General features: G+C 68.2%; 54 protein-coding genes (1 of these 54 running past the window's edge). 19 read left to right on the top strand and 35 right to left on the bottom strand.

What is annotated here, in order from left to right; genetic code table 11:
- From ACP7AU_RS10740 to ACP7AU_RS10720, 5 genes are all read right to left on the bottom strand, one after another.
- On the bottom strand, positions 1 to 830 hold the beginning of the coding sequence (locus tag ACP7AU_RS10740; protein ID WP_426051403.1) for an ATP-binding protein. 1,105 nt of this gene lie to the left of the window's left edge; 830 of the gene's 1,935 nt are visible here — the first part of the coding sequence; the start codon lies at positions 828 to 830; the stop codon falls past the left edge of the window.
- Between the two features lie 61 nt (positions 831 to 891).
- Entirely contained in the window at positions 892 to 1,938 is a 1,047-nt protein-coding gene (locus ACP7AU_RS10735; protein WP_426051402.1) for a quinone-dependent dihydroorotate dehydrogenase, read from the bottom strand.
- Positions 1,939 to 2,373: a DUF952 domain-containing protein gene (locus tag ACP7AU_RS10730; RefSeq protein ID WP_426036165.1), complete on the bottom strand. Its 435-nt coding sequence runs from the start codon at positions 2,371 to 2,373 to the stop codon at positions 1,939 to 1,941.
- Entirely contained in the window at positions 2,373 to 2,885 is a 513-nt protein-coding gene (locus ACP7AU_RS10725) for a SixA phosphatase family protein (protein ID WP_426036167.1), read from the bottom strand. Before ACP7AU_RS10725 ends, ACP7AU_RS10730 begins: the two co-directional genes overlap by 1 nt.
- A 10-nt stretch (positions 2,886 to 2,895) precedes the next feature.
- Positions 2,896 to 3,675 carry a class I SAM-dependent methyltransferase gene (locus ACP7AU_RS10720; protein WP_426036169.1) on the bottom strand — a complete coding sequence of 260 codons (780 nt, stop codon included), beginning with the start codon at positions 3,673 to 3,675 and terminating at the stop codon, positions 2,896 to 2,898.
- Positions 3,676 to 3,721: 46 nt separating this feature from the next.
- Here ACP7AU_RS10720 and gloB point away from each other — a divergent pair, with 46 nt between their 5' ends.
- Positions 3,722 to 4,450, top strand: coding sequence for a hydroxyacylglutathione hydrolase (gene gloB / locus ACP7AU_RS10715; RefSeq protein WP_426036171.1), 729 nt, complete (start codon positions 3,722 to 3,724; stop codon positions 4,448 to 4,450).
- Here gloB and ACP7AU_RS10710 read toward each other — a convergent pair.
- The 15 genes from ACP7AU_RS10710 to ACP7AU_RS10640 form a co-directional block, all read right to left on the bottom strand.
- On the bottom strand, positions 4,447 to 5,229 hold the full coding sequence (locus tag ACP7AU_RS10710) for a DUF4908 domain-containing protein (RefSeq protein ID WP_426051401.1): 783 nt from the start codon (positions 5,227 to 5,229) through the stop codon (positions 4,447 to 4,449). The genes gloB and ACP7AU_RS10710 overlap by 4 nt on opposite strands.
- 50 nt (positions 5,230 to 5,279) lie before the next feature.
- Positions 5,280 to 6,005, bottom strand: coding sequence for an acetoacetyl-CoA reductase (gene phbB, locus ACP7AU_RS10705; protein WP_426051400.1), 726 nt, complete (start codon positions 6,003 to 6,005; stop codon positions 5,280 to 5,282).
- A gap of 107 nt (positions 6,006 to 6,112) precedes the next feature.
- Positions 6,113 to 6,727: a malonic semialdehyde reductase gene (locus ACP7AU_RS10700; RefSeq protein WP_426051399.1), complete on the bottom strand. Its 615-nt coding sequence runs from the start codon at positions 6,725 to 6,727 to the stop codon at positions 6,113 to 6,115.
- 111 nt (positions 6,728 to 6,838) lie between these two features.
- On the bottom strand, positions 6,839 to 7,588 hold the full coding sequence (locus ACP7AU_RS10695) for a DUF72 domain-containing protein (protein WP_426051398.1): 750 nt from the start codon (positions 7,586 to 7,588) through the stop codon (positions 6,839 to 6,841).
- Complete coding sequence (locus tag ACP7AU_RS10690) at positions 7,585 to 7,896, bottom strand: type II toxin-antitoxin system RelE/ParE family toxin (protein ID WP_426036181.1); 312 nt, start codon at positions 7,894 to 7,896, stop codon at positions 7,585 to 7,587. The genes ACP7AU_RS10695 and ACP7AU_RS10690 overlap by 4 nt, the downstream gene beginning before the upstream one ends.
- Before the next feature lie 3 nt (positions 7,897 to 7,899).
- Positions 7,900 to 8,160 (bottom strand): type II toxin-antitoxin system ParD family antitoxin, encoded by a 261-nt coding sequence (locus tag ACP7AU_RS10685; protein WP_426036183.1) that lies wholly within the window; start codon positions 8,158 to 8,160, stop codon positions 7,900 to 7,902.
- A 31-nt stretch (positions 8,161 to 8,191) separates the two neighbouring features.
- A complete protein-coding gene (gene truA / locus ACP7AU_RS10680) occupies positions 8,192 to 8,935 on the bottom strand; it encodes a tRNA pseudouridine(38-40) synthase TruA (protein WP_426051397.1) in 744 nt (247 codons plus the stop codon).
- Positions 8,935 to 9,861: a methionyl-tRNA formyltransferase gene (gene fmt / locus ACP7AU_RS10675; protein WP_426051396.1), complete on the bottom strand. Its 927-nt coding sequence runs from the start codon at positions 9,859 to 9,861 to the stop codon at positions 8,935 to 8,937. The genes truA and fmt overlap by 1 nt, the downstream gene beginning before the upstream one ends.
- A gap of 16 nt (positions 9,862 to 9,877) precedes the next feature.
- Positions 9,878 to 10,201 (bottom strand): type II toxin-antitoxin system PemK/MazF family toxin, encoded by a 324-nt coding sequence (locus tag ACP7AU_RS10670; protein ID WP_426036189.1) that lies wholly within the window; start codon positions 10,199 to 10,201, stop codon positions 9,878 to 9,880.
- Complete coding sequence (locus ACP7AU_RS10665) at positions 10,183 to 10,401, bottom strand: hypothetical protein (protein WP_426051395.1); 219 nt, start codon at positions 10,399 to 10,401, stop codon at positions 10,183 to 10,185. The genes ACP7AU_RS10670 and ACP7AU_RS10665 overlap by 19 nt, the downstream gene beginning before the upstream one ends.
- Positions 10,402 to 10,440: 39 nt before the next feature.
- A complete protein-coding gene (locus ACP7AU_RS10660; protein WP_425991762.1) occupies positions 10,441 to 10,659 on the bottom strand; it encodes a hypothetical protein in 219 nt (72 codons plus the stop codon).
- The gene (def, locus tag ACP7AU_RS10655) at positions 10,659 to 11,231 is read right to left on the bottom strand and encodes a peptide deformylase (protein ID WP_426051394.1); all 573 of its coding nucleotides are present in this window, start codon (positions 11,229 to 11,231) and stop codon (positions 10,659 to 10,661) included. Before def ends, ACP7AU_RS10660 begins: the two co-directional genes overlap by 1 nt.
- Before the next feature lie 31 nt (positions 11,232 to 11,262).
- On the bottom strand, positions 11,263 to 11,601 hold the full coding sequence (locus ACP7AU_RS10650; protein ID WP_426036898.1) for an acyl-CoA thioesterase: 339 nt from the start codon (positions 11,599 to 11,601) through the stop codon (positions 11,263 to 11,265).
- A 61-nt stretch (positions 11,602 to 11,662) separates the two neighbouring features.
- The gene (locus tag ACP7AU_RS10645; protein ID WP_426051393.1) at positions 11,663 to 13,747 is read right to left on the bottom strand and encodes a prolyl oligopeptidase family serine peptidase; all 2,085 of its coding nucleotides are present in this window, start codon (positions 13,745 to 13,747) and stop codon (positions 11,663 to 11,665) included.
- 70 nt (positions 13,748 to 13,817) lie between these two features.
- The gene (locus ACP7AU_RS10640) at positions 13,818 to 15,908 is read right to left on the bottom strand and encodes a prolyl oligopeptidase family serine peptidase (RefSeq protein ID WP_426051392.1); all 2,091 of its coding nucleotides are present in this window, start codon (positions 15,906 to 15,908) and stop codon (positions 13,818 to 13,820) included.
- Between the two features lie 196 nt (positions 15,909 to 16,104).
- On the opposite strand from ACP7AU_RS10640, the gene ACP7AU_RS10635 reads away from it, so the two are divergent.
- The 12 genes from ACP7AU_RS10635 to rplS all read left to right on the top strand — a co-directional run bounded on the left by ACP7AU_RS10635 (position 16,105) and on the right by rplS (position 30,710).
- Complete coding sequence (locus ACP7AU_RS10635; RefSeq protein WP_426036199.1) at positions 16,105 to 16,986, top strand: GNAT family N-acetyltransferase; 882 nt, start codon at positions 16,105 to 16,107, stop codon at positions 16,984 to 16,986.
- Positions 16,986 to 17,471: a tRNA (adenosine(37)-N6)-threonylcarbamoyltransferase complex ATPase subunit type 1 TsaE gene (tsaE, locus tag ACP7AU_RS10630; RefSeq protein WP_426051391.1), complete on the top strand. Its 486-nt coding sequence runs from the start codon at positions 16,986 to 16,988 to the stop codon at positions 17,469 to 17,471. Before ACP7AU_RS10635 ends, tsaE begins: the two co-directional genes overlap by 1 nt.
- Entirely contained in the window at positions 17,464 to 18,561 is a 1,098-nt protein-coding gene (gene amgK, locus ACP7AU_RS10625) for an N-acetylmuramate/N-acetylglucosamine kinase AmgK (RefSeq protein ID WP_426051390.1), read from the top strand. Before tsaE ends, amgK begins: the two co-directional genes overlap by 8 nt.
- Positions 18,558 to 19,274 carry an N-acetylmuramate alpha-1-phosphate uridylyltransferase MurU gene (gene murU / locus ACP7AU_RS10620; RefSeq protein WP_426051389.1) on the top strand — a complete coding sequence of 239 codons (717 nt, stop codon included), beginning with the start codon at positions 18,558 to 18,560 and terminating at the stop codon, positions 19,272 to 19,274. Before amgK ends, murU begins: the two co-directional genes overlap by 4 nt.
- On the top strand, positions 19,271 to 22,351 hold the full coding sequence (addB, locus tag ACP7AU_RS10615; RefSeq protein WP_426051388.1) for a double-strand break repair protein AddB: 3,081 nt from the start codon (positions 19,271 to 19,273) through the stop codon (positions 22,349 to 22,351). The genes murU and addB overlap by 4 nt, the downstream gene beginning before the upstream one ends.
- A complete protein-coding gene (gene addA / locus ACP7AU_RS10610) occupies positions 22,348 to 25,824 on the top strand; it encodes a double-strand break repair helicase AddA (protein WP_426051387.1) in 3,477 nt (1,158 codons plus the stop codon). The genes addB and addA overlap by 4 nt, the downstream gene beginning before the upstream one ends.
- Positions 25,821 to 26,246, top strand: a complete 426-nt coding sequence (locus ACP7AU_RS10605; RefSeq protein ID WP_426036211.1) for a hypothetical protein — start codon at positions 25,821 to 25,823, stop codon at positions 26,244 to 26,246. Before addA ends, ACP7AU_RS10605 begins: the two co-directional genes overlap by 4 nt.
- A 43-nt stretch (positions 26,247 to 26,289) precedes the next feature.
- Complete coding sequence (locus ACP7AU_RS10600; protein WP_426036213.1) at positions 26,290 to 26,967, top strand: SDR family oxidoreductase; 678 nt, start codon at positions 26,290 to 26,292, stop codon at positions 26,965 to 26,967.
- A 114-nt stretch (positions 26,968 to 27,081) separates the two neighbouring features.
- The gene (trxA, locus tag ACP7AU_RS10595; RefSeq protein ID WP_426036215.1) at positions 27,082 to 27,417 is read left to right on the top strand and encodes a thioredoxin; all 336 of its coding nucleotides are present in this window, start codon (positions 27,082 to 27,084) and stop codon (positions 27,415 to 27,417) included.
- 81 nt (positions 27,418 to 27,498) lie between these two features.
- Positions 27,499 to 29,349, top strand: coding sequence for a DUF885 domain-containing protein (locus ACP7AU_RS10590; protein ID WP_426036217.1), 1,851 nt, complete (start codon positions 27,499 to 27,501; stop codon positions 29,347 to 29,349).
- A gap of 178 nt (positions 29,350 to 29,527) precedes the next feature.
- Positions 29,528 to 30,277 carry a tRNA (guanosine(37)-N1)-methyltransferase TrmD gene (trmD, locus tag ACP7AU_RS10585; protein ID WP_426036219.1) on the top strand — a complete coding sequence of 250 codons (750 nt, stop codon included), beginning with the start codon at positions 29,528 to 29,530 and terminating at the stop codon, positions 30,275 to 30,277.
- A gap of 4 nt (positions 30,278 to 30,281) precedes the next feature.
- A complete protein-coding gene (rplS, locus tag ACP7AU_RS10580) occupies positions 30,282 to 30,710 on the top strand; it encodes a 50S ribosomal protein L19 (RefSeq protein ID WP_303696550.1) in 429 nt (142 codons plus the stop codon).
- 278 nt (positions 30,711 to 30,988) lie between these two features.
- Here the strand turns inward: rplS and ACP7AU_RS10575 are convergent, their stop codons facing one another.
- From ACP7AU_RS10575 to ACP7AU_RS10555, 5 genes are all read right to left on the bottom strand, one after another.
- Complete coding sequence (locus ACP7AU_RS10575; RefSeq protein WP_426051386.1) at positions 30,989 to 32,143, bottom strand: aldose epimerase family protein; 1,155 nt, start codon at positions 32,141 to 32,143, stop codon at positions 30,989 to 30,991.
- Positions 32,143 to 33,789: a pectate lyase gene (locus tag ACP7AU_RS10570; protein ID WP_426051385.1), complete on the bottom strand. Its 1,647-nt coding sequence runs from the start codon at positions 33,787 to 33,789 to the stop codon at positions 32,143 to 32,145. Before ACP7AU_RS10570 ends, ACP7AU_RS10575 begins: the two co-directional genes overlap by 1 nt.
- A 253-nt stretch (positions 33,790 to 34,042) precedes the next feature.
- On the bottom strand, positions 34,043 to 35,053 hold the full coding sequence (locus ACP7AU_RS10565) for a sugar kinase (protein WP_426036225.1): 1,011 nt from the start codon (positions 35,051 to 35,053) through the stop codon (positions 34,043 to 34,045).
- Positions 35,054 to 35,073: 20 nt separating this feature from the next.
- A complete protein-coding gene (kduD, locus tag ACP7AU_RS10560; RefSeq protein ID WP_426051384.1) occupies positions 35,074 to 35,832 on the bottom strand; it encodes a 2-dehydro-3-deoxy-D-gluconate 5-dehydrogenase KduD in 759 nt (252 codons plus the stop codon).
- A gap of 12 nt (positions 35,833 to 35,844) precedes the next feature.
- Positions 35,845 to 36,009 carry a hypothetical protein gene (locus ACP7AU_RS10555; RefSeq protein ID WP_426036229.1) on the bottom strand — a complete coding sequence of 55 codons (165 nt, stop codon included), beginning with the start codon at positions 36,007 to 36,009 and terminating at the stop codon, positions 35,845 to 35,847.
- A gap of 119 nt (positions 36,010 to 36,128) precedes the next feature.
- Between ACP7AU_RS10555 and ACP7AU_RS10550 the strand changes: the two genes are divergently transcribed.
- A complete protein-coding gene (locus ACP7AU_RS10550; protein ID WP_426036231.1) occupies positions 36,129 to 36,788 on the top strand; it encodes an RpiB/LacA/LacB family sugar-phosphate isomerase in 660 nt (219 codons plus the stop codon).
- Positions 36,789 to 36,944: 156 nt separating this feature from the next.
- Here the strand turns inward: ACP7AU_RS10550 and ACP7AU_RS10545 are convergent, their stop codons facing one another.
- Entirely contained in the window at positions 36,945 to 37,934 is a 990-nt protein-coding gene (locus ACP7AU_RS10545) for a LacI family DNA-binding transcriptional regulator (protein WP_426036233.1), read from the bottom strand.
- Here ACP7AU_RS10545 and ACP7AU_RS10540 point away from each other — a divergent pair.
- The 4 genes from ACP7AU_RS10540 to scpA all read left to right on the top strand — a co-directional run bounded on the left by ACP7AU_RS10540 (position 37,888) and on the right by scpA (position 44,263).
- Complete coding sequence (locus tag ACP7AU_RS10540; protein ID WP_426036235.1) at positions 37,888 to 39,027, top strand: 2-keto-4-pentenoate hydratase; 1,140 nt, start codon at positions 37,888 to 37,890, stop codon at positions 39,025 to 39,027. The two genes, ACP7AU_RS10545 and ACP7AU_RS10540, sit on opposite strands and share 47 nt — an antisense overlap.
- Before the next feature lie 78 nt (positions 39,028 to 39,105).
- On the top strand, positions 39,106 to 40,416 hold the full coding sequence (locus ACP7AU_RS10535) for an MFS transporter (protein WP_426036237.1): 1,311 nt from the start codon (positions 39,106 to 39,108) through the stop codon (positions 40,414 to 40,416).
- Between the two features lie 314 nt (positions 40,417 to 40,730).
- The gene (locus ACP7AU_RS10530) at positions 40,731 to 42,122 is read left to right on the top strand and encodes a methylmalonyl-CoA mutase family protein (protein ID WP_426051383.1); all 1,392 of its coding nucleotides are present in this window, start codon (positions 40,731 to 40,733) and stop codon (positions 42,120 to 42,122) included.
- The gene (gene scpA, locus ACP7AU_RS10525) at positions 42,119 to 44,263 is read left to right on the top strand and encodes a methylmalonyl-CoA mutase (RefSeq protein ID WP_426051382.1); all 2,145 of its coding nucleotides are present in this window, start codon (positions 42,119 to 42,121) and stop codon (positions 44,261 to 44,263) included. The genes ACP7AU_RS10530 and scpA overlap by 4 nt, the downstream gene beginning before the upstream one ends.
- Before the next feature lies 1 nt (position 44,264).
- Here scpA and ACP7AU_RS10520 read toward each other — a convergent pair whose 3' ends face one another.
- The 5 genes from ACP7AU_RS10520 to ACP7AU_RS10500 all read right to left on the bottom strand — a co-directional run bounded on the left by ACP7AU_RS10520 (position 44,265) and on the right by ACP7AU_RS10500 (position 49,935).
- On the bottom strand, positions 44,265 to 44,675 hold the full coding sequence (locus tag ACP7AU_RS10520) for a hypothetical protein (RefSeq protein WP_426051381.1): 411 nt from the start codon (positions 44,673 to 44,675) through the stop codon (positions 44,265 to 44,267).
- 21 nt (positions 44,676 to 44,696) lie between these two features.
- Complete coding sequence (mnmC, locus tag ACP7AU_RS10515) at positions 44,697 to 46,517, bottom strand: FAD-dependent 5-carboxymethylaminomethyl-2-thiouridine(34) oxidoreductase MnmC (RefSeq protein WP_426051380.1); 1,821 nt, start codon at positions 46,515 to 46,517, stop codon at positions 44,697 to 44,699.
- 115 nt (positions 46,518 to 46,632) lie between these two features.
- On the bottom strand, positions 46,633 to 46,905 hold the full coding sequence (locus ACP7AU_RS10510) for a hypothetical protein (RefSeq protein WP_426036247.1): 273 nt from the start codon (positions 46,903 to 46,905) through the stop codon (positions 46,633 to 46,635).
- A 260-nt stretch (positions 46,906 to 47,165) separates the two neighbouring features.
- On the bottom strand, positions 47,166 to 48,038 hold the full coding sequence (motA, locus tag ACP7AU_RS10505) for a flagellar motor stator protein MotA (protein ID WP_426051379.1): 873 nt from the start codon (positions 48,036 to 48,038) through the stop codon (positions 47,166 to 47,168).
- Positions 48,039 to 48,135: 97 nt separating this feature from the next.
- Positions 48,136 to 49,935: a long-chain-acyl-CoA synthetase gene (locus ACP7AU_RS10500; protein WP_426051378.1), complete on the bottom strand. Its 1,800-nt coding sequence runs from the start codon at positions 49,933 to 49,935 to the stop codon at positions 48,136 to 48,138.
- Between the two features lie 358 nt (positions 49,936 to 50,293).
- Between ACP7AU_RS10500 and ACP7AU_RS10495 the strand changes: the two genes are divergently transcribed.
- Positions 50,294 to 50,836 carry a hypothetical protein gene (locus tag ACP7AU_RS10495; RefSeq protein WP_426051377.1) on the top strand — a complete coding sequence of 181 codons (543 nt, stop codon included), beginning with the start codon at positions 50,294 to 50,296 and terminating at the stop codon, positions 50,834 to 50,836.
- Positions 50,837 to 50,902: 66 nt separating this feature from the next.
- On the opposite strand, the gene ACP7AU_RS10490 is transcribed toward ACP7AU_RS10495, so the two are convergent.
- From ACP7AU_RS10490 to ACP7AU_RS10475, 4 genes are all read right to left on the bottom strand, one after another.
- Positions 50,903 to 52,222 carry a PQQ-dependent sugar dehydrogenase gene (locus ACP7AU_RS10490; RefSeq protein ID WP_426051376.1) on the bottom strand — a complete coding sequence of 440 codons (1,320 nt, stop codon included), beginning with the start codon at positions 52,220 to 52,222 and terminating at the stop codon, positions 50,903 to 50,905.
- Between the two features lie 10 nt (positions 52,223 to 52,232).
- On the bottom strand, positions 52,233 to 52,772 hold the full coding sequence (locus ACP7AU_RS10485) for a lipocalin family protein (protein ID WP_426051375.1): 540 nt from the start codon (positions 52,770 to 52,772) through the stop codon (positions 52,233 to 52,235).
- 66 nt (positions 52,773 to 52,838) lie between these two features.
- Positions 52,839 to 53,756, bottom strand: a complete 918-nt coding sequence (locus tag ACP7AU_RS10480) for a DUF1206 domain-containing protein (protein ID WP_426051374.1) — start codon at positions 53,754 to 53,756, stop codon at positions 52,839 to 52,841.
- Positions 53,757 to 53,901: 145 nt separating this feature from the next.
- A complete protein-coding gene (locus ACP7AU_RS10475; protein WP_426051373.1) occupies positions 53,902 to 55,527 on the bottom strand; it encodes an NAD(P)/FAD-dependent oxidoreductase in 1,626 nt (541 codons plus the stop codon).
- Between the last annotated feature and the right edge of the window lie 200 nt (positions 55,528 to 55,727).

The raw sequence follows: 55,727 nt of genomic DNA, 5'->3' as shown, positions 1-55,727 counted from the left end.
CGGCCGGCGTCGAGCTTGGAGTGATCCAGAAGATCGTCGAGCAGCGCCTTCATCATGATCCCGGCGTCGGTGATCAGCGCGGCCTGGGCGCGGGCGGCGCCGTCGGTCGCGCCGCGCTCCAGCTCGGCCGCGCCGGTCAGAATGGCGCTGATGGGGGTGCGCAGGTCATGGCCCACAGTGGCCAGGAAGATGGAGCGACCCGCCATGATCTGCTCGGCGTCGGCCCGGCGTTGATCCGCTTCCAGGCGAGCGGCGATCTCCGCGTCGGCGGCCTGGTTCATGCGCTGCCAGGTCGACAGGCAGTAGACGCCGAAGACCACGAAGGCCACGGCGGCGGCGGTGACGAACGACGACGAAGCGCCGTACCAGGCCATCCAGACGGGCGTGGCCAGCATGTAGAGGAAGTGCGGGGTCACGGTGATCGCGAGCACCGTCTTGGAGCGCGGCGAATTGATCACCCCATAGATGGCGCCCGAGGCGGCCAGCACGGCGGCGCAGACCCCGCCCATCGGGCCGCCGGTCAGCCAGAGAGGGATCGACAGACTGCCGAAAGCCGCCGCGTTGAGGAACAGCATGGCGACGCCGGCGGTAGACCGGACCGGTCCCATCCGCTCGACCTTGCCGCTGTTGATGGGGGCGAAAACGATCAGGTCCAGCAGTTGGACCATGAAGTAGGTTCCGACCCAGATGCTCGAGAAGGTCCAGCCGAACAGGGGGCTGAAGACCATGGCGGTGGCAGCGCCCATGCCCAGGCGCTGCAGCAGAGCCTTGCGCCGGCGACGGACCGCAGGGGCCCACGTCGGCGACGTGATCTTACTGGCCTCCGACATTCTGCCCCCGACAAAACGCGCGGTCTTCGCCACGCATCGCAAGACTATGCTCGGCTTGCCCCTAACGCTCCGTCAACGGACCCGCCGAAACCGCCTCGGCGACGCTGGAAAAACCTTCGGCGCGCAGTCGGGCCGCGAGATCGCGTTTGATCCGGCCGACCAGACCGGGGCCGTCGTAGATCAGGGCGGAATAGATCTGGATGGCCGATGCGCCCGCACGGAGCCGTTCCCAGGCGTCCTGGCCCGAGGCTATGCCGCCGACGCCGATCAGGGGCAGGCGGCCCTCGGCGGCCTCGGCGGCGTCCCGAAGCGCGGCCAGGGCCCTGCCGCGCAGGGGTGCGCCGCTGAGGCCGCCGGCTTCGGCGCGGTCGGGCGAGGTCAGGCTGTCGGGACGGTCGAGCGTGGTGTTCGACACGATCAGTGCGTCGATCCGGTGGACCAGGGCCGCCTCGACGATCATGGCGATCTCCGCGAAGGTCAGATCCGGCGCGATCTTGAGGAAGACGGGCGCGGCGGTGGTCCGGGCCTCGGCGATGCGGCCCAGCAGGTCGTCCAGCGCCTCCCGACCCTGCAGCGCGCGCAGGCCGGGCGTGTTGGGTGAGGAGATGTTGATGGCGAAATAGTCGCTGAGGCCGGCGAGGCGTCTGAGGCCGGTGACATAGTCGGCCGCGCGATCGTCTGTGTCCTTGTTGGCGCCCAGATTGGCGCCGATCACAGCGCCCGAGGGGCGGGCGGACAAATGGTCCGCGAAGGCCTCAAGCCCGGTGTTGTTGAAGCCCATCCGGTTGATGATGGCCCGGTCCTGCGACAGGCGGAACAGGCGAGGTTTCGGATTGCCGGCCTGGGGCAGGGGGGTGACCGAGCCACATTCGACGAAGCCGAAGCCGAGGCGGGCGAGGCCGCCCAGGGCTTCGCCGTTCTTGTCGAATCCGGCGGCGAGGCCGATCGGGTTGGACAGGTTCAGGCCCGCGATCCGGGTCGCCAGGATCGGGTCGTCGGCACGCGGCGCGGGCAGGGGGATGGTCTTCAGAGCCTGGATGGCGAGGCCGTGCGCCGTCTCGGGGTCAAGCCGACGCAGGATCGCGGCGCCGAAGTCAGGGACGGGCATCTATTCCTCCCCCGTGGGGGGAGGTGGCGCGGCGCTTCTTTGCGCCGTGACGGAGGGGGCCCGATCCGGATTCGGTGTCTGGGGTTGGCCCCCTCCACCGCTTCGCGGTCCGCCTCCCCCGATGGGGGAGGAATAGGCCACAGCCTCGGTGACCGCCTTCACAGGCAGGAGGCCGTAGATATGCGGGAACAAGGCGCCGCCGCGCGAGGCCTCCCAGACGATCGTGTCGTCGAGGGCCGCCAGGTCGACGGTCAGCAGCACGAGGTTTTCGCGCCCGGCGTAGTGTTTGCGCGCGGTCTCATCCAGCTGATCGGCGGTCGACATGTGGATGTAGCCGTCCGCCAGATCGACGGCGGACCCGGCATAGACGCCCTCGGCCACAGCCTCGCGCCATTCGGCGGCGTCGATGATCTTGTAGGCGACGGTCTCGGTCATCAGTCCTCGGCCCCGCCGCCGAAGGCCTTGGGCGTGAGGAAGCCGTCGTAGGCGCAGCGACCGGCGACATCGACCTCGAAGATCGCCGCCGCGCCCGTTGGGAAACCACCCGCCATCCGGTCGAGCACCGACGGGGAGGCGGCGCTCTCGGTCAGATATTCCATGGCCAGCAACTGGACGCCGGGATTGTGGGCCATGACCAGCAAACATCCCGCCTTGTCCTCCGCATCCTCGACGAAGCGACGGATGATGTCGGTGGTGGCGTCATAGAGGCGGGGCTCGATGCGGACCTCGACGTCCCCGAGCGGGTCGTGCATCGCCTCCCAGGTCTGCCGCGTCCGGGTGGCCGAGGACACCAGGGCGAGGTCGGGCCGCAGGCCTTTGTCGGCCAGAATGCGGCCCATCAGGGCGGCGTCGTCCAGCCCGCGCGGCGTCAGGGCGCGATCACGGTCGAGGCCGCTTTCGGCGGCCCGCTCGGTCTTGGCGTGGCGCATCAGGATCAGGCGGTGCATGGGCCCGCGCTTAAAGAGGTTCGGCGTCTGTATCCAGTCTTCGAGACAGAGGATTGCTGGTGATCGGCCCACGCGTGACGGGCTGGGGCTGGAGCCCGGGCGCCTCGGCGCGCACGCGCAGGGTCGCGCCCGAGGGCCGGATGCGGGCGTAGGCCTGACGGGTCGCCTCCAGCAGAATCACCCCGGCGGCGCCCGGCGCGATACGGCGACCGATCTGTTCGAATCCGTCGGCGAGGCCCAGCAGCGGGGTCCATGGCGGAACATAGAGGGTCTGGGACCAGGCGGTCGGCTCCAGGCCGGCGGCGCGGACCAGTCGTTCCAGCTGGCCCCGGGTAAAGGGACGGCCATGACCGAAGGGGGTGCTTTCGGCCCGGGCCCACATCCCGCCCCGCGCGGCGGCGGCCAGAATAATCCGTCCGGCCGGGGCCAGGGCGCGTACGGCTTCGGTCAGCAGCTGGGCGGGATCGTCCGCCTCCTCCAGCGCATGGACCAGAAGCACGCGGTCGAACGATCCGGCCGGGAAGGGCAGCCGCTTGTCGTCGACCAGAAGGGTGCGGTTGCGCCCGGCGGCGGGCCAGACCTCGACGCCCTGGCCCGAGGGCATGGCGGCGATGACCCGGCGGGCGCCGACGAAGGCGTCCAGCCAGGGCGTGGCGTAGCCGATGCCGAGCACGTCGCAGCCCGTCGCCTCGCCCCAGGCATCCTCCAGCCGTTTCGCCAGCAGCCGACGCACCAGCGCACCGGTCGGCTCGCCGTAGAAGGATCGCAGGTCTTCGATGGCGCGGCGCATGGTCCTGACTATATGGCGATGAGGCTTACCGAACCAAGGACGACCCATGCCCCTGACTGTTCACCTGTTTCCGGCGCGGACCGACAACTACGCCTTTCTGGCGCGGGACGAGGCGACGGGGACGGTCGCGGCCATCGACACGCCAGACGCCCAGGTGATCCTGGACGGGATCGCCAGTCTCGGCTGGGGCAGGCTGGACCGGATCATCAATACCCACTGGCACCCTGACCACACCGAGGGCAACGCGCGGCTCCAGGCCGAGACCGGTTGCGACATCTGGGGGCCGGAGGAGGTGCGAAAGGTCGCGCCGCTGGACCGGGTGGTCGAGGAGGGCGACATGGTCATGATCGGCAAGACGCCTCTGCATGTGACCGCGACGCCGGGTCATACGCTGGGCCATGTGGTCTTCCGTTCGGCGGCGGACGCCATCGCCTTCACCGGCGACACCCTGTTCCCGCTGGGCTGCGGGCGGCTGTTCGAGGGCACGCCGGAGCAGATGTGGGACAGCCTGAGCCGCCTGCTGGCCTGGCCCGACGAGACGGTGCTGTACGGGGCGCACGAATATACGGCTGCCAACGCCCGTTTCACCCTCAGCATTGATGATCGGCTGGAGGTGAAGGCGCATGCGGAGGCGATCTTCGCGGGGCGCCAACGGGACGAGCCGACGGTGCCGACGAGCATGAAGATCGAGCGGGCCTTCAATCCGTTCCTGACCGCCGGCAACGCGGAAGAGTTCGCCCGGCGTCGCGCAGCGAAGGATTCGTTCGCCGGCTAGTCCCGCGTTGCGACGGCCTGGATGATGCTGGAGGACGACGGGCGTCCGGCCTGTCCCTGACGCGGATCGACGACGACCCGCAGATCGCCGCGCGAGAAGGTCACGGAGCTGCGGGCACCCTCGACCAGGGTGATGCTGCGCAGGCCGTTGACACGGTCGCGGAAGGTCGGGGTGCGGGCCATGCGGATGACCGCCTCGGTGGTCACGATCAGGGCGTCGACCATCAGGGCCTCGGACTGTTCGCCCGTCAGGTTGACGACGATCAGCCGGCCCAGGGCCTGGCTGACCAGACTTCCGCGCTGGTTCATCAGGGTGAACAGCCGGATCGGGCCCAGCGTCGGCAGTTCAAGCGGCGGGGCCACCCCGATGCGCGAGGCCGGAGAGCCGTTCGGCGTGCGGGTCGTGTAAAGGGTCAGGCCGCCGTCCGGCGTGACACGCAGGATCTGGGCCCCGCCGTCGTTGCGATAGATGACGTCGCCGCGCGGCGCGGGTGTCGAGCGCAACACCCAGGTCTCTTCCCGGCGCTCGAACCGGAACAGCGGACGCGTGCCCCGGCCGTCGAAGATGAACCGCTCACCGACGTCGGACGCATAGAGGCCGTTGGCAGGGAGGCCGCGCTGGCTGTCGTTCTGGAAGGTCTCATTCTGCTCGGCCTGGGCGTTGCCGCGCACCTGGGCCTCGGCGGCCGAAGCGACCATGATCGCCAGAACGACGACGGCGAACGCCATCGTCGCCGGGACCGGCGATCGCGCCGTCTCGTGCTTGACCCTTGAACTCATGGCCGAAAGCGTTGCGCGGGAGCCGCGGCGGATTTTGGGCGACGAAAAGGTCAGCCGACCAAGTATTGACCGCCGTTCAGCGACAGCGTGCAGCCTGTGACATATCCGGCACGCTCGCCCGACAGCCAGGATACCATGTCGGCGATCTCCTCGCCCTTGCCCAGACGGCCCACGGGGATCTGGGCGATGATGGCTGCCAGGACCTTCTCGTCCATGGCTCCTACCATTTCCGTGTCGATATAGCCGGGCGCGATACAGTTCACAGTGACGCCCTTGCGCGCGTTTTCCAGCGCCAGGGCCTTGGTGAAGCCGATCATCCCGGCCTTGGCGGCGGAATAGTTGGTCTGGCCGATCTGGCCCTTCTGGCCGTTGATCGAGGAGATGTTGACGATGCGGCCGAAGCCGCGGTCGCGCATGCCGTTGATCACCTGGCGCGTCATGTTGAAGACGCTGTCCATGTTGACGCGGATGACGTCGGACCACTGGTCGGCGCTCATCTTGTGGAAGAAGCCGTCGCGGGTGATGCCGGCATTGTTGATCAGGACATCAATGGGACCCAGGTTCGCCTCGACGTCGGCGACGGCGCGGGCGCAGTCCTCGTAGGAGCCGACATTGCCCTTCACGACCATGACGCCCAGCTCGCGGGCCGTGGCCTCGGCCGCCTCCGCATTACCGGAATAGCCGGCGGCGACGGACATGCCGTCTTCCTTCAGGCGCTGAACGATCGCCTTGCCGATACCGCGGGTTCCACCCGTGACGAGAGCCACTCGAGCCATGTGCGTTCCTGTTTCCCTGACGGTCCGGTCTGGCGCCGAACCTTTGTCAGGGAAATCACTAGCCTGTGGCGGGTTGCGCGGAAAGCCGTGGTTGCACGCCTGATCCGTCAGACGATCTTCGCAGCCTCGTCGAAGGTCAGCCGGGGGCTGCGCGGGAAGAGATTGTCGTCGTTGCCGTAGCCGAGATTGATGATGAAATTCGGCTCGATATCGCCGTCGGGGAAGAATTCGGCCCTCACGCCGGCCGGGTCGAAGCCGGACATGGGACCGACATCGAGACCCAGGGCGCGGGCGGCGAGCAGGAAATAGCCGCCCTGCAGCGAGGAGTTGCGGAAGGCGCTTTCGCGACGTCCGGTCTCTTCGCCGAACCAGGCGCGGGCGCCCGGCGCATGCGGAAACAGGTGCGGCAGGTGATCGTGGAAATTCATGTCGTAGCCGAGGATGACCGTGACCGGCGCCTGGCCCGTCTTGGCCTGGTTGCCCTCGCTCATCAGCGGCACGAGGCGCGCCCGGGCCTCGGGCGACGTGACGAAGACAAACCGGGCCGGGGTGTTGTTCACCGCCGTCGGGCCGAATTTGGTCAGGTCATACAGGCGGTGCAACAGCTCGGTCGGCACGGGACGGTCGGTCCAGCCGTTGCGCGTGCGGGCCTCGGTGAAGACCTGGGCCAGCGCGGCGTCCGTCAGGGGAATGTCACGGGCGGAAAGAGAGTCGAAAGCCATTGGGAAATCCCTGCAAATCTACAACTGCATCAGCAGCGGTTTCATATAAAGGGATGGCATCGCGCTGGTTCAAGCAAATTCGCATCAACTGCGGTTACAATTAATCTGCAGCTAGGCAAGCCGGGCGATCAGGGCCTGCGCCGCAGCCGGGTTCCGCACCTTCGCCCCCGAGATGAAATAGGCGAACACCGCGCCGCGTTCGGCCCAGGCCCTCGTCTGCTGCGCTACCGCGTCCAGCTCGCCCGAGGTCATGCCCGTCGGTTCGGCCTCGCGGCTGGACATCAGACGGGCGTAGGTAAAGTCGGCGGTCGGCTCATCGATCTGCGGCCAGGTCGGTTCCTCGTCGTCGACGGCATAGACGATGGCGGCGCCATATCTGGCGGCCAGGTCGTAGAACTGCGCGGTGGCGAAGGTCGGGTTGCGGACTTCGAGCGCATGCCTCAGGCGGACCCCGTCCTGCTCCATGGGCAGCAGCTTCAGGAAGCCCTCGAAATCCTCGGGATCGAACTTCTTGGTCCCCATGAACTGCCAGTTGATCGGGCCCAGCCTGTCGCCCAGCAGGGTCAGGCCCTGGTCGAGGAACCTTGCGAAGCTCTCGCCGCCCTCGGACAGGACCTTCCGGTTGGTGCAGTAGCGGCTGGCCTTCACGGAAAAGACAAAGCCCTCCGGCGTCGCGTCGCGCCATTTCATCCAGCTGTCAGGCTTGAACGTCGAATAGTAGGTGCCGTTGATCTCGATGGAGGTCAGGGCCCGCGATGCATATTCCAGCTCGCGCTTCTGTGTCAGGTCCGATGGATAGAAGACGCCACGCCAGGGCTCGAAGGTCCAGCCGCCGATGCCGACATGGATGGGGTGGGTCATGGGGTGTGCTCCTCGCCGTCGATGGCGTTATCCTGCCAATTCTCGTGCCCGTGGCGAAAACGCAGGATCAGAACGCCCGCCTCATCGACCGTGTAGATGATCACGTGGGATTGGAAAGGACGGGCGCGGATCGGCGGCTGGATCGTCTCCCTCAATCGCGACGCCAGAGGATAGTCGGCGATCTGTTGGACAGCTCGCCGAAGGCCGGCGACATAGGCTTCAGCCTGCCGTCGTCCGAACATTTCCGAGCTGCTGAGATAGATCGATTTCAGATCGGCTTCAGCCGCCCCGGCGTAGCGGACCCGCAATGGTCAGGCCGCCCGCGAACCTGCGCGGCTCCCGGCTTCCGCGCGCGCCTCCGTGATGATCTCGTCGAAGTTCTTTTCACTAACGCCGGACGCATAGGCTTCATCGACCAGTCGCTGCATGCTGGCGATCTTCTCCGCCTTCACCTGCTCCTTGCGGATCAGGTCGCGGACGTAGTCGCTGGAGTTGGCATACCTGCCATCTGAGGACTGGGCCTCGACCCAAGCCTTCATCTGGTCGGGGAGGGATATGTTCATCGTGGCCATGACGTCAGCGTCTGCCCGATGGCAAACCTTGTCAAGAACCGTAGCTGACGCCGGTCAGATAGAGCCCATCCGACGGCGCGACCGGTCCACAGGCGGTGCGATCGCTGGCCTCAAGCGCCGCTTTCACGTCGTCGGGCGTCCAGCGTCCGAGGCCGGCTTCAACCAGGGTGCCAGCCATGGAGCGGACCTGACGGTGCAGGAAGGAGCGGGCCTCGAAAACCAGATGCACCTCCGCGCCCACGCGTCGGACCGTCGCCACATCGAGCGTCTTCTCCGGCGACCTCGACTGGCAGGCCAGGTCGCGGAAGGTGGTGAAGTCGTGGTGGCCGATCAGATGGTTGGCGCCGGCCTGCATGGCCCCGGCATCGAGCGGTTTGCGGACGTGCCAGACCCGGCCGCGCTCCAGCGCCGGGCGGCCGGGGCGGTTGAGGATGCGGTACAGGTATTTGCGGCCCGTGGCCGAGAAGCGGGCATGCCAGTCGTCGGGTACGGCTAGGCAATCGAGGACGGCGACGCCCTCCCTGATCAGATGGGCGTTCAGGGCGTTCATCACCGTGGCGGCGGGCCAGTGCTCGTCGAGGTCGACATGGGCGACCTGGCCGGTGGCGTGGACCCCGCTGTCGGTGCGGCCGGCGGCGGCGATGCGCACCGTCTCGCCGCAGAAGGCGTGGATGGCCGTCTCGATCGCGCCCTGAACCGTGGGCAGGCCGTCCTGGGCCTGGAAGCCGTTGTAGGGGCCGCCGTCGTATTCGATGTCCAGCCGATAGCGCGGCATCAGCCCAGGATCGTCCCGAGCGGCAGGGCGAAGCCGTTGAGGAAGTCGGCGGGCGACGACTGCGCCTTGCCCTCGCGCTGGACGCGGAGCAGCCGGACGGCTCCGTCTCCGCAGGCAATTACCAGGCCGCCCTCGAGCAGTTCGCCGGGTTCGCCGGCGCCCTCGCTGGACAGACAGGACAGCAACGCCTTCACGCGCACGGGGCCGTCAGGGCCAGAGGCTTCGAACCAGGCGCCGGGGAAGGGGGACAGGCCGCGGATGTGGCAGTCGATCTCTGCGGCCGGACGGGTCCAGTCGATACGGGCCTCTGCGGGGGTGATTTTCTTCGCGTAGGTCGGTTCGCCGGTCTGCGGGGTCTCGGTGACGCCGCCGCGTTCGATGGCGGCGAGGGCCCGGGTCCACAGGGTGGCGCCGACCATCGACATGCGTTCAGCCAGGCTGGCGGCCGTGTCGTCCGGCTGGATCGGCAGGATCTCGCTGAGCAGGATTGCGCCCTCGTCGAGCCCCTCGGACATCCGCATGATCTGGACGCCGGTCTCGCGGTCTCCGGCCATGATGGCGCGCTGGATCGGGGCGGCGCCACGCCAGCGAGGCAGCAGGGACCCATGCAGGTTGAAACAGCCGAGACGGGGAGCCTCCAGCACGGCGGGCTTCAGGATCTGGCCGTAGGCGACGACGCAGGCCGCATCGAGGTCGAGGCTGACGAAGGTCTCGATGGCTTCGGGGGCCTTCATCGACTCCGGCGTGAAGACCGGCAGCCCCATGGCCTCGGCGAAGGCGTGGACCGGCGACGGCGTCAGTTTCTGACCGCGCCCCTTGGGTCGGGGCGGCTGGGAATAGACGGCCACGATCTCGTGGCCCGAGGCGATGAGCTCGGCCAGGGACGGCACAGCGAAGTCGGGGGTACCCATGAAGGCGAGCCGCATGACAGGGGCTTTAGCGTCAGGCCAGGCCGAGGAACAGGGCGAGCGCGGTATCGACTTGATCGAGCGTGCGCTTATCCAAATGCCCGATGCGGCGGCCGATCTTGTCGGCATAGACGGTCTGCGCCTTGTCGACCATGACTTGGCATCGCTGCTTCAACCCATTCGAATCGGATGGAAGCACAGTCACCCGGAACGTCGCGTCTCGACTCAGGTCGCTCGTGAGCGGCAACAGAGTGATGCTTTGAAGTTGATCAAAGGCATTGGCCTGCACGATCAGAGCCGGTCGCGGCTTGCCGAAATCGCGCGGGAAAACCGCGACGACTAAAGTTCCCCGTCCCATTCCCAACCCGACGTGTCAGCGATCGACTGCCAATCCTCCATCAGATGACGTTCTTCCGGGCTTTCTCGGCAAGCCTTCACCAATGCAGCGATTTCCGACTGGCCCTCAGGCGAACGAACGTGCGCGGCCATCCGGTTGACCTCTTCGATCAGATCGGGTCGCAGAAGCAGAGGGACATATTCAGGTTCAGGTTGAGCCATGTCTGGATCATACCACGAAAGCGATTTCTGTCGAAACGCTTACTGCCAGCGGGTGGAGACGCCGCCGCCCTCGTCCCATTCGCCGCCGGCGTCGAGCGCGTCGTCGAACACCAGCAGACGGTCCAGCAGGACGCCGGCGATGATGCCGAGCGCGGCGACGCCGATCAGGGTGGCGACGGAGCCGATGCCGATCTTTTCGGATCGGGTCAGGCGACGGCGGCCGGTGGGATCGATGACGTAGGACTTGCGGCGGGACATCAGGCGTCCTCTCTCAGGCGCACGGTCTTCTTGACCTTGGACATGGCGCGGTCGCGGCGCAGACGCGACAGGTGGTCGATGAACAGGACGCCGTTCAGGTGGTCGAGTTCGTGCTGGTAGCAGACGGCGTACAGGCCCTCGATCTCTTCCTCGATGCGGTTTCCGTCGCGATCCAGATGGGTGACCCGGACGCGGGCGGGGCGTTCGACCTCGTCGAAATACTCGGGGATCGAGAGGCAGCCCTCTTCGTAGCAATAGGTCTCGTCCGAGGCCCAGAGGATCTCCGGATTGACGAAGGCGCGCGGATTGGGAACGCGGCTTTCTTCGCCTTCGGCCGGCTCCTCGGCACCTTCAGGCAGGGGGCCGTCGCCCAGATCCATGACCACGACACGCTTCAGCTCGCCGATCTGCACGGCGGCCAGGCCGATGCCCGGGGCGTCGTACATGGTCTCCAGCATGTCGTCCATAAGGGCGCGCAGGGCGTCGTCGACGATCTCCACGGGCTTTGACACCTGCTTGAGGATCGCCAGGTCGGGCGCGTTGTCGATGGTCAGGATACGTCGAATGGCCATGGGCGTCAGGTAGGCGCGAGGGCCGGGAGGGTCAAGTTTGGCCCGGGAGGGGTCTCGGCTTCCGGTCCTCGTCGATGGCGACATAGGTGAAGACGCCCTCCGTCACGCGGGAGACTGCGTGGGTCGAGCGCGGCCGTTTCCATGCCTCGACGCGGACGCGGATCGAGGTGCGGCCCGTCTTCAGGACCGTGGCGTAGAGCGACACCTCATCGCCGACCGAGACCGGCTGGTGAAACACCATGGCGTCGACCGCGATGGTGGCGCAGCGCCCCTGGGCCAGGTCGAAGGCGGGCGTCGAGCCGGCCAGGTCCATCTGCGCCAGTAGCCAGCCGCCGAAGATGTCGCCTTCGGGGTTGGTGTCGGCGGGCATGGCGATCACCCGCCCGACGAGCTGGCCGTCGGGCGTTTCGGTGGAGGGTGCGGTCACCTGCTCAGTCCTGGGGCTGGAGGTGCTGGTCCAGCCAGCGGAACACCTCGTTGTGCCATTGCAGGCTGTTCTGCGGCTTCAGCACCCAGTGGTTCTCGTCCGGGAAGACGATCAGGCGGCTCTCGATGCCACGACGCTGCAGGGCGGTGAAGGTCGACAGGCCCTGCGCGGTCGGGATGCGGTAGTCGCGGTCGCCCTGGACCACCAGCATCGGGGTCTTCCATTCCGACACGTGATTCACCGGGTTGAAGCGCTCATAACCCTCGGGGTTGTCGTAGACGGTGCCGCCGTATTCCCACTCGGTGAACCACAACTCCTCGGACGCGTAGCCCATGCCGCGCACGTCGAAGACACCGTCGTGATTGACCAGGCATTTGAATTCGTCCGACCAGCGCCCGGCAATCCAGTTGATCATATAGCCGCCATAGGAGGCGCCGAGCGCGCAGGCGTTGTCGCCGTCCAGGAACGAGTAGCGCTCCTGCGCCGCCGCCCAGCCCTTCTGCAGGTCTTCCAGCGGACGGTCGCCCCAATGCTCGGAGATCGAGTCGGTGAAGCCCTGGCCGTAGCCGGTGGAGCCGTGGAAATCGATCATCACTACCGCATAGCCGGCGCCGGCGTAGCTTTCCGGGTTCCAGCGGTATGACCAGGAGTTGCCGAATGAGCCTTGCGGCCCGCCATGAATCAGGAAGGCGACGGGGTATTTGCGACCCTCGACATAGCCGGCGGGCTTGATGACGTAACCGTGGACCGTCTCGTCGTTCCAGCCCTCGAACGAGAACTGCTCGGCCTCTCCGAACAGGCGGTTGTCGAGTTCCGGGTTCACGTCGGTGATCTGGCGCGGCATCTCGCGGCCGCGGAAGGTCTTCACGTAGAGCTCCGACGGCGAGGTCAGGCTGTCCTGGGCGAAGACGAAGCCGGACGGGGTCAACTCGACCGCCGAGACGTGGCCGGGGCCCGTGATCGGGACGACGGCGCCATTGGCGACATCGATGGAGAACAGCCGGGTCTGGCCGACATCACCGGCGACGACATAAAGGGTGCGGCCGTCGGCGGACCATTGCAGGCTGTCTGCCGAACGGTCCCAGTTGGCGGCGACCTGGCGTTTGGCTCCCGTGGCCACGTCCATCAGGGTGACCTGCCAGCGGTCGGCCTCGAAGCCGGGGCGGGCCATGGCGCGATAGGCCAGGGTGCGGCCGTCCGGCGAGAAGACCGGGCCGGTGTCCCAGGCGTCGTTGCCGTCGGTCAGGTTGGTGAAGCCTTCGCCCGTCAGGCCGTTGGTCCTGAACAGGTCGAAATTGGTGCTCCACGGCTCGGTCTGGCCGGCGACGCGGGCCGAGAAGACGACGGCGTCGCCCTGGGGCGTGAAGGTGAACTCCCCTTCGTCACCGAAGGGCTTGGAAGGGGTGTCGCCGTCGAAGCCGTGGGTGACCCAGACCGGATCGCCTGAGCCGTCGGCGTTGACCACGAACAGGTGGTTCTGGGTGCCGTCGGCCCAGGTGTCCCAGTGGCGCACGAACATCCGGTCATAGACCTGACCCGTCGACTTGCGGGCGGCGGCTTCCGTGCCGCGCGCGACCGAGCAGGCGAGGTCGTCGCAGGTCGGATAGACGGCCAGGGACACCACGACCTTCGAGGCGTCGGGGCTGAGGCGATAGGCGTTGACGTCCAGCGGCAGGTCGGTGACCTGGGTCGCCGTAGCGCCGGTCGAGTCTGTCTTCCAGACCTGGCTGGACCCCGAACGGCCCGAGAGGAAGTACAGGCCGCCGTCCGAACCCCAGCGGGCGGTGTTGGCGCCGTCGTCGGAGATGGCCAGGCGACGCGGCTCGCTCTCGCCGTCGAGGTTCTGGATCATCAGGCTGGAGACGCCGCGGTTGGCCTCCATGTCCGTGGCGCGCACATTGTAGACGACGTGCCGGCCGTCAGGCGACACACGCGGGTCCGACAGCCGGTTGGCGTTCAGCATGTCGGTATAGGTGAAGGCGCGCTCGGCCGCCTGAGCCGTCGGCGCGGCGGGCGCCTCGGCGAGGGCGGGCAGGGCGGTCAGCATCGCCAGTGCGGCGCAGGCGGAAAGCAGGGAACGGTGACGCATCGGACGGCTCCTGGGACTTCGTTGGCGCTGGCGTAGCACCGGGGGAAGTCGGGAGGAAGCGGTCCTCAGATTACGGCGTCGGCGCCGTCCAGCGCGCGGTCCAGTCGAGAATTTCCCTCTGCCAATCGACGTAGTTGCGCGGCTTCAGCACCCAGTGGTTCTCGTCGGGAATCTGGACGAACCGGCTTGGGATGCCCTGACGCTGCAGGGCCGAGAAGGTCGCCAGGCCCTGGTCGATCGGCACCCGGAAATCGCGCGAGCCGTGCAGAACCAGCATGGGCTTGGTCCAGTCGCCCGCGAAATCACCCGGCGAGAACTCGCGGTACAGGTCCATCCGCTCCCACGACGGTCCGCCGAACTCCCAGATGAAGTTGCCCAGATCCATGGCGTTCATCAGCTGGGGCACATCGAAGACGCCCGCATGGTTGACCAGGCAGCGCCACGGCCCGTTCCACTTCCCGGCGATCAGATTGACCATATAGCCGCCGTAGGAGGCGCCGAGCGCGCAGGCCCGGTCGCCGTCGATGAAGCTGTTGGCGGACAGCGCGGCGGCCCAACCTTTCTGCAGATCCTCCAGCGGCCGATCGCCCCAGTGGTCGTTGATGGCGTCGGTGAACGCCTGGCCGTAGCCGGGCGAACCGTGGAAATTGACCATGACCACGGCATATCCGGCCGAGGTGTAGATCTGCGGGTTCCAGCGATACGACCAGCTCTCGGTCCAGGGTGACTTGGGCCCGCCGTGGATGAGATAGACGGCCGGATAGGTCCGGCCCTCGACATAGCCGACGGGTTTGAACACCCAGCCGCTCACGTCCTCGCCGTTCCAGCCGGCGAAGGTGAAGGCCTCGCCCTCCGGCAGGTCCAGGGCGGCCATCGCCTCGACGTTATGGGTGGTCAGGGTGCGGGCGTCGTCGCCGACGCCGGTCATGATCTGGGTCGGGGCGTCGAAGCCGTCGCGGGCGTAGACGAGGACGCCGGCGCGGCTCTCCACGCCGGAGATCGCGCCCCGTCCGGTCAGAGGCGTGATCTCGCCCGAGCGGGCGTCGATGCGGAACAGCCGGTTCTGACCGTCATCGGACGCGGTGGTCAGCAGGCTGCGGCCGTCCGAACTCCAGGACAGGGAGCCGGGACCCCTGTCCCAGTCCTCGACCAGAACCCTCGGGTTCGAGCCGTCGGCCTCCGCCAGCATCACTCGGGCCTGGTCTCCGCCGACATTCTCGCGCCGACCGGCCAGCCACGCCAGACGGCGGCCGTCGGGAGAGAAGGCGGGGGCGAAATCCGGCGCCTCGTTGACGCCGCTCAGGATTTCGGTGGTGCCGCCCGCGACGGAGACACTGTACAGGTTGGTGTCGTTGGTGAAGGCTTCGACCGATGGGGTCGATTGGGTCGAATAGACGACGTTGCGGCCGTCCGGCGAAATGGCGAACTCGCCTTCGTCGCCCTGAGGCTGTGACGGGGTGTCGGCGTCGATCCCGGCCATCAGGTCGCGCGGCGTCCCTTCGGCGAGGCCCGAGCCGTTCAGGGGCTGGACGAACAGATGTTGGCGTCGTCCATCGTTCCAGTGATCGAACTGACGCAGCGGCATCCGGTCATAGCCGGTGACGGTCGAGGGCGAGCGATTGTCCGCGTCGATCCGGTCCTTCGTGCACTGGAGGGTGTCGCAATCGATGAAGATCGGCAGTGACAGGATCAGATTCCGTCCATCCGGCGAGACCTTGAAGGCGATGATATCGACCGGATAGGTCGTGACCTGCACCGCCGCATTGCCCTCGACGTCCGCGCGCCAGACCTGGTTCGATCCGCCGCGCGCCGACAGGAAATAGATCGCCTGACCATCGACTGCCCACCGCCCGGTCGAGGCGCCGCCGGTCGAGACGGCCAGCTTGCGCGGCTCCCCGCCGCTGACGTCCGCGACCCACAGGGCGCTGACGCCCCTGTTGCCGTCCCAGTCGGTCGAACGGACGGAATAGAGCACGCGTCGCCCGTCCGGAGACAGGCGCGGGTCCGAGACCCGGTCCATCATGGCCAGGGCCCGCATCGACAGACCGCCGGGCAAGGCAGCCACGGCGGCGCCGGGAGGCGACGCCTGCTGGGCCGAGGCTGTCATCGGCGCGGTCGACAATGCGACCGCTAGCACGGCGGTGGAAATGCTGAACTTCATGGGAGCCCCTCGGTATTTCCCCACCGTGCACCCCGGCCAAGGCCGGGGTCCAGATGGAAAAGGCAGGACTCTGGTCAAGTCGCCCTCGCAAGCCCAATCCCTCGTGTCCTCGATCTGGACCCAGGCCTTGGCCGGGGTGCACGGGAAGGGCGGACACGCTTGCCTGTGTTCCTGCCAGAGGCGACAAGGGGCGCGGATGATCGCTTCGCCGCCCGCCATGACCGAGCCTGCCGCCGTCCCCGCGCAACGGTCGGATCACGTCGTCGACGTCCTGATCGCCGAGCGGGCGCCGCAGCTGACGGGGTCGATCTTCTGGCCAGTGGTTCGCCCGGTGTTTTACTCGATCCTCGGCTACGGCCAGGCGCGGGACATGGCCGACGCCATCACGCCCCTGTCGGGACAGGCGGCGCTGGACCATGTGTCGAACCTGCTGGACCTGAAGGTGTCGTGCTTGAACCTCGATCGGCTGCCGGCCACCGGCCGCTGCATCGTTGTCTGCAACCATCCGACCGGGATCGCCGACGGAATCGCCGTCTACGATGCCATCAAACGCCGCCGATCCGACGCGATCTACTTCGCGAACGCAGACGCCGTCCGCGTCTCGCCCCGGCTGGACGAGGTCCTTATCCCGGTCGAATGGGTGGTCGACAAACGCACGCGGGCGAAGACCCGCGTCACCCTGGACGCCGCCAAGGCCGCCTTCGAGGCGGAACGCTGCGTGGTCATGTTCCCTGCAGGACGGATTTCCCGCGTGGGAAAAGAAGGACAGCTGACCGACCCGGAGTGGGCATCGACCGCGACGTCACTGGCGCGGAAATACAACGCACCGATCATTCCGATCCATGTCAGCGGCCCCTATTCGACCCTGTTCCACCTGTTCAATCGGGTGTCGCCGGAGCTGCGGGACATCACCCTGTTCCACGAGCTGCTGAACAAGCGGAAGAAGCCCTTCCGCCTCAGCGTCGGCAAGCCGATCCCGCCGACCCGTCTCGATATCGACGCGCCCCGTGCGACCTATGCGCTGAAGGCCTTCGTTGAGCGGGTTCTGCCCGGCCAGCCCGACGCGGACTTCGCCTGATGGTCGGGATCGATCTGGCCGATGCGGAGGCGACCACGGCGCTCGGGCGCGCTGTGGCACCGCGTCTCGAGCCCGGCGAGGCCGTCCTGCTCTACGGCCCGCTCGGCATGGGCAAATCGACCCTGGCCCGGGGCCTGATCCGGGCGCTGGCCGGCGAGGACGAGGACGTGCCTTCGCCGACCTTCACCCTGGTCCAGTTCTACGAGACCGACCCGCCCGTCGCCCATTTCGACCTCTACCGCCTGACCCGCCCCGAAGAGGCGTTCGAGATCGGCCTCGACGAGGCGCTCGACATCGGCGCTGCCCTGATCGAATGGCCCGAACGACTGGGCGACAATCCTGCTCGCGCCCTGGGGCCCGACCGCCTGGCCATCACCCTGGAAGAACGCGGCGAGGGACGGCATGCGACCGTTTCAGGCGCAGGGGCGTGGGCAGAGAAGATCAATGACGTCGTCGAAAGCCTGTCAAAGAACCTGAATGTCTGACCTGACCGATAGAGAAACCCAGCGGGTCGCCTTCCTGACCGGGGTCGGCCTCGCCGACGCGCGCCGGGCGCCCCTGCCCGGCGACGCCTCGACGCGCCGTTATGAGCGGCTGACCCCCGCTAACGGACCTGGCCTGATACTGATGGATCAGGTCGCGGCGGCAGAGAGCCCGCCGGCCGATCCCTCCTGGTCGCCCGAGCGTCGCAAGGCCGAGGGCTGGAACGCCATCGCCCGCCTGTCCGCCGGCCGGATCGAGGCCTTCGCCGCGGTCGCCTCCCACCTGCGTTCGGTCGGGCTGTCGGCCCCGGCCATCGTCGCGCTCGACGCCGCTGCGGGTCTCGCCGTACTCGAGGATTTCGGCGACGACCTGTTCGCCCGCGTGATCGAGGCCGGTCAGGACGAGACGCCCCTCTACCTCGCCGCCGTCGACGCCCTGGCCGAACTGCATGCTGCGCCGACGCCGCCGATCCTGACCGGCGCGGCGGGTGCATGGCCGCTGCAGGTCTACGACCAGACCGCGCTGCAGGGCGGGGCCGATCTGTTCGTCGAATGGGCGCCCAAGCTGAAGACAGAACTACGCTTCGACGACGCCGCCATCGCGGACTGGCACGCCGCCTGGGCGCCCATCGTCGCCGAGGGGGAGGCCGGGGCCTCGGTGCTGGCCCACCGCGACTATCACGCCGAGAACCTGATCTGGTTGCCCGAGCGCGAAGGCCCGGCCCGCGTCGGCATGATCGACTTCCAGGACGCGGTGCGGGCCCACCCGTCGTGGGACCTGCATTCCCTGTTGCAGGACGCCCGCCGCGATGTGTCGCCGTCCCTCGAGGCCGAGGCTCTGGAGCGGTATTTCGAGATGGCCGAGGTCGCCGACCGCCCCGGCTTCCTGCGCGCCTACGCCGGGCTTGCGGCCCTGAACGAGGCCCGCATCCTCGGCATCTTCGCACGGCTGATCGTGCGCGACGGCAAGCCGCGCTACGCGGCCTTCATGCCGCGCATGTGGGCCCACCTGAACGCCAACCTGACCCAGCCTGGCCTCGAAGGCGTCGCCAGGTGGTTCGACAGATACGTCCCTGCGGAGCTGCGCGCATGACGACTCCGAAGACAGCCATGGTCCTCGCCGCCGGCCTCGGCACGCGCATGCGGCCCCTGACCGATGACCGGCCCAAGGCCCTCGTCGAGGTCGGCGGCCGGGCCCTGATAGACCACGTCCTGGACCGGCTGGCCGACGCGGGCGTCGAAACGGCGGTGGTCAATGTCCACTGGTTTGCCGACCGGCTGGAGGCGCATCTGGCCGCGCGCGGACGCGGCCCCGGGATCGTCATTTCCGACGAGCGCACCGAGCTGCTCGAGACCGGCGGCGGTCTGAAGAAGGCCCATCCCCTGCTCGGTGACGATCCCGTCTTCGTGGCCAACATAGACAGCGTCTGGACCGATCGCGGCGCCGCCCCCTGGGTCGACGCACTGGTCCGTCTGTGGGACCCGGTAAAGATGGACGCCTGTCTCCTGCTTGCCATCCGCGAGGGCGCGATCGGCTTCGAGGGCGACGGCGATTTCTTCCTCGCTGACGACGGCCGCCTGACCTTCCGGGGCGAGGCGGCAACCGCGCCTTTCGCCTATATGGGCGTCCACATCACCCGACCGGACTATGCCGACGGCGGACCGGACGGACCGTTCTCGCTGAGCCCCCTGTGGCGCGCCTCGGCGGCAGCCGGCCGGCTCTACGGCTGCGTCCTCGACGGCGACTGGATGCACGTCGGCGACCCTCAGGCGCGCGACGAGGCCGAGGCCAGGCTCGCGGAGTGACGGCAGCCTTTGATCCCTTCCCGGGAGACGGCGGCAAGGCGGACCCGCGCTGGTTCGCCATCCCCGCCCACCGACCCTTTCTCGAAGACCTGGCGGCCGGCGTGCTCGACTGGCTGGGCGACCAGGCGCCGGAGACCCTGTCCGACGCCACCATCCTCCTGCCCAATCGCCGGGCGGCGCGGGCCTTCACCAGCGCCCTTTCGACCCTGAGCGGCGACCGCCCCGTCCTCCTGCCTCAGGTCCGCCCGCTCGGCGACCTGGAGGAGGACGAGCCGCCGTTCACCCCCGGCGAACTGGGTCTCGACCTGCCGCCCGCCATCGCCCCCCTGACGCGCCGGTTCGAGATGGCGCGGCTGATGGTCGAGCATCACGATGCTGCGCTGTCGCCGATGCGCGCGCTGGAACTGGCTGACAGCCTCGGTGCCTTCCTCGATTCCTGCCACATCGAGGAGGTCGAGGCGCCCGAGCGCATCGCCACCCTCGTCGAGGAGGACTTCGCCGAGCACTGGCGTCAGTCCGCGCAGTTCCTCGGTCTCGCCGTCGAGGCCTGGCCGCAGCGCCTGGCCGAACTCGGCCGCGTCGACGCCTCGTGGCGGCGGACGAAACTGCTGCGCCTCCTGGCCGAGCGCTGGGACAGCCATCCGCCGCAAGGACCGGTGATCGCCGCCGGTTCGACCGGCACGGTCAAGGCCGCCGCCGACGTCCTGATCGCCGTCGCCAGGGCACCGCAGGGCTGCGTCGTCCTCCCCGGCCTCGACCGTGACCTCAGCGAAGCCGCCTGGGACGCCATTGAGGAACAGCATCCGCAGAGCGCGCTGAAACGGTTCCTCGAACGCGCCGGCGCCGACCGCGCCGGCGCCGACCGCGCCGACGTCCGTCCCTGGTTCCTCCGCCCGGTCGTGCCCGCCGTCGAGGCGCGAGGCCTCGCCCGCCAGCGACTGATCAACGAGGCCCTGCGTCCCGCCGAGGCCACCGCCGACTGGCGCGCCGAGATCGCCCGGCTGCGCGCCGACGCTGCCGATGCCGGGCAGGCCGCCGACCCCATCGCCCTCGGCCTCGAAGGCCTGTCCGTCGTCGCGACCCGCACCGAGGAGGACGCCGCCGCGACCATCGCCCTGATCATGCGCGAGACGCTCGAGACCCCCGATCCCGACGGGAAGGCCCGGACCTGCGCCCTCGTCACTCCGGATCTCGCCCTGGGCCGTCGCGTCGCCGCCCGGCTGGAGCGCTGGGGCGTCGTCGCCGACAGTTCCTCCGGCGCGACGCTGGACCAGATGCCCGTCGGCGTTCTCGTCGATCTGGCCGCCCGCTTCATGGCCGATCCGCTGAAGCCCCAGACCGTGCTGGCCCTGATCAAGCACGCCCTGACGATCCTGCCCGAGGCAACGCCCCACGCCGCCGCCGAGCTGGAGAAGGTCGCCTTCCGCGGCCCCCGCACCCGCGACTGGACCCGGATCGAGACCCGCCTGACCCAGGCCGCCGAACCCCGCCGCGACGGTCAGCCGCCCTCCGAAACGACTCTCGTCCGCGTCGCGGAGGCGACCGCGCTCGCCGGCCGGCTTCAGGCCCTCGCCGCTGCCGCCGCCCTCGGTCGTGCGGCTTCGCTCGACCAGGCCGCCCGCAACCTCACCGCCCTCGTCGAGGCCCTCGCCGGCGTCGACGTCTGGGCCGGGCCGGACGGAGAGGCGGCGGCCTCCCTGCTGTCGCAACTGATCGAGGGCGGCGCGTCGCTCGGCGCCGTCAGCGCCAACGACTTCGCCGAACTGGTCGCCTCCTTGCTGCACGACGTCACGGTCCGCACCGGCGGCGCGACCCATCCTTCCCTTCGCATCCTCGGCGCCATCGAGGCGCGTCTGGTCAGGGCCGACCGGATGATCCTGGCCGGGCTGGAGGAGGGTGTCTGGCCCCAGGGCGCGCCGATCGATCCCTTCCTGTCGCGGCCGATGAGGAAGACCCTCGGCCTGCCCCCGCCCGAGCGTCGCGTCGGCCAGACGGCCCAGGATTTCGTCCAGGCCGCCTGCGCCCCGGAGGCCATCCTCGTCCATTCCGAACGCCGCGGCGGCCAGCCCGCCGTCCGCTCCCGCTGGCTGTGGCGGCTGGACATGCTCACACGCGGCGCCGGGGTGGAGATCGACCGCCCCTCCGAAGCCCTCTCCGCCGCCCGCGCCCTCGACGCGCCGGTGGCCGGTCAGGGCGGGCTGGCGAAACGCCCCGCGCCCAAACCCCCCGTCGACCGCCGCCCGCGTCAGCTCCCCGTCACCGGCGTTGAACGCTGGGTGCGGGATCCCTACGCCGTCTATGCCCGCTACGTCCTGAACCTGCGTCAGCTCGACCGGCCGGGTCAGTCCGCCGAGGCCCTGGCGCGCGGCCAGGCCGTCCACAAGGCGGTCGAGCGGCTGACGCTCAGCTGGCCCGCCTTACTGCCAGACGACTGCGAGGCCGAGATCGCAACCCTGCTGCACGAGGAGCTGACCCACCACGGCTTCGAGGACGCCGCCATGGCGCGCGAGGGTCCTCTGGCCCGCAACTGCGCCCGCTGGCTGGCCGGGTTCGAGATGCGCCGCCGCGCGCGCGGCATCGAGATCCGCGTCGAGGAGGAGGTGCAGATGACCTTCGACGCCCCCGCCGGTCCGTTTACCCTGACGGCCAAGGCGGACCGGATCGAACTGTCCTCGACCGGCGCGGCCATCCTCGACTTCAAGACCGGGGCCGCACCCTCGGCCAAACAGGTCAAGTCCGGCTTCGCCCCCCAGCTGACCCTGACCGGCGCCATCCTGGCCGAGGCCGGCCTCAAGACCTCCGGCCCCGTCGGGCCCGAGGAGCTGACCTATGTCCGCGTCGTCGGCAGGAAGGTCCCCGGAGAAGCGGCGGTGCGCGCCCAGGGCGCCGAGGCCTCCGACCTGTCGATGGCGGCTCTGGCCGGACTGAAGGCCCGCGTCGCCCGCTTTGACGACCAGACCACCCCCTATCTCAGCTGGGTCGCGCCCCAGTTCATGGGCAATTTCGGCGGCAACTACGATCACCTCGCCCGCGTCTGGGAATGGGCGGTCGCCGGCGCTGACGGAGACGCTGAATGAGCGGCCCTGACAGCTCCATCCGCATCCTGCCCGACCCCGCCCAGATCGCGGCGGCGAACCCGCGCCAGTCGGTCTTCGTCACCGCCAACGCCGGCTCGGGCAAGACCTCGACCCTTGTCGACCGCGTGGCCCGGCTGCTGCTGGAGGAGGTTCAGCCCGGCGAGATCCTGTGCGTCACCTACACCAAGGCCGCCGCCGCCGAGATGCAGGCGCGGCTGTTCCAGCGCCTCGGCGACTGGGCGGTCATGGGTGATGAAGAGCTGGAAGACTCGCTCGCCGACCTTGGCGGTCAGATCAGGGCCACGCTGTCACCCGACGAACTTTCCAAGGCGCGCAACCTCTTCGCCAAGGCGCTCGACACCCCCGGCGGGCTGAAGATCCAGACCCTGCACGCCTTCTGCGAAAAGCTGCTGCGCCGTTTCCCGCTCGAAGCCGGGGTCACCCCCGGCTTCACCGTGCTGGAGGATCAGGCCGCCATCGCCCTGTCCCACGGCGCCCGAGAGGACCTGGCCCGCGCCGCGCTTTCCGACGCCGACGGCCGCATCGGCCGCGCCTATGCCCATTTCGCCGTCGAGCTCGACTGGGCCAGTTTCGAGAGCCTGCTGGCCCGCATTGAACAGGACCGCGCCCGGCTGATCGACTATGTCGCCCGCATCGCCGCCGACCCCACGATCAGCCCCTACGCCCTCGTCGGCGCTGATCCCGACAGCGACGTGGCGTCGATCCAGTCCGACTTCATGCGCTTCCTCGACCGGGGTGACTGGCTGGAGATCGCCGAACTGATGTCTACCGGCTCGGTCACGGACCAGGGCTGCGCCGACCGCATGTACGCCGCCGACTGGACCTTCCCCGAGGTGGCCTCGGTCTTCCTGACCTCGGGCGCGCCGCGAAAGTCGATGGCGACCAAATCGGCGCCCGCCCGCGCCCGCGACTGGTTGACGGCCCTGCAGGACAAGGTGGTCGCCACGCTCGGCCAGGTCCGCAAGGCCCGCGTCGCCGAGGACACCGTCCACGTCCTGACCCTGGCCCAGGCCCACGGCGCCCTCTATGACCAGGCCAAGGCCCGTCGCGGCGCCCTCGATTTCGGCGACCTCGTCGCCCGCACGGTCGAGCTGCTGACCGTCCGCGCCAATGCCGCCTGGGTCCTCTACAAGCTCGACGGCGGGGTCGAACACGTCCTGATCGACGAGGCCCAGGACACCGCCCCGGAACAGTGGGACATCATCCGCGCCCTGACCGAGGGCTTCTTCTCCGGCGCCGGATCGCGTCGTTTCGGGGCCGGCAAGGTCGAGCGCACCGTCTTCGCCGTCGGCGACGAGAAACAGTCGATCTACTCCTTCCAGGGCGCCCGGCCGGAGCGGCTGAATCGCGAGGCCCAGTCGTATGAGACGCTCGTTCGCGGCGCCGGCTTCGCCTACACGGGCGTCGAACTCGCGACCTCCTTCCGCTCGACGCCGGAGGTGCTGGGCTTCGTCGACGCCGTGTTCGAAGGCCCCGAACGCACCCGCGCCCTCGTCGGCGAACAGGTCGGCGCCATCCCCGCCCACAAGGCCATGCGCGCCGACGACCAGGGCTGTATCGACCTCTGGCCCATATATGAGGACGAGAAGCCGCCCGAGCGCGACGCCTGGGACGACCCCGTCGATCAGGAGCCGGTCCAGGGTGCCCGCAAACGGATGGCCGCCGACCTCGCCCGCGAAATCAGACGCCAGGTCGAGACCGGCGTGGCCGTTCAGGACCGCAAGACCCGCGCCCTGCGTCCCTCCGGCTACGGAGACTTCCTGATTCTCGTCCGCCGCCGCGACGCGACCTTCGAGGAGATCATCCGCGCCCTGAAGGCGGCGGGCGTGCCCGTGGCCGGCGCCGACCGGCTGAAGCTGTCATCGCACATCGCCTTCGACGACCTGATCGCCGTGGCCCGGTTCGCCCTCTTTCCCGACGACGACCTCAGCCTCGCCGGCATCCTGCGCAGCCCCTTCTGCGACCTGGACGAGGACAGTCTGTTCGACCTCGCGGGCGCCGAGCACCGCAGGGGGCGGCTGTGGCCTGTCCTGCAACGGCGCGCTCCGGAACGGCCGGAATGGGTCCGCGCCCGAGACCTGCTGGCCTTCGTCCTCTCCCAGCGCGGCCGCGATCCTTTCGCCTTCTTCGCCGCCCTGCTCAACCGGGTCGACGAGACCGGCCGCTCGGGTCGCGCCCGCATCCTGTCCCGCCTCGGTCGCGAGGCGGAGGAGGCCATCGACGAGACGCTGAACCAGGTGCTGGCGGCCGAACAGCGCGGCGGCCTCGATCTGGAGACCGCCCTGTCGATGCTGGAGGCCGCCGACGTCGAGGTGAAGCGCGAGCTGGAGGGCGCGCGCGGGGAGGTCCGCGTCATGACCGTCCACGGCGCCAAGGGGCTGGAGGCGCCGGTGGTGATCCTGCCCGACACCACGGCGCGGGCGAAGGCCCAGGGACCGACCCTGATGCCGGTCGAACTGGCCGATGGCCCCGAGGCCTGGCTGATGTGCCCGGGCTCGGAGAAGGAGGATTGCGAGGCCTCGGCCGACGCCCGCGCCGTCCGCCAGCAGCGCGTCGACGACGAGACCTTGCGGCTTCTCTACGTCGCCCTGACGCGCGCCCGCGACCGGATCGTCATCCTGGGGCGCGGCTCGGGTCGGTCGAAACAGGGCTATGAGGACGGCAGTTGGTGGGCCGTCCTGACCGAGACCTTCGAACGCCTCGGCGGACAGGTCCGCGACATCGGCCATAGTCGCCGCCGCTATGGCGTCGATCCGGTCGCGATGGCGACCTCGCGGGTCGTGCCCTTCCCGGGCGCCGTTGTTCCCGCCTGGGCGCGGACGATGCCGCCGGTCGATCCGTCGGCGCGCTACGTCTCCCCGTCGCAGATGGAGGGCGCCAAACGCATCGCCGCCCCGTCGCCTCTGGCCGTCACATCGACCGGGGAGGGGGCCGCATTGGGCCGCTTCCGGCGCGGCGACCTGATCCACCTGCTGCTCGAACGCCTGCCCGAGATCGGCGCCGCCGACCGCACCGGGGCCGCCGCCCGACTGCTGGCGAAGGAGCGCGACCTGTCCGACGCCCAGCGCGCCGAGATGATCGATGCCGCCTTCCGCGTGCTCGACGACGCCCGCTTCAACGCCGTCTTCGGTCCCGGCTCCCGCGCCGAGATCGCCCTGACCGGCGGCGCCGAGACGCTGCACCCCGGCGTCGTCATCAACGGCCGCATCGACCGGCTGGTGGTGACGCCCGACCGGGTCCTCGTCGTCGACTACAAGACCAACCGCCCCGCCCCCGACCGCATCGAGGCCGCCGACCCCGCCTACGTCGCCCAGATGGCGACCTATGTCGCGGTGCTGGCCCGGCTTTATCCGGATCGCCCGGTGGAGGCGGCGCTTGTGTGGACCGATGGGCCGAAGCTGATGCCGGTGCCGCAGGGGCTGATGGATGAGGCGCTGGCGGGCTTGCTGTGACCGACGCGCGTCTTCAACTCGCAAAGTGGTTCGAGGACTTCTGGCACGGACCACTGCCCGCCAACGGCAATGCGGACCTATTCGAAGTTTGCGGCATCGCTGGCGATGACGCCTCGGATTTCATGGACGCGTTCGGCGCGCGTTTTGGCGTCGATGACGACGGCTACCGCTGGTATTTCCATCACGGCGAAGAGGGCTCGAACTTCGGCGGGCTGTTCTTCAAGCCGCCCTACAGGCGCGTGGTACGAGTCCCAATCACGCCTGACATGCTCGCCGAGGCCATCGAGAGCAAGCGATGGCCGCTTCGCTATCCTCCTCACGAACTGCCGACCGTGCGTTGGGATATCCGCATCAATCAGATCCTGATGATCATTCCGGTCATCATGTTCGGGCTGTGGGTCTGGAAGCGTTTCCTTGCCTGAGGGTCGCCGGAACCGGATCGACCGCTCATCCCTTGAGGTCCGCATGAAGACAGCCATCGTCACCGGAGCCGCGGGCCTGATCGGGCGGGGAATCTGCCAGGCCCTGATCGCCGACGGCTGGACCGTGGCCGCCTTCGATCTGAAGCCGGGTCCGGAGAACACCCGGTCCGTGATCTGCGACGTCGGCGACGAGGCTTCGGTACAGGCCGCTTTCGCCGAGCTGGGGTGGGACGCCCTGAACCTTCTGATCAACAATGCGGGCATCGCCGGGCCGGATCGCGGCCCGATGGCCGAGCTGTCGCTGGCCGACTGGCGCAAGGTCACCGACAGCCACCTGACCGGCGCCTTCCTCATGAGCCGCGCGGCCATTCCCCTGCTGGGCGACGACGGCGCCATCATCCACATGGTCTCGACGCGCGCCTTCATGTCCGAGCCGAACACCGAGGCCTATGCCGCCTCCAAGGGCGCCATGGTTGCCCTGACCCATGCCATGGCGATCACCCTCGGGCCGAAAGTGCGGGTCAACGCCATCGCGCCGGGCTGGATTTCCGACGAACAGGACCTCCGGCCCATCGACCACGCGCAGCACCCGGTCGGCCGCGTTGGCCGCCCCGACGACATCGCGGGCGCCGTCCTTTATCTGGCGGGGGCCGGCTTCGTTACCGGCCAGGTCCTGACGGTAGACGGTGGCATGACCCGCAAGATGATTTACGCCGAGTAGATCAGACCGCGTGGGCCTCCGTTGATTTTCCCCAGAATCGCCCCACATCTCGACCAACATCATGGGCTCAAGTAGGCCGAACGGCCGGTAGCCCCCAAGGAAGAGAGATTTGATATGGCCACGGTCAAGGTCACCGACGAGAGCTTCGACACCGACGTCCTGAAATCGTCCACCCCCGTGCTGGTGGACTTCTGGGCGGAGTGGTGCGGCCCCTGCAAGCAGATCGGCCCGGCCCTGGAACAGATCTCCGACGAGCTCGGCGGCCAGGTCACCATCGCCAAGATCAACATCGACGACAGCCCGCTGACACCGTCCAAACTGGGCGTGAAGGGCATCCCGACCCTGATGCTGTTCAAGGACGGCCAGATGACCTCGCTCAAGGTCGGCGCCATGCCCAAGGGCAAGATCCTGGAATGGCTCGCCGAGACGGGCATCGCGGCGAAGGCCTGATCGAGGCGCGACGCTGGTCGCCCTTGCATACCGGCAACGCATCGGGGACGGTCGCTGAACGAACAGTTCACGGAGTTCCCTATGCGTCGTCTTCTCGTTTCTTGCGCCAGTTTCAGCCTGATTGTCGCGGCGGGGTTGGGAACGGCGGCCCTCGCTCCGGTGCCGGCCGGCGTGACGACCCAGGCGGCTGCGACGGCTGAAGCAGACGCTTCGCTGGCCGCCTTCTTCGAGGCCGCCTACGGCGAACGCATCGCTCTGAGCCCCCAGCAGATGACCTCTCTGGGCATGAAAACAGCCTACGACCGGCTGGACGAGTACACCCCCGACGCCGAGGTCCGCTCCGTCGCCCTGGCCGAAGCCCAGTTGGCGCGGATGAAGGCCGAACACGACTTCGACGCCCTGAGCCCGCAGAGCCAGCTGTCGTGGCGGATGTTCGAGAACGGAGTGGAGCGCCAGGTCTCGGGCGCGCGGTTCAGCGACCACGACTACATCTTCGCCGCCAACGGCAATCCGGCGACCGGCATCCCGGTCTTCATGATCAACAACCACCGGATCGACACCGCCGAGGACGCCCGCGCCTACGTCGCCCGGCTGGTGGAGGTCGAGCGGGTCATGGGCGAGATCTCCGCCGACGTGACGCGCCGTGCCCAGGCCGGCTTCGTCTCGCCGACCTTCGTCTTCCCGATCACCATCGCCGATACCCGCAACGTGATCTCCGGCGCGCCGTTCGACGACGCGGCCGACAACCCGGTCTGGGCCGATTTCCAGAAGAAGGTGGATGCGCTCGACGCCTCGCCCGAGGAAAAGGCGACCCTGCTGGCCGCGGCTCGCGAGGCCCTGACCGGTCCGTTCCGTCGCGGCTATGAGCAGATCCTGACGACCCTGGCGGAAGTTCAGCCTCTGGCGACGTCCAACGAAGGCGTCTGGCGCCTGCCCGACGGCGACGCCTACTATGCCGAGCGGGTCCGGAACTCGACCACCACAGACCTGACGCCCGACCAGATCCACGACATCGGCCTGTCCGAGGTCGCGCGCATCCAGACCGAGATGGAGGCGATCAAGACGGCGGTCGGCTTCGACGGCACGCTTCAGGCGTTCTTCGCCTACATCAAGACGGATCCGCGCTTCCAGTATCCGAACACCGAGGCGGGCCGCGAAGCCTATCTGGTCGATGCGCGGGCGGCGGTGGCGGATGCGATGGAGGCGGCGCCGCGCTTCTTCCACACCCTGCCCCGGGCTCCGCTGGAGGTCCGCGCGGTCGAGGCCTGGCGTCAGGAGACGGCCTCGGTCGCCTTCTACAACCGCCCGGCGCCGGACGGGTCGCGCCCGGGCATATACTACGTCAACCTGGCTGACATGACCCAGGTGCTGAAGCCCCAGGTCGAGGGCATCAGCTACCACGAGGGCGCGCCGGGCCACCATTTCCAGATCGCCTTCGCCCAGGAGATCGAGGGCCTGCCGCGCTTCCGTCGCTTCGGCGGTTACGGCGCCTATTCGGAAGGCTGGGGCCTCTACACCGAGCGGCTCGGCAAGGAGATGGGCTTCTATCAGGACCCCTATTCGGACTTCGGCCGGCTCTCGCTCGAGATCTGGCGCGCCGCGCGTCTGGTGACGGACACCGGCCTGCATTCCAAGCGCTGGACCCGCGAGCAGGCGATCGAATATTTCCAGCAGAACACGCTCGTGTCGGAGCGCGACATCGTCAAGGAGGTCGAGCGCTACATCACCAATCCGGGCCAGGCGACCAGCTACAAGATTGGTCAACTGAAGATCCTGGAGCTGCGGGCGAGGGCTGAGACCGCGCTGGGCGACCGCTTCGACGTGCGCGACTTCCACGCGGTGGTCCTGGGCGGCGGCGGCGTTCCGCTGGACATCCTGGAGGAGCGGGTGGACGCCTGGATCGCGGCCGGAGGCGGGCGACCGACGCAGTGATCGTCTCCTCCCCGTCCCGGAGGGATGGGGAGGTGTCGGCGAGCGCTTGGCAAGCTGACGGAGGGGGTCTTCGTGCGGCCAGAACCCCTCCGTCTCTCCGGCTTCGCCTCCGAGCCGCCTCCCCGCCGCTGCGCGACAGGGAGGAGACGAGCGGGCCAGAGCGCGCTAGATCGCGAGAATGCCCTTTACCGCCACCGTCCTGACCATGTTCCCCGAGGCCTTTCCGGGCGCACTCGGCGTGTCGTTGATCGGCACCGCCTGGCGCGAGAAGGGGCTGTGGTCGCTGGAAACGGTGGACATTCGCGACTTTTCCGAAGATAAGCGCGGCTTCCTGGACGACACCCCCGCGGGTGGCGGCCCCGGACAGGTGCTTAAAGCGGACGTGGTGGCCCGGGCTCTAGACAGCCTGACAGGGTCGCCCCGGCCGCTTTTGTACATGAGCGCACGCGGTCGACCCCTGACGCAGGCGCGAGTGAAAGAGTGGGCCAAGGCGGACGGCATTGTCGTTCTCTGCGGCCGGTTCGAGGGGGTGGACCAGCGGGTGCTCGACGCCCGGGGGTTCGAGGAGGTCTCCGTCGGAGACGCGGTTCTCGCCGGTGGCGAGGCGGCGGCGATGGTGGTGATCGAGGCGTGCGTACGACTGATCCCCGGCGTTCTGGGCCAGGCCGAAAGCCTGAGTTCCGAAAGCTTCGAGGACGGTCTTCTGGAGCATCCGCAGTACACGCGACCGCGGACGTTCGAGGGGATCGACATCCCGGAGATCCTGTTGTCCGGCGACCATCGCAAGATGGCGGCCTGGCGTCAGGAGCAAAGGGAAAAGACGACGCAGGACCGCAGACCGGATCTCTGGGACGCTCATCTTGCGAATAGACCTGCGGAACCCTCCGCCAAATCAAAGCTAAAGGGCGCCAAAGCCCGAGGAGAATAGAACCATGGCCAACATCCTTCAGACGCTCGAAGCGGAAGAAAAAGCCCGTTTGATCGCCGTGCGCGCGATCCCGGTCTTCCAGCCCGGCGACACACTTCGCGTCAACGTCAAGATCAAGGAAGGCGAGCGCGAGCGCGTTCAGGCCTTCGAAGGCGTCTGCATCGCCCGCGCCGGCGGCGGCGTGAACGAGAACTTCACCGTCCGCAAAATCTCCTTCGGCGAGGGCGTCGAGCGCGTCTTCCCGATCCTGTCGCCGAACATCGAGTCGATCGAGGTCAAGCGTCGCGGCGTCGTCCGGCGCGCCAAGCTGTACTACCTGCGCGACCGTCGCGGTAAGTCGGCCCGTATCGCCGAACGCCAGACCGTCCGCCCCGCCAAGGGCGCCGTGGTCCCGGTCACCGGCACCGCCGACAAGCCTGCCGACGAGGCGTAGGCCTTTCTTTTTGTGCTACCGCCCTTCGGGCTACTTGAGCGCGAATGACCTGAGTAAGGGCCTCGGCGGAAACGCCGGGGCCTTTTTCTCTGTCCTTCTCCCCTTGCGGGAGAAGGTGGCAGCCGAAGGCTGACGGATGAGGGGTCACGCTGACGTCAGAGGTTGGTGCTGGCTCGGTTCGCTCACGCCGACCGCCGGTAAAACCCCTCACCCGACCGCGCCAGAACGACGGCTGCGCCGTCGTGCGCGCTCTCCCTCTCGAACAAGGGGAGAGGGTGCTAACTCACGCTGAACCGGTACTCGGTCCGCGACCGGAAGGTCTCGCCCGGCCTCAGGACGGTCGAGGGGAAGCCCGGCCGGTTGGGGCTGTTCTGATAGTGCTGGGTCTCCAGCGCCACGCCGCAGTGCGGGCGATAGGCGGCCCCGCCGCGCCCGACCAGTTCGACCGTGTTCGCCGTATAGACATGCAGCGCCGGCTCGGTCGTCCAGACCTCGAGCGCCCGACCGCTAAAAGCCTCCGATAGCCGCCCGGCGCGGCGCAGGCCCTGGCCCCGAACCGCGAAACTGTGGTCGTAGCCGCCGCCGATGCGCAGCTGATCGTTCACCTCGAACAGGTCCCGGCCGATCGGTTTGGGCGTGCGGAAGTCGAACGGCGTGCCCGCCACCGGCGCCAGGTCTCCGGTGACGATCTTGTCCGGCGCATAGGCGGCGAAGGCGTCGGCCTCGATCTGCAGCTCGTGGTCAAGGATCAACCGCTCCGGGTCGCCCGACAGGTTGAAGTAGGAGTGGTTGGTCGGGTTCAGCACCGTCGCCCGATCCGTCAGGGCCAGATAGTCGATCGTCAACCGGTCGTCGTGCGTCAGCCGATATGTGACCGAGATCGTCAGCCGCCCGGGGAAGCCCTGGTCGCCGTCGGCGCTGACCAGGGTCAGGACTACGCCCGGTCCGTCGTCGGTCACGTCGGGACGGCCCGTCCAGTTGCGTTTGGCGAAACCGACGGGGCCGCCGTGACTGGAGTGCGGGCCCGAGCCGACGTCGAGCTGGACCTCGCGGCCGTCCAGTTCGAGCCGCCCGTTGGCGATCCGTCCGGCGTAGCGACCGACGGTGGCGCCGAAGTTGCGCGACCGCTCGACATAGTCGGCCAGGCTATCGAGGCCGAGGACGACCTCCGCCATCCGCCCCTCGCGATCCGGCAGTGTCAGCGACTGCAGGATGCCGCCCCAGGTCATGACGCTCGCCTGGGACCCCCGGTCATTGGTGAGGGTGAACATCGTCACCGTCTGGCCGTCCGCCAGCGTCCGCCAGTCCTTCTGATCGACCGGCGGTGTCCGCATGAACGGCATCGACGGCATCCCTGTCCGGGGCATCGACATGCATCCGGCCAGCGGCGTCGCCGCCAGTCCTGTCAGTAGCGTGCGGCGGTCCAGCCGCATCAGGCGGCCGGCGGGCTGAGGGCCTCGATGAGGTCGCCGAGGTTGCGCACGAAGGCCTCGGTCGAGATGCATTCCACCGGGAAGTCGGTGTTGTAGGGCGAGGTGTCCCACAGATCGCCGACGCGGGTGGTCTGGTACTCGCCCCCGGTGACTGCCTCGGGCGACGGGCCGATGTAGGGGTTCGACGTCGTGGTCATCGGCGTCGGCCAGTAGCCGCGCGTGTTGAGGCTCGCCGCCAGCTCGGCCGCCCGTCCGGCCGCCACCGGACGCGGACGTCGCCCGTCGGTCGACATGTCCCAGATGCTGACGTCGCGCAGGGTGAAATACTTCGGCAGTTCCAGCGCGCCCGGACGCGCCTTCAGCGGCGAGGCGGCGATCAGGGCCGCCGGATCCAGCGCGGCCGCGGCTTCCAGCTCTCCGCGCAGGGCGGCAGTGTCCAGGTTCCGGAACGAGCCGTAGTGGATGACCAGATTGTTCGGGTTCTCGTCGGCGTAATAGCGGCCGTTCCTGATGTTCGACCCCCGGCGGTGGATATAGACCGGCGTATTCGAGCCCTCGAGGATGAAGGTCGGATGGGTCCGGCCGGGCGCGATCAGGGTCTGGGGCGTCCTGACCTGGTCCAGCCAGTCCAGCGCCTCGGGCAGCCGGGTCAGATATTTGCGGTCGCCGGTCAGCTTGTAGAAGCCGATCATCGACCGGATGTTGGTCGCCGTCGTGTGGGTGGCGAAGGCGCGCGGCTCGATGGTGCGGGCCGGCGCCGGCATCAGAGTGTCGGGATAGTGCTGCAGCCCCCAGGCGGGCTGGGGCAGGGGCTGCTGGGTGGCGACGAAGATGTCCATGCCGCGCTGGATCGCATCGACCAGCCGCCGGTCGTTCGAGCCGAGGGCCTGGTGGCAGTAGAGCAGGAACTCGATGTTCTCGCCCGCCACGTCGTCGTTGAAGGTGATGTAGGGGGTGTAGTCCGGGTTGCCGTGCAGGCCGCCGGCGCCCTCCACGAACGGGAAGCGCTGGGGCCATCCGCCGTTCGGATACTGGGCGTCGAGGACGAACTGGATCGCCTTGTCGAGCGGCGCCCGGTATTTGCGCTCGCGCTTCTCCAGATAGACCCGCAGCAGCAGCTGCGAGGCCTCGGCCGTGCCGGCGTCGTCGAAGGTGGCGTTGCCGTAGTAGTGCTGGAATTCCTCGAGCCGCCAGGCGTTGCCGCCGATCCGGGCGTACCAGTCCTTCAGGCTGTCCTCGCCCGCCGTATCGATGACGTAGTTCCAGCCGCCGCGCGGATGCTGCCCGGCGATGAGGGCGTCGGCGGCGGCCCTGGCGGCGTCGTAGAACTGCTCGTCGCCGGTGGCGTGATAGGCGTCGAGATAGGCGTGACCCACGCTCGCCGTGCCCGGAGGCTGGACCCAGATCATGGTCGGTGAGGCTTCCAGCTCCCCCCAGCGGCGCGAGAAGTCGGGCAGGACGTTCCACACGTATCCGCCGCCGACGGCGACCTCGTCGGTCATGAAGGCCGTGGCGCGCTTCATCGTGGCCAGGATGGCCGGGCGGTCGGGGGCCGTTTGCGCGAACGCGGCGACGGGCGTTGCGGCCAGGGCGGTCAGCGCGGCGCCTCCAGCGAGCAGGGCGCGACGCGACGGGGTTGGCGACATGGGGAACTCCGGGTCGTTTCCTGGGGACAGACGATCACGAGTCTGACGCTCGTTTCAAATCACGATACATCAATGACACCGGTTTCCTAGAGCCTTCTGAGCCCACTTCTCCTTCATCCTCGGGGCGCGCGGCGAACCCGGGGACCCAGCTGCACCGCTGTCGACCCGGGTGCGCGTTCAGGTCCGCGCGGCTGGGTCCTCGGATCTCCGCTGCGCTGCGTCCAAGGATGACGGAGAGGAGAGGAGAGCGCGCCTACCGCCGGATATCGAAGCCTTCGGCGGCCATGGCGGCCCGCACCTGGGCCTCGTCGAACAGGTTGAAGTCCCCGGGCACCGAATGTTTCAAACCTGCCGCCGCCAGCCCGAAGGCCAGGGCCTCGTCGTTCGACCAGCCTCTGTAGATGCCAAACAGCACGCCGGACGCAAAGGCGTCGCCGCCGCCGACCCGGTCCACGACCCCGGTCAGTGCGATGGGGGCCGCGTGATGCTCGCCGTCGCGGGTGATCATCACCGCCGACAGGGTCTGGTCCTGGACGCTGTCGTTGATGCGCAGGGTGCAGCAGATCCGCTCCAGCGAGGGCCAGGTCTCGAACGCGGCCGTGGCGGCAGCGCGACGGCGCTCGGCCGGATCAGCGTCATCGAACGACCGGCCCAGTACGAGGGCGAAGTCGCGGTCGTCGGCGAAGGCGAGGTTGGACCCCGCCAGCATCTGGCCCAGGATGCGCGGCGGATCGCCGGCCCATTCGGCCCACAGCTTGCCGCGGAAGTTTCCGTCGAAACTGACCTTGACGCCCGCCCTGGTCGCAGCGGCGATGGCGGCCAGCGCAGCAGCCGAACCGGTCGGCCCGGTCGCGGGCGTCACGCCCGACAGGTGCAGCCACTCCACCCCTTCGAGCAGCCTGGCCCAGTCCAGCGCCCCGTCGACATGCTGGACGAAGGCCGAGACGGCGCGGTCGTAGAGGACTTCCGACGGACGACGCACGGCGCCCGGCGTCAGGAAATACAGCCCCATCCGGCCGGGCTTGAAGACGATGCGGCGTGTGTCGACGCCATGCTTGCGCACCTCGTCGCGAGCGGCGTGACCCAGCGGATTGTCGGGCAGGACCGTCGCCATGGCGGCTGGCGCGCCGTAACGGGCCAGGGACACGGCGACATTGGCCTCGGCCCCGCCGGGGCGGACGGTCAGGCCAGGCGACTGCATCAGCAGTTCGCCGTCGTTGGGCGTGAGACGCAGCAGCATCTCGCCGAAGCAAAGGATCGTCATGGCGCTACGCTAGTCGCTGATCAGCGTGCGAGCCAGCCGCCGTCGACCGGAAGCGTGATGCCCTGGACGTAGTCAGAAGCTGCCGAGGACAGGAAGACCGCCGCCCCGCCGATGTCAGACGGCTGGCCCCAGCGACCCGAGGGAATGCGGCCGAGGATTTCCTTGGACCGGACCGGGTCGTCCTGCAGCGCCTGGGTGTTGTCAGTGGCGAAATAGCCGGGCGCGATGGCATTGGCGTTGACGCCGTGCTTGGCCCACTCGTTGGCCATCAGCTTGGTCAGGCCCGCGACGCCCGACTTGGACGCCGTATAGGACGGCACCCGGATCCCGCCCTGATAGGACAGCATCGAGGCGGTGTTGATGATCTTGCCCTTGCGACCGCCGGCGATCATGTCGCGAACCACAGCCTGGGACAGGAAGAAGACCGACTTCAGATTGACGTTCAGGACCGCGTCCCAGTCCTCCTCGGTGAAGTCGACGGCGTCGGCGCGGCGGATGATGCCGGCGTTGTTGACCAGGATGTCGATGGGGCCGAGGCCCCTGGTCGTCTCGGCCACGATGCGCTCGATCGGCTCCATGGAGCCGAGGTCGGCCTGGATCGAGATGGCCTTCACCCCCTTGGCCAGGCACTGGCCGACGGTATCGTCAGAGGCGCGGCGCGCGACCGAGGCGATTGACGCGCCTGCGTCAGCGAGAGCCAGGGCGATGCCCTGACCGATACCGGTGTTCCCGCCCGTAACGACGGCGACCTTGCCCTGCAGGCTGAATGGATTGGTCATTTTTGCCCTACTTCAGTTGGCTGACGTCGAGGACGTCGTGTCGGTATGGTCGATGGTCTCGCCGCCCATCGCCCGGACGAAGGTGTAGTCCGTGATCAGATCGCGGTCGCGCAGATCGTCACGGCCCGCGCCGACCATCGAATCCGGACGGGTGGCTTGGTAAATCCTGCAATCCATGCGGCGATCCTCCCACCGGCGTTTGCGGAGCGTGGTAACCGGTGTCAAAACCAGATGCAAATGATCCCGCGAAGGGGTAAAGCCCTCGCCAGCCCCAAAGACTTGCCGAGAGGACACCCATGAAAATCGCCCTGATCACCGAGAACAGCCAGGCCGCGAAGAACGCGATCATCCACGACGCCCTTACGGCGGTGGCCGAGCCCCTGGGGCATCAGGTCTTCAACTACGGCATGTACACGGCCGAGGATAAGGCGTCGCTGACCTACGTCATGAACGGCCTGCTGACCGGCGTCCTGCTGAACTCGGGCGCCGCCGACTTCGTCGTCACCGGCTGCGGCACGGGCATGGGCTCGATGCTGGCCTGCAACGCCATGCCGGGCGTCTTCTGCGGCCTGTTGATCGACCCGACCGACGCCTTCCTGTTCGGCCAGATCAACGACGGCAACGCCATCTCGATGCCCTACGCCAAGGGCTTCGGCTGGGCGGCCGAGCTGAACCTGCAGGACGTCTATCGCAAGCTCTTCGAGGGCGAGCGCGGCCTGGGCTATCCTAGGGAACGTGCCGAGATCATGGCCAAAAACCGCGGCATCCTGAAGTCGCTGAAGGCCGTGACCTGCCACGACATGCTGACCGTGCTGAAGACCGTCGACCAGGACCTGCTCAAGGCCGCCGTTGCCGGCGAGAAGTTCCAGGACTATTTCTTCGCCAACGCCACGGACGAGAGCATCCGCGACTACATCAAGGGCCTCGTCGGCGCGAAGGTGCTCGAGACGGCCTGAGGTAGCGAAACCCTCTCCCGGTGGGAGAGGGCTTGAGCGTCCAGGAGCGCAGCGACTGGAAACGCGAAAGGGTGAGGGTCGTGCGTCTCCGGTGAGATCCGACCCTCATCCGTCCGCTTCGCGGCCACCTTCTCCCAACGGGAGAAGGAAAGGCGTTCACAACGCCCGCGCCGAATCCCTGACCACCAGCGACGGCCTCACCTCCGGCTGGTTGAGCTTGGCCGGATCCAGCCCACGCATCGGCGCCAGCAGCTTCTCCGCCGCCATCCGGCCCATGTCGCGGATCGGCAGGCGCACCGAGGTCAGGTTCGGCCACACCCGCGACGCCATCGGCAGGTCGTCATAGCCGACCACCGACAGGTCGCGCGGAATCTCCAGACCCATGTCGCGAGCGACCTTGAACACGCCCAGCGCCATCTCGTCGTTGCCGGTGAAGATGGCGGTCGGCGGCGGGTCGAGGGCGAGCAGGGTCTTCGCCGCCTCCACCCCCGACTCGAACGTATAGGCACCCACGGCGACATAGCGGTCGTCCAGCGTCAGCCCCTTTTCGGCGAGGGCCTCGCGGAAGCCGCCGCCGCGCACCGCGCTGGAGCGGAACAGTTCGGGACCGGAGATGAAGCCGATGCGGCTGTGGCCCAAGTCGGCCAGGTGCCGGCCGGCTTCGGCCGCGCCGACATGGTCATTGGTGACGAGCATGGAGCCAGGCTCGTCCAGCGACACCGAGGCGATGCGGACATAGGGACAGTCGAGGTCGCGCAGAACCTGGATGACCCGCTCGTCCTCGGACATCGATGGCGGCAGGATGACGCCGAACAGCTTCTGGCGCTCCACGAAGGTGCGGATGTCGTTCACCACGGTGTCGCCGGTCCGCACGCACGGGTGGACCACAAGCTCCAGCCCCGAACCGCGCAGCGCGTCCAGCACGCCCTGTTGCATGTTCACGACATAGTTCGGGCTGGGGTTGTCGTAGATCAGGCCCACCAGGAAGGATCGGCGGAAGGCGAGGCCGCGCGCCTGCAGGTCCGGGGTGAAGCCCAGTTCCTCAATGACCGCATTGACCCGCCCGCGCGTTTCTTCGCGCACGAAGGGCGACTGGTTGATGACCCGCGAAACCGTCTTCTTCGAGACCGAGGCGATACGCGCCACGTCGTTGATCGTGGGCCGTTTTCCGGGCCTCATCACCGCGCGGGCGGATGTATTGTCGTCGTCGGTCAAGCTCGACCTCATGCTGTGGGCCATGCAGCCTTACAACCGGTCCGGCTGTGACGCCATGCCCACGCTTGCCGCCGGCGCCGATCTCAGCAAGGGCGTTGACACCGGTTTCCTTCCCCTTCAATCATCCCCGAACCGACGAGAAGATCGGCTTCTGGCAAATGATATCGGGACGGCGCGTGACGGGCATTCATCACCATTCGGCGGTCGCGGCATGAGCGCGGCGAACGCCCCGGGCCTGAACGACAGTGTGTCGGACATCGCCACGCGCTTCGTCGGTGCGCGCCTGTCGCATACCGCCCTGTCGGACTATCCGGGCCCGCGCCCGCTCGACATGGCCACGGCCTATGCGACCCAGGACGCGGCCATCGGCCTGTTCCCGGACGAGATTGTCGGCTGGAAGGTCGGCATGGTGCCCCCGGGCCAGCAGCCGACCCTCCAGACGCATCGCCTTGCCGGCCCGATCTTCCGCCGCAATTTCTGGTCGACCTCGTCCGAACCGACCCCGCTGCCGGCCATCCCCGGCGGGTTCGCCGCGATCGAGGCCGAGTTCGTCGCCCGCATCGGCAAGGTCGATCCGTCCAGGCTCGACTGGACCCTGGAAGAGGCGACCGCCGCCGTCGCCGCCATGCATATCGGCGTCGAACTGGCGGGCAGCCCGCTTTCGACGATCAACGACCTGGGCTCGGCCGTGGTCGCCTCCGACTTTGGCAACAACGGCGGCCTGGTGCTGGGCGTCGAGATCGAGGACTGGGCCGCGAGCCTGGATGGCATCGAGGTTCAAACCCTCGTCGACGGCGTGACCATTGGCACAGCCACGGCGGCCGCGATCCCGATGGGCGTTCTGGAATCGGTCCGCTTCCTGATCGAACACCTGGCCCGTCGCGGACGGCCGGTGAAGGAGGGAACCCTGATCTCGACCGGCGCCGTCACCGGCGTCCACCGCGTCGAGATCGGCGCTCAATCCGTCTGCGTCTTCTCGGGCGTCGGTGAAATCCATTGCACGGTCGTTTCGGCCGAGACGTAGTTCAACCATCCCGGAACCCGTCGCGCCGCTCGCGGTGACAAGGCGGGTCAGGACGCGGAAACAGTAAGGACGGGGTCCATGACAGACGCTGCTTCGACCAGGGTCGAACCAATCCAGATCCAGCCGCCGTCGGGCAAATACCGCTGGGTCGTGGTCTGGCTGCTGTTCGCGGCCATGGTCATCAACTATGTCGACCGTCAGGCGCTGGGCGTCCTGAAGCCGACGCTGATGGCCGAGTTCGGCTGGACCGAAACCAACTTCGCCGACATCATCTTCTGGTTCCAGGCCGCCTACGCCGTATCCTACCTGTTGTGGGGACGGCTGGTCGACAAGATCGGGGCCCGATGGGGCTTCGGCATTGCCTTCATCATCTGGCAGATCGCCTTCATCGCCCACGCAGGCATCCGCAGCCTGAACACCGCCATTATCGCTCGCGTTGCCTTGGGCATCGGCGAGGGCGGCGGCTTCCCGGCCGGCATCAAGGCCGTCACCGAATGGTTCCCAAAGAAGGAGCGCGCCTTCGCCGTCGGCCTGTTTAATGCCGGCACCAACATCGGCGCCATCATCACGCCGCTGATCATCCCGCTGATCGCTTCGGTCTGGCTGGGCACGGCCGAAGAGCCCAACTGGCGGATGGCCCTCATCATCGTCGGTGCGCTCGGGTTCCTGTGGGTTCCCGTCTGGTTCATGATCTACAAGCGCCCGGGCGAGCACAAGAAGGTCACCCCGGCCGAGCTGAACTGGATTTCGCAGGACGCCCCCGACCCGGCTCACAAGATCGGTTGGCTCAAGCTGCTGACGGTCAAGGAGACCTGGGCCTATGCCCTGGGCAAGTTCCTGATCGACCCCATCTGGTGGTTCTTCCTGTTCTGGCTGCCGGGTTTCCTGGGCAAACAATACGACCTGAACCTGCTGACCTTCGGCCCGCCGCTGATCGCCATCTATCTGCTCTCGGACGTCGGTTCGATCGGCGGCGGCTGGCTGTCGGGACAGTTCCTGAAGCGCGGCATGAGCCTGGGGGCCGCACGCAAGCTGACCATGCTGATCTGCGCCCTTGCGGTCACGCCCGTTGCCTTCGCCGGCAATATCGACAACATGTGGCTGGCGGTGCTGGTCATCGGCGTCGCCACGGCCGCCCACCAGGGCTTCTCGGCCAACCTCTACGCCATGCCCGGCGACGTCTTCCCGCGCTCCGCTGTGGGGTCGGTGGTCGGCATCGGCGGCATGATCGGCGGCTTCGGCGGCATGGCCATGGCCAAATACGCCGGCTACGTCCTGGACAAGATCGGCAGCTACACCCCGATCTTCGTCGTCGCCGCCTCGGCCTATCTGATCGCCCTGCTGGTCATCCACATCCTGTCGCCGCGGTACGAGCCGGCCAGGGTCTGATCCCCTGAACCCCTCCGCTGAACGGGAGAGGGGTTCAGGCCTATACCCATCAACGGACGCGCCGATTTCCTTAATCGGATCAATGCGTGGCCGTATTGAGAGGCCTTTTGTCCATCACGCCCTGATGCGGGGTTATACTGCCGTTCTTCTGGTGGAGGGATCGGCATGGGCCGGATCGGGGACGGAGCGGCTGCGGGCGGGCGCGACTCTGTCGACTCTGTCGAGTCGCTTTTGGAGTCGCGCGGTCAGTCGATCCGGCTGGACGCCCGGCGGCCAGAGTAGCAATACGGCGCGTGAACCTCGCCGGAGCCTGCATGTCCCAGCCTTTCCCGATCCCGTCGCCCGCCGAATGGCGCGCCGAGGCCGAGAAGGCGCTGAAGGGCAGGCCGGTCGAGGGCCTCGTCCATCTCGACGCCGACCACCTGACGACGCGTCCCTTGTACGGCCGGGCCAATGCGACCGCGGCGGTCTTCGCGCCCCGCGCCTCGGACGCCGACGGTCGCCCCTGGGACCTGCGCACCCAGGTCGAGGGCGATGACCCCGAGGCCGCCAATGCGGCGGTCCTCGCCGATCTCGAAGGCGGCGCCGCCTCGGTCATCCTCTCAGGCGAGGTTCTGACCGATAGCGAACCGCTCGGACGCGCCCTCAACGGCGTGGCGCTGGAGCTGGCCCCTGTCGCCCTCGATGCCGGTCTCGCCGGGCCGGACGCCGCCAACGCCCTGGCCGTGGTCGCCAAGGGTTCCCCCCGCGCGAAGCTGATGTTCCACATGGACCCGCTGAGCGCCTTCGCCGCGACGGGCGGCTCGCCCCGTGCGATCGAGGAGCATATCAGCCTCGCCGCCAACACCGCGGCCCGCCACGCCGGGGCCTATCCGGAAGCCAGTTTCTTCCTCGCCACCGGCCGGGTCGCGCACGAGGCCGGAGGCTCCGCCGGCCAGGAACTGGGCTTCGCCGCCGCCGCCGCCGCGGCCAGTCTGAATGCCGCCGTGGATGCGGGCCTGCCCATCGAGCGCGCCCTGACCGGGACGGTCCTGGGCGTCAGCGTCGACGCCGAGTATTTCGATAGCCTGGCCAAGGTCCGGGCCCTGCGCCTGATCTGGCGTTCGATCTCCAGGGCCTTCGGCCAAGAGGCCCCCGCCCGGATCGAGGCCCGCTCTTCGCGCCGAATGCTGGCGGCCAAGGACCCCTGGCCCAACCTGCTGCGCCTCACCGCCGCCGGCTTCGCCGGCGCTGTGGGCGGGGCGGATGCGGTGGTGCTCGACGGGTTTAGCCGCGTGCTCGGCCGTCCCGACGCCTCCGCCCGTCGTCAGGCCCGCAATACCCAGCTGATCCTGATGGAAGAGGCCCACATCGGCCGCGTCGCTGATCCTGCGGCAGGTTCCTGGTATCTCGATCACCGCACCCGCGATCTCGCCGAAGCCGGCTGGGCCGAGTTCCAGCGCATCGAGCGCGAGGGCGGCATCGTCGCCTCCCTGCGCGGCGGCGCCCTCCAGCAGCGCATTGCCGCCTCGCGCGCTTCCGGCAAGGCCGCCCTGTCCGAAGGCGGCGGCCAGATGGTCGGGGTTACGAAGTTCGTCGACGCCGACGTCCGTTCCGTGTCCGTCGAGCCCTCGACCGCCCAAACCCCGGGCTCCGGCGGCGACCGCTGTCCGCCTCTGCCGCCCCTGCGCTGGGCCGCAGCCTTCGAGCAGGAGACGGCGGCATGACCACCCCCGATTTCACCAGAACCACCCTCGACCTGTCGCCGCTGGACGGCGCCCTCGACCGCGCCCCGGTCCGCACGCCCGAAGGCATCGACATCGCCTCCGTCTACGACGCGGCGGCCATCGCCGACCTCGACTTCACCGACGGCCTGCCGGGTTTCGCGCCGTTCGTGCGCGGCCCCTATCCGACCATGTACGCGTCCAACCCCTGGACGGTCCGCCAGTACGCCGGCTTCTCCACCGCCGAGGCGTCCAACGCCTTCTATCGCCGCAACCTCGCGGCCGGTCAGAAGGGGCTCAGCATCGCTTTCGACCTGGCCACCCACCGGGGCTACGACTCTGATCACCCGCGCGTCGCCGGCGATGTCGGCATGGCCGGCGTGGCCATCGATTCCATCCTCGACATGCGGACCCTGTTCGACGGCATCCCGCTGGACCAGATGTCGGTGTCGATGACCATGAACGGCGCCGTCCTGCCGATCCTGGCCCTCTACGTCGTCGCGGCGGAAGAGCAGGGCGTCGAACACAAGGCCCTGACCGGGACCATCCAGAACGACATCCTCAAGGAGTTCATGGTCCGCAACACCTACATCTATCCGCCCGGGCCCTCGATGCGGATCATCGCCGACATCTTCGCCTGGACGACGCAGGAGACGCCCAAGTTCAACTCCATCTCGATCAGCGGCTACCACATGCAGGAGGCGGGAGCCTCCGCCGACCTGGAGCTGGCCTACACCCTGTCGGACGGGCTGGAATACATCCGCGCCGGTGTCGCGGCGGGCATGGACGTGGACCGGTTCGCGCCACGCCTGAGCTTCTTCTGGGCCATCGGCATGGACTATTTCATGGAGGTGGCCAAACTCCGCGCCGGCCGCCTGCTGTGGGCCGAGGCGGTGCAGGAAGAGTTCGCGCCGAAGGACCCGCGCAGCCTGTCGCTGCGCGCCCACTGCCAGACCTCGGGCTGGTCGCTGGCGGCCCAGGACGTGTTCAACAATGTGCCCCGGACCATGGTCGAGGCCATGGCCGCGGCAGGCGGCCAGACCCAGTCCCTGCATACCAATTCGCTCGATGAGGCTCTCGCCCTGCCGACCGACTTCTCGGCCCGGATCGCGCGCAACACTCAGCTGTTGCTGCAGCTCGAGACCGGACTGACCCGGGTCATCGACCCCTGGGGCGGCAGCTTCTTCGTCGAACGCCTGACCCATGAACTGGCCGAGCGGGCCCGCGCCCACATGGCCGAGGTCCGTGAACTCGGCGGCATGGCCAAGGCCATTGAGGCCGGCCTGCCCAAGCTGCGCATCGAGGAGGCCGCCGCGAGGACCCAGGCCCGCATCGACACCGGCCAGCAGACGGTCGTGGGCGTGAACCGGTACCTGAACGACGTCGCGGACGACATTCCGGTGATGAAGGTCGACAACGCCGCCGTCCTGTCGGCCCAGATCGAGAAGCTGAAACGCCTCCGCGCCGAACGCGACGAGGCGAAATGCCAGGCCGCGCTCGACGCTTTGACCGAGGGCGCCAAAGGCACGGAGAACCTGCTCGAACTCTGCGTCCGCGCCGGTCGCGCCCACGCCACCGTCGGCGAGATGTCCGATGCGCTGGAAGCCGCCTTCGGCCGCCACGTCGCGACGGTGAAGACCGTCTCGGGGGTCTATGCCAGGGAGGCCGGGGCCAATCCCAGGATCTCACGCGCGCGCGACATGGTCGCCGCCTTCGTCGAGAACGACGGCGGACCGCCGCGGATCCTGATCGCCAAACTGGGCCAGGACGGTCACGACCGCGGCCAGAAGGTCGTCGCCACCGCCTATGGCGATCTGGGCCTCGACGCCGTCGCCGGTCCCCTGTTCCAGACACCGGAAGAGGCGGCGCGCGATGCGGTGAACAACAATGTCCACGTCGTCGGGGCCTCGTCGCTGGCGGCCGGGCACCTGACGCTGGCGCCCGCGCTGATCGCCGAACTGAAGAAGCTGGGCCGCTCCGACATCATGGTGACGGTCGGCGGTGTGATCCCGCCCGCCGACGTCCAGACCCTGCTGGATATGGGCGTGGCCGCCGTCTACCCGCCTGGATCCGTCATCGCCGACACGGCCATCGACCTGATCGAGAAGCTGAATCGCAAGCTGGGTTACGCCCAGAAGGCCTGACTCAGGGGCGCTGCCGCCCCGGCAAGGCCTCGACCTCGGCCTCGGTCAGGGAGCGTTCGATGCGCGCGAAGCACTGGTCGGGGCCGAAGCGGACGTTCGGCAAGGCGATCCGTGCACTGTCGCCGACGCAGACCTGACTGCCGATCCCCGTCGCCGGCGTGATGACCAGGGCGTTGGCGTTTCCGATATCGGGGCAGCCACCCGCCTGGATCGCGAACACGCCGCCGCCGAGGACCTTGACGTAGATCTGCTCGGTCCCGCCTCGCGTGAAGTTGGTGATCCGGGCGGGCTGGAAGCACTGGCGCGCGCCGCCGTCGGGCGTGCCGATGCCGGAGCCGGGCGTGGCGCCTTCGGTGGGCGCGCATGCGGCGATGCCGGACAGGATGAAGACAAGGGCGATCGGTCGGCGCACAGCGGCGTCTCCTCTTTCCAACTAGACGGATCGACCGTCCTCCGGCCTTGCGCCGGGCGCAAGGGCCGCTCGCGACGGCGTGATCCGCTCGACGACATTGCGGGGCAGGGGCGAGGGCTGGCCCGAGACCAGCGCGGCGACATGTTCTCCCAGCAGAGGCGCTAGGCAGAAGCCTCGCGATCCCAGGCCGCCAAGGACGAACAGGCCGGCATGGCCGGGGACGGCGCCGGCGATCGGCAGGCGGTCTCGCGTGGTCGCCCGGGTCGCAACTCGGGAGCGGACGGCGTCCGGCGCGATGCCTGCGGCGAGACCCGGCAGGCGGGCCGCGAGCGCGGCGAGATTCCGCTCTGTGTCGGCCGGACGGATGTCCGTGGCGGTATCGTCCCGGTCGTGGGTGGACCCGAACAGGAAGCCGGTCCCCGTCGGCGCGACATAGCCGCCCCAGGCCATGGCTGCGGGTTCGCCTTCCCCTTCGACCCATTCGGCCTGGCCCCGCACTGGCGACAGGCGCAGATCCGGCGCCAGTTCGATGGAGCCCGCGCCTGCGCACAGCACAACCGTCTCCGCCTCCGCGAGCACGCCGCCGGTCGCATCAACCACCCGCCATCCTCCGGCAAAAGGTTCGACGCGCGCCGCGTCTCCGGCACGTACCGCGTCGGGACCGAGCCAGTTCCTCAGGATCGTGGGCGGAGCGACGACGAAGGCGGAGGCCATGCACAGGCCCGGGCCCTCGACTGGCTCGCCGGCGATGCGGGACGCTTCGCTGTCGTTCGCCAGTGTGATCTCGCCGTCGGCCCAGATCGGCTGGGTTGCGATCCGCTCGAAGCGTCGGGCATCGCGTTCCGTGCCTGCGAGTTGCAGCACGCCGTGCGCAATGACCGCACCGGGCAAGAGGCTGTAAAGGGCGCCGGCCCGCTCCAGCGCCTGGGCGAACAGGGCGGCCACCGGCTCGTCGCCGAGGTCGAAGCGCGGCGTCACCAGGGCGGCCGGGAAGCCGGACGCGCCCGCTCCGGGGCCGTCGGCCTCGATCACAACAGGTGTGAGACCCGCAGCCGTCAAGGCGCGCGCCACAGCGGCTCCGGCGATCCCTGCGCCGATGACGATCACGCAGCGGGGCGGCGGGGCGACGGCGGGATCACCGGGCCGGCGCGCCTCGAGCCGCTCGCGCTTGCGGCCGTGTCCTGGACGTTTCTCGACGACGAAGCCGCGCTCGGCCAGACCGCGCCGGACCAGGCCTGCGACGGTGAAGGTTGCGACACGGGCGTCGGGCGCCGACTTCGCGGCGATCTGATCGAAGACGGTCTCGGACCACATGCCCGGGTTCACAGAGGGCGCGAACCCGTCAAGGAACCAGGCGTCGGCGCGGCCTGTCCATTGATCCAGCGCCCATTCCGCCTCGCCCACGGCGAGGTCGAGCACGGCGTGAAACTCCGGCAGGTCGATGCGATGGAAGCCCGGGGTCGTGGCCGGCCAGCGCTCGACGAGCGCAGCCGTCACCTCGTGAATCTCGGGCCAGGCAGACAGGGCGCGGCTCGCCTGGTAGGCGTCCAGCGGATGGCCCTCGATGGAGAAGATGTGCAGTCGCCCGTCTTCGGGACGATGTCGCCGCCACAAGTCGAGCAGGGCGGCGATGTTCAGCCCGCTGCCGAAGCCCAGCTCGGCGACGGTGAAATCCCGACGACCAGCCCAGGCCTCGGGCAGGCTGCATCCGGTCAGGAAGACCGCCCGGGTTTCGGCCAGCCCGTCTTCGGCCGAGAAATAGAGGTCGCCATACCGGCCCGACCGGGGCTCTCCGGCCTCGGTCCAGACCAACCTGGGGTCGCGGTCATCCTTATCGGTCATCGCGGGGTCTATAGGCGGCGTGGCGTATTGCGGGCACGAAAAAAGGGACCGCCCGGAGGCGATCCCTTTCCGTCAGACGAAGCGAACTTCGTCCGGATACCAGGTCCGTGAGGACTTAGTGAGCGGCCGGAGCGGCCGGAGCCATTGCTGCGTCGGCAGCCGGGGCCATAGCGCCGTCGGCGGCCGGAGCAGCGGCGGCAGCGGCTTCACCAGCAGCGGCAGCAGCGTCCGTGGCGGCAGCGTCGGCGGTCGCAGCAGCGTCCGTGGCGGTGTCGGCGGCGGCAGCGGCGTCAGCCGAAGCGTCAGCGGCCTTGTCTTCGGCGGCGGGTTGGCAAGCAGCCAGGGTCAGGGCGGCGGCGGAGGCGGCGATCAGGGCGACGATGCGCATGATGTATATCCTTCAGAAGGGGGTTCAAGAGAGGTCATGAATCCTCTCCGTTGGGGAGATAACGGGATCGTGAGCGGATTCGCAAGCGAAATCTCACGGCTTCGTGATCGTCCGCCTTCCGGGAAGGTTACGTCTGAGGGCCAACCCGTTCACCACCTTCGGTCAACGGGGCTTGGACGTCGGTCCTCGGGCTGACGGGATCGTGACCTGTCGGGAGCCGGCGTGAGAACGCCGTGTTCCGGCTGCCTCGAACGAAATGATCAGGCGGCCTCGGGCGGGTTCGCCGCAAGGTGTTCTTCCATCTCCATGAACGACGGCTGGGCCGACGACGGGATGTCGCCGCGTCCGATCTCGACCGAGATCTGCGCCGCGTTGCCGTGCAGGTGGGCGACCAGCACCGACTGGATGATCTTGTAGAATGCCGCCTCCTCGTCGACGATCGCCTGCAGGCGCGCTGCCAGCGGTCCGACCAAGCCATAGGCCAGGAATACGCCCATGAAGGTGCCGACCAGGGCGCCCCCGATCATCCCGCCGAGGATTTCTGGCGGTTCGGTGATCGATCCCATGGTCTTGATGACCCCCAGAACGGCCGCGACGATGCCCAGAGCGGGCAGGGCGTCGGCCATGTTCTGAAGCGCGTGCGGCGCGCCTGCCGCCTCGTGGTGATGCTTTTCCAGTTGTTTTTCCATCGCGTCCTCGATCTGGTGAGGATCCTCGAGGTTCATCGTCATCATACGCAGGGTGTCGCAGATGAAATCGATCGCGAAATGGTCCTTCATGACCTTCGGATACTTCTGGAAGATCGTGGACTCGCCGGGCTTCTCGATATGGCCTTCTAGGGCGATGACGCCCTTGGACTTCATCGTCTTGGTCAGGGCGAACAGGAGGCTGAGCAGGTCCTTGTAGTCCTGTTTCTTCCATTTCGGCCCGGCGAAGGCCTTGCCCAACCCGCCCATGGCCGACTTCACGACGCCGATCGAGTTGGAGATCAGGAAGGCGGCGATGGCCGAACCGCCAATGGCCATCAACTCGTGGGGTGCGGCATGGATGATGACTTCAAATTTGCCCCCGGCCAGGGCGTAACTGCCGAACACCATGCCGAACAGCATGACGATGCCGATGATCTGAAACATTTGGCGGTCCGACGTCCCCGGGAGCAGAGACGCCGACCTTCGCCATTAATGATTAACGGTCGCTTAGTCCTCCCCAAAGCGAAGCGCAGGAGGAGGACTAAAGCCGGTTGTGGCCGCTCTGGATCGCGGCGAAACCTTCGGCGGTCAGCCTGGTATAGCCGGACTTGCCGCCCCGAACGTAGATCTGGCCGTCGATCTTCGCCGGATCGAAGCCCTCGGCCACCAGATCGACCTTGCGGTATTTGAAAGTCCCGGTCGTCTCCAGCGCCTTGGCCAGGCGCACGAACACGGGCCGCGCATAGGGCGGCAGCTGTTCGTCGGCCCAGGCGGCGAAATCCTTGGCGGAGAACCGGCCCTCGACCACCAGGGTGACCATGCCGGCCTTGCCGTCGGCCCCCGGGACCGGGACGCCATAGGCGATGACCTCCTTGACGCCGGGCGCGTCGGCCAGCCGCTGTTCGACCTCGGCAGTCGAGACGTTCTCGCCCTTCCAGCGGAAGGTGTCGCCGATACGGTCGATGAAGTAGAAATAGCCCTCCGAATCCTGACGCATCAGGTCGCCGGTGCGGAACCAGCGATCCCCGCGCTGGAACACATCGGTCAGGATCTTCTTCTCCGAGGCGGCCTTATCGGCATAGCCGGAGAAGTCATGTCGGATGTTGTCGCCGATCATGCCGATGGCCTCGCCGATCTCGCCGGCCGAGGCCTCACGCACCAGGCCACTGGCCAGGCGCACTGGCTCTTCGGTATCGACGTCGAAGGCTACCAGGCGGATGTTGATCTGCTTCTTGAGGAATTTCGGGACCCGCCCGATGGCGCCCTGCTTGCCGTCGAAATTGAACAGCGAGACATTGCCTTCGGTGGAGCCGTAGAACTCCAGAATCTCGGGAATGGCGAAGCGGGACTGGAAGTCCGGCCAGACGTCGGGGCGCAGGCCGTTGCCGAAGGCCAGGCGAATCTTGTGCCCGCGCTCGCCCTCCTGCGGCGGGCCGTTCACCAGGTAGCGGCACAGTTCGCCGATATAGACGAACATCGTCGCGCCAGAGGTGTTCACGTCCCGCCAGAAGCTGGAGGTCGAGAATTTGCGCCGCAGGATCAGCCGTCCGCCGTTCAGCAGGGCGGGGCCGACACCGACCAGGCCGCCGGTCGAGTGATAGAGCGGCAGGACATTGAAGATCCGGTCCGTCGGCGTCGATTGGGTGCAGCCGGCGAAGGCGCGCATGTAGGTCCGTGCCCGGGCATGGTGGATGCGCGCCGCCTTCGGCATGCCGGTCGTCCCGGAGGTGTAGATGTAGAGCGCGGTATCGCGGTTGGTGAGGCCGTCGCGGATGTTGCGGTTCGGGCGCACTGACGATCCGCTGCGCACGGCGTTGTCCAGTCCACGCCGCTCGGAGACCTCGTCAGCGTCCCTCAGGCCCAGGACCCACAGCATCATGGTGCGGCTGACGAAGGGCCGGGCCTCTTCGCACTTCCGCCAGGTCTCCTCGTCGGCCACGACCACGGCGACGCCGGCGATGTTGAGGCAGTGGGCCAGGGCATGGCCGGTCAGATTGGTGTTGATCAGGGCGGTGGCGATACCGGCCTTCGAGAACCCCATCCAGGCGGCGATGTATTCCGCTCTGTTGGTCATCACCAGAGCGATGACGTCTGTGCGCCGCAGGTTCCGGCTGCGCGCCCAGTGGGCATAGCGGTTTGCCATGCCGTCGAGGTCGCGATAGGTCAGCGACCGGTGCTCGTCCTCGAGGGCGATATTGTCAGAGAATTTATCGACCGCTTCCTCGAAGTCGTCGCAGACCAGAACGTCGCTATCCAGGGCGATCGGCTTGATGCGCTTGAGCAGCCGACGCAGACCGGCCGCGAACTTGAGATCGCGTCGGATGTTGGCCGCCAAACCCATGGTCGCTGTCGCTCCGTATGCAGGCGTAAGTCAAACCGGTGATGAACAACCGGCGGGACGGGGTCAACCGGCAGGGGAATCCGTAACGTCGGTCGGCGACGTTTCCGCCCGGGCGTGGCGCCGTTGCGTCGGCGCCGCCGGGTAAACCCGAGGCAGGGGCTCTTTTGGATCGAGTCTCCCACAAGGCTCCACTCAAGATTACCTGCTCCTGAACGCGACCAAGGTCAAGATTTGGCCGTGATTGCTGTAGACCGAGACCGGTTTGTGTCGATGACGGTGTTTCTTGAAGGCGCAGGAGTTGTTTCGGAACCTCGATCGCCGACGGTTGTTTTTCCGGCATAACCTTGGAGTAACGCAGATGACTGTGACCTATACGGATGACGCCATTCGGAACACTTCGGTCGAGGCCGATAACTTCGTGCCCCGCTACGCCCGCGCCAAGCGCGCGAACAAGGGTGTGCAGACCTGGATGATCCTCGCGCCGATCGGCGCCCTGGTCCTGATCGGCGGCGGTGCGGCCATGATGATGGGCGGCGGAACCGAGACCCAGCCCCTCGTCGAGCCCCAACTCGTCGCGCCGATCGCCCGGCCCATCGAGGCCGCGCCCTCCCCGCTGGAAAGCTCGGTTGCACCGGCCGCCCTGACGAGCCCCGCCGCCGCTTCGGTTCCGGTCGTTCGTGAAGCCGCCCCGAGCCCGCCTCCCGCGGTTCAGCGTCGTGTCGGCGCAGTCGAAAGTCGCGCCGCTGCGACCCCCGCCGTGGCGCCGCGAACGGAAACCGTGACCGAACCCACCGGCCCGGTTTCTTACAGCGCTTCACCTTCGACCGGCGCGACCCCGACCGCGCCAGCGCCGACCGTGACGCCGTTGGTCCCGGCCATCCAGACCACCCCGCTGACCTGATTGACGGCGAAGACAAGAAAGCCCCCGGTTCGCGCCGGGGGCTTTTTGCTGTCCGCGTTCCTGCGCTCAGGTCGCGGGAACGACCCGCCAGATGACATTGCCCACGTCGTCGGCGACGAGCAGGGTGCCCAGCCGATCGACCTGCACCCCGACCGGCCGGCCCATCGCCTCGCCCTCGGCGTTGAGGAAGCCGGTCAGGAAGTCTTGCGGCGAGCCCGATGGCCTTCCGTTGGCGAAGGGCACGAAGATCACCTTGTAGCCGGCCTTCGGCTCCCGGTTCCACGATCCGTGCTGACCCACGAAGGCGCCGTGGCTGTAAGCGGCCGGGAAGGCGGTCCCCTCGTAGAAGGTCAGACCGAGCGATGCTGTGTGGGCGCCCAGCGCATAGTCGGGCGCGAGGGCTGCGGCGACCTTGGTCGCATCCTGGGGTTGGACCCGAGCATCGACCGTCTGGCCGTAATAGCTCCAGGGCCAGCCGTAGAAGCCGCCGTCCCGCACCGAGGTCATATAATCGGGCACCAGGTCGTTGCCGAGCTCGTCCCGCTCATTCACCGCGACCCAAAGCGCCTGGCTGTCCGGCTGCCAGGCCAGACCGACGGGATTGCGCAGGCCCGAGGCGAAGACCCGCTGGGCGCCCGTGGCGATGTCGATCTCGTGGATGGCCGCGCGGCCTTCCTCCTCGTCCATCCCGTTCTCGCCGATGTTCGAGTTGGACCCGACTCCGACATAGAGCTTCGTGCCGTCCGCCGAGGCGACCACACTCTTGGTCCAGTGGTGGTTCCGGCCTGCAGGCAGGTCGGCGATCTTGGTCGCCGACGCGGCGATCTGCGTCTGGCCCGCCTGATAGGGAAAGGCGACGACGGCGTCGGCATTGGCCACGAACAACCGGTCCCCGACCAGGGCCATGCCGAAGGGCGACATCAGGTTCTCAAGGAAGGTCGACCTGGTCTCCGCCACCCCGTCGCCGTCCGCGTCGCGCAGGAGGATGATGCGGTTGGGGCTTGGCGGGGCCGCGCCCGCCCGCTTCATCACCAGACCCATGACCCAGCCGCGAAGGCCGCCCGACTTGCCCTCCGGCTTGGGCGGCGCATTGGTCTCGGCAACCAGGATGTCGCCGTTGGGCAGGCGATAGAGCCAGCGCGGGTGGTCCAGACCGCTCGCGAAGGCCTGGACCCGGAACCCCTGCGGCGCGGTCGGCACGACGCCGTCCGGCCACCCGATCGCCGGGGCGATATTCACCGTCGGCGCCAACAGGTTCCTGTGCGGCTCCACCAGGGTCGGCTGGGCGCCATAGGTCGAGCCCTCGGGCGCGACCGGCCCGCTTTCGCAGGCCGCGAGCGTCAGGGCTGCCGCGCAGACCGCGAGAACGAGGGGCGTATGGCGCATGGTTCGGATCCTAGAAGGCAGGGAATTCGAGGCGGCTGACATCATAGCCAAGGGCGCGGGCGCGCTCGACCAGTTCAGCACGTTCGGCGGCGTTGGGAACCTCCCGCGTATAGATCCAGAGCTTCTCGAACTTCGGATCGGCCGAGATGAACCAGCTGTAGTCTTCGGCGTGGTCCAGCACCCAGTACTCCCAGGTGATCAGACCCCCCAGATAGCGGGCGCGGAGCTTGGCGTTGAAGCCGGGGTCGAGGATCGTGCCCGAGGCGCCGATGGCCTTCTCGCGACCGTCCGGCGTGTCCTGCTGGCACGTGTCGCGCACGCCGATCCGGGTCGGCGACCGGATGACATAGTTGGTCGTGCCGGCCACGCAGCCGTCGGTCAGGCTCATCGGCAGGCGGGCGATCTCAAGCCAGCGGCCGGAGTAGAACCGCTCCAGATCCACCGCTCGCGCCGGCTGGGGCGCGCGGACCTGATCGGCGGGTATGGAGGTGGCGCAGGCGCTGACGCCGACGACCGCGACGGCGGCCATGACCAGGGTTCGAATCGACATCGGCATTCCTCGCGCGACATGGAAAAGCATAGATACGAGGCCAGTTCCGTCGGCGGACGCGCCAGACTATCCGGCGGCCAGATCTTTCGGCACGCGGATGAGCCGGAAGCGGGCCTCGACGAAGGCATAGGCGCCGAAAGCGATCAGGCCGATCGCTGTTAGTGCCAGCATCAGGTCGCCGCCTGGCTGACGCTCCAGCGCCTCTAGCGCGGTGCCGAAGGTTTCGACCTTCGACGACTGGGCCCGCCATCCCGCCAGCGTCACGAACAGGGCCAGGGGCAGATAGGCCAGACCCCGCGCGACATAGCCGATCCGCGCCAGCGGCAGCACCCAGCGACATACCGTCTTCGAACAGACCAGGGTCGCGCCGAAATCGTTGATGACGCCCATGACGACATTACCGACGCCGACACCGGCGATGATCAGGCCGATGATCATCAGGGCCGCGCCCCCGAACGGCAGGTCCAGCACGATGGAGGCCTTCTCCTGGTTCTCCGCCAACTGTTCGGCGCCCATCGACGGTCCCACCTCATCCAGCAGCTGGAACACGCCGGAGGCTAGCACGGCATAGGCCAGGCCGCTGAACCCCTGCGTAGCCCGCACGACCCAGCCCTGTAGGTTCGAACCCTCGTGATCGACGTCGAACACGGCCTGTAACACGCGCCCGCCGACGAAGGCCCAAAGGCCGGCGCCGATCAGGATCAGCCAAAGCCGACCGAACGGCTGCTGCGCCAGGACATAGAGGACGCCGTGCGGATCGACGGCCTGGCCCCTCATGCCGATGGCCGTGGCCAGCATCAGGATGCCGACCGAGACATAGACGAAGCCATTGGCCGCGAAACCGAAGCGCGACGACGCCTCCAGCGCGTCATGCAGCCGCGGAAACCGGTCGCGCCATGTCCGCCGTTTGCGCAAACGGTCGAACAGGCCACTGACGCCGGAACGCAGGCGGCCGATGCCGAGGTCGGGGGGTGAGGGAGCCATATCGTCTCGAACACGCGGAGCCGTCCAACGCCGGAGGTTGCGGATCGCTCCCGGGCGCAACTTCGAAAGCGCCGCCGGGACACGGCCTGCGAAGGGCATGTGGAAATGACGCCGGGCTCAGCCTGGCCAATCCACCAATGTCCGCTTACGCCGCCGCCGCGCCAACCATCGACCGGGCGACGGCCTCGGCCACCTTGATCCCGTCGACGGCGGCCGAGAGGATGCCGCCCGCATAGCCGGCGCCTTCGCCGGCCGGGAACAGGCCGCGCACGTTCAGGCTCTGGAAGTCGGCGCCGCGGGTCATGCGGATCGGGGACGAGCTCCGGGTCTCCACGCCCGTCAGCACCGCCTGGGCGTCGTCATAGCGGGCGATCTTGCGGCCGAAGACGGGCAGGGCCTCGCGCATGGCGGCGATTACATAGTCGGGCATCAGCGGCACCAGGTCGGTCGGGCGCACGCCCGGCTTGTAGCTGGGGACCACCTCTCCCAACTCCGTCGAGGGGCGGCCCGCCAGGAAGTCGCCGACCAGTTGGGCGGGCGCGAAATAGTCGCCGCCGCCGGCTACGTAGGCGCGGCTCTCCAGATCGCGTTGCAGTTCGAGGCCCGCCAGGGGGTGATCGCTCGGATAGTCCTCCGGCGAGATGCCGACCACGAAGCCGGAGTTGGCGTTCCGCTCGTTGCGCGAATACTGGCTCATGCCGTTGGTCACGACGCGGCCGGGCTCGCTGGTCGCCGCCACCACCGTGCCGCCCGGGCACATGCAGAAGCTGTAGACGGTGCGCCCGTTGCTGCAGTGGTGAGACAGCGTGTAGGCCGCCGCGCCCAGATCGGGGTGCCCGGCGCAGGGGCCGAACATCGCCCTGTCGATCCACGACTGCGGATGCTCGATGCGGAAGCCGATCGAGAACGGCTTGGCCTCGATATGGACGCCCCGCTCATAAAGCGTCTGGAAGGTGTCTCGCGACGAATGGCCGATGGCGAAGACCACATGGTCGGCCTCCAGTGTCTCGCCGGTGTGCAGGCGCACGCCCCGGATGGCGCCCTTGTCGAGATCGATGTCGGTGACCCGGTGCTCGAAGCGGTATTCGCCGCCCAGGGCCTCGATCTTCTCGCGCATGGCCTCGACCATCGTCACCAGTCGGAAGGTGCCGATGTGGGGGTGGGCGTCAGTCAGGATCTCCTCCGGCGCCCCGGCCGCGACGAACTCGGTCAGCACCTTGCGGGCCAGGAAGCGCGGATCCTTGATCTGGCTGTAGAGCTTGCCGTCGGAGAAGGTGCCCGCGCCGCCCTCGCCGTACTGAACGTTGGACTCCGGGTGCAGCTTGCCTTGGCGCCACAGCGCCCAGGTGTCCTTGGTCCGCTCACGCACCACCTTGCCGCGGTCGAGGATGATCGGCCTGAAGCCCATCTCGGCCAGGATCAGCCCGACGAACAGGCCGCACGGCCCGGCCCCGATTACGACCGGTCTAAGGCGCTCGGCCTGTCCCCCGTCTTGGGGCGCGACGGCGACATGCCGATAGGCGACGTCCGGGGTGGGCTGCACGTGCACGTCGTTCGCGAAGCGGGCCAGCGCCGCCGCCTCATCCCTGAGCTCGACATCAAGGATGTAAACTTTCAGGATCGCCGACTTCCTGCGCGCGTCGTGCGCCAGCTTCCACACCGACCATGAGATCAGGTCACGCGCCGACACGCCCAGGCGAGCGGCGATCGCGGCGGGCAGGGCTTCCGGCGCGTGGTCGAGGGGCAGTTTGAGTTCGGACAGGCGCAACATCGGCGGCCTTGTAGCCGCTGGCGACGCCAAAGGCATGAGGAAGATGGGCGTCGCCTTATCGGCGAAAGCTCAAAGACCACTTTCGACGGTGGGCTCAACCGGTGACCGCAACACGCTAGCTTTTCTTCGGAGATGGAGCGTGGGTCATGAAGCAGCGGCGACGGATCTATTACTCGGCGGCCCAGAGGGCTGAAATCTGG

The organism is Brevundimonas sp. SL161 (genome assembly GCF_049896985.1).
Classification (GTDB): domain Bacteria; phylum Pseudomonadota; class Alphaproteobacteria; order Caulobacterales; family Caulobacteraceae; genus Brevundimonas.
This window is presented reverse-complemented; position numbering and strand designations above follow the sequence as displayed.

Coding starts and splice junctions, on each gene's coding strand:
- addA (WP_426051387.1), top strand. CDS start 22,348: ATGAGCGGCCCTGACAGCTCCATCCGCATCCTGCCCGACCCCGCCCAG.
- ACP7AU_RS10475 (WP_426051373.1), bottom strand. CDS start 55,527: ATGTTGCGCCTGTCCGAACTCAAACTGCCCCTCGACCACGCGCCGGAA.
- ACP7AU_RS10590 (WP_426036217.1), top strand. CDS start 27,499: ATGCGTCGTCTTCTCGTTTCTTGCGCCAGTTTCAGCCTGATTGTCGCG.
- gloB (WP_426036171.1), top strand. CDS start 3,722: ATGCCCCTGACTGTTCACCTGTTTCCGGCGCGGACCGACAACTACGCC.
- ACP7AU_RS10645 (WP_426051393.1), bottom strand. CDS start 13,747: ATGCGTCACCGTTCCCTGCTTTCCGCCTGCGCCGCACTGGCGATGCTG.
- ACP7AU_RS10575 (WP_426051386.1), bottom strand. CDS start 32,143: ATGCGGCTGGACCGCCGCACGCTACTGACAGGACTGGCGGCGACGCCG.
- ACP7AU_RS10635 (WP_426036199.1), top strand. CDS start 16,105: ATGATCGCTTCGCCGCCCGCCATGACCGAGCCTGCCGCCGTCCCCGCG.
- ACP7AU_RS10700 (WP_426051399.1), bottom strand. CDS start 6,727: ATGGCTTTCGACTCTCTTTCCGCCCGTGACATTCCCCTGACGGACGCC.
- ACP7AU_RS10495 (WP_426051377.1), top strand. CDS start 50,294: ATGACTGTGACCTATACGGATGACGCCATTCGGAACACTTCGGTCGAG.
- ACP7AU_RS10500 (WP_426051378.1), bottom strand. CDS start 49,935: ATGGGTTTGGCGGCCAACATCCGACGCGATCTCAAGTTCGCGGCCGGT.
- ACP7AU_RS10565 (WP_426036225.1), bottom strand. CDS start 35,053: ATGACGATCCTTTGCTTCGGCGAGATGCTGCTGCGTCTCACGCCCAAC.
- ACP7AU_RS10600 (WP_426036213.1), top strand. CDS start 26,290: ATGAAGACAGCCATCGTCACCGGAGCCGCGGGCCTGATCGGGCGGGGA.
- ACP7AU_RS10665 (WP_426051395.1), bottom strand. CDS start 10,401: ATGGCTCAACCTGAACCTGAATATGTCCCTCTGCTTCTGCGACCCGAT.
- rplS (WP_303696550.1), top strand. CDS start 30,282: ATGGCCAACATCCTTCAGACGCTCGAAGCGGAAGAAAAAGCCCGTTTG.
- tsaE (WP_426051391.1), top strand. CDS start 16,986: ATGGTCGGGATCGATCTGGCCGATGCGGAGGCGACCACGGCGCTCGGG.
- ACP7AU_RS10725 (WP_426036167.1), bottom strand. CDS start 2,885: ATGCACCGCCTGATCCTGATGCGCCACGCCAAGACCGAGCGGGCCGCC.
- murU (WP_426051389.1), top strand. CDS start 18,558: ATGACGACTCCGAAGACAGCCATGGTCCTCGCCGCCGGCCTCGGCACG.
- phbB (WP_426051400.1), bottom strand. CDS start 6,005: ATGGCTCGAGTGGCTCTCGTCACGGGTGGAACCCGCGGTATCGGCAAG.
- ACP7AU_RS10480 (WP_426051374.1), bottom strand. CDS start 53,756: ATGGCTCCCTCACCCCCCGACCTCGGCATCGGCCGCCTGCGTTCCGGC.
- ACP7AU_RS10550 (WP_426036231.1), top strand. CDS start 36,129: ATGAAAATCGCCCTGATCACCGAGAACAGCCAGGCCGCGAAGAACGCG.
- scpA (WP_426051382.1), top strand. CDS start 42,119: ATGACCACCCCCGATTTCACCAGAACCACCCTCGACCTGTCGCCGCTG.
- ACP7AU_RS10660 (WP_425991762.1), bottom strand. CDS start 10,659: ATGTCCCGCCGCAAGTCCTACGTCATCGATCCCACCGGCCGCCGTCGC.
- ACP7AU_RS10490 (WP_426051376.1), bottom strand. CDS start 52,222: ATGCGCCATACGCCCCTCGTTCTCGCGGTCTGCGCGGCAGCCCTGACG.
- ACP7AU_RS10570 (WP_426051385.1), bottom strand. CDS start 33,789: ATGTCGCCAACCCCGTCGCGTCGCGCCCTGCTCGCTGGAGGCGCCGCG.
- fmt (WP_426051396.1), bottom strand. CDS start 9,861: ATGCGGCTCGCCTTCATGGGTACCCCCGACTTCGCTGTGCCGTCCCTG.
- ACP7AU_RS10535 (WP_426036237.1), top strand. CDS start 39,106: ATGACAGACGCTGCTTCGACCAGGGTCGAACCAATCCAGATCCAGCCG.
- trmD (WP_426036219.1), top strand. CDS start 29,528: ATGCCCTTTACCGCCACCGTCCTGACCATGTTCCCCGAGGCCTTTCCG.
- ACP7AU_RS10640 (WP_426051392.1), bottom strand. CDS start 15,908: ATGAAGTTCAGCATTTCCACCGCCGTGCTAGCGGTCGCATTGTCGACC.
- mnmC (WP_426051380.1), bottom strand. CDS start 46,517: ATGACCGATAAGGATGACCGCGACCCCAGGTTGGTCTGGACCGAGGCC.
- ACP7AU_RS10510 (WP_426036247.1), bottom strand. CDS start 46,905: ATGCGCATCGTCGCCCTGATCGCCGCCTCCGCCGCCGCCCTGACCCTG.
- ACP7AU_RS10650 (WP_426036898.1), bottom strand. CDS start 11,601: ATGCCCGCCGACACCAACCCCGAAGGCGACATCTTCGGCGGCTGGCTA.
- trxA (WP_426036215.1), top strand. CDS start 27,082: ATGGCCACGGTCAAGGTCACCGACGAGAGCTTCGACACCGACGTCCTG.
- ACP7AU_RS10695 (WP_426051398.1), bottom strand. CDS start 7,588: ATGACCCACCCCATCCATGTCGGCATCGGCGGCTGGACCTTCGAGCCC.
- ACP7AU_RS10710 (WP_426051401.1), bottom strand. CDS start 5,229: ATGAGTTCAAGGGTCAAGCACGAGACGGCGCGATCGCCGGTCCCGGCG.
- ACP7AU_RS10685 (WP_426036183.1), bottom strand. CDS start 8,160: ATGGCCACGATGAACATATCCCTCCCCGACCAGATGAAGGCTTGGGTC.
- motA (WP_426051379.1), bottom strand. CDS start 48,038: ATGTTTCAGATCATCGGCATCGTCATGCTGTTCGGCATGGTGTTCGGC.
- ACP7AU_RS10730 (WP_426036165.1), bottom strand. CDS start 2,373: ATGACCGAGACCGTCGCCTACAAGATCATCGACGCCGCCGAATGGCGC.
- ACP7AU_RS10485 (WP_426051375.1), bottom strand. CDS start 52,772: ATGTCGATTCGAACCCTGGTCATGGCCGCCGTCGCGGTCGTCGGCGTC.
- ACP7AU_RS10720 (WP_426036169.1), bottom strand. CDS start 3,675: ATGCGCCGCGCCATCGAAGACCTGCGATCCTTCTACGGCGAGCCGACC.
- kduD (WP_426051384.1), bottom strand. CDS start 35,832: ATGACCAATCCATTCAGCCTGCAGGGCAAGGTCGCCGTCGTTACGGGC.
- ACP7AU_RS10670 (WP_426036189.1), bottom strand. CDS start 10,201: ATGGGACGGGGAACTTTAGTCGTCGCGGTTTTCCCGCGCGATTTCGGC.
- ACP7AU_RS10540 (WP_426036235.1), top strand. CDS start 37,888: ATGACCCGCGAAACCGTCTTCTTCGAGACCGAGGCGATACGCGCCACG.
- ACP7AU_RS10530 (WP_426051383.1), top strand. CDS start 40,731: ATGTCCCAGCCTTTCCCGATCCCGTCGCCCGCCGAATGGCGCGCCGAG.
- truA (WP_426051397.1), bottom strand. CDS start 8,935: ATGCCGCGCTATCGGCTGGACATCGAATACGACGGCGGCCCCTACAAC.
- amgK (WP_426051390.1), top strand. CDS start 17,464: ATGTCTGACCTGACCGATAGAGAAACCCAGCGGGTCGCCTTCCTGACC.
- ACP7AU_RS10735 (WP_426051402.1), bottom strand. CDS start 1,938: ATGCCCGTCCCTGACTTCGGCGCCGCGATCCTGCGTCGGCTTGACCCC.
- ACP7AU_RS10555 (WP_426036229.1), bottom strand. CDS start 36,009: ATGGATTGCAGGATTTACCAAGCCACCCGTCCGGATTCGATGGTCGGC.
- def (WP_426051394.1), bottom strand. CDS start 11,231: ATGGCCATTCGACGTATCCTGACCATCGACAACGCGCCCGACCTGGCG.